This is a genomic window from Salinicoccus sesuvii, from assembly GCF_042648145.1.
GTDB lineage: Bacteria > Bacillota > Bacilli > Staphylococcales > Salinicoccaceae > Salinicoccus > Salinicoccus sesuvii.
Genome location: NZ_JBHRWV010000009.1, coordinates 227,988 through 285,658 on the forward strand (window position 1 = coordinate 227,988; position 57,671 = coordinate 285,658).

General features: G+C 42.6%; 52 protein-coding genes, 2 tRNA genes, 1 pseudogene and 1 riboswitch (2 of these 56 cut by a window edge). Of the genes and pseudogenes, 26 read left to right on the plus strand and 29 right to left on the minus strand.

Features of this window, described 5'->3' with window-relative positions; genetic code table 11:
• From ACFOJ8_RS11700 to ACFOJ8_RS11710, 3 genes are all read right to left on the minus strand, one after another.
• Positions 1-485 carry the 5' portion of an NAD(P)-dependent oxidoreductase gene (locus ACFOJ8_RS11700; protein WP_380650843.1) on the minus strand. 136 nt of this gene lie to the left of the window's left edge, so the window shows 485 of its 621 coding nt (coding positions 1-485); the start codon lies at positions 483-485; its stop codon lies off the left edge, out of view.
• A gap of 172 nt (positions 486-657) precedes the next feature.
• Positions 658-1,881 carry a YeeE/YedE family protein gene (locus tag ACFOJ8_RS11705; RefSeq protein ID WP_380650845.1) on the minus strand — a complete coding sequence of 408 codons (1,224 nt, stop codon included), beginning with the start codon at positions 1,879-1,881 and terminating at the stop codon, positions 658-660.
• Positions 1,882-2,336: 455 nt separating this feature from the next.
• The gene (locus ACFOJ8_RS11710) at positions 2,337-2,681 is read right to left on the minus strand and encodes a hypothetical protein (RefSeq protein ID WP_380650847.1); all 345 of its coding nucleotides are present in this window, start codon (positions 2,679-2,681) and stop codon (positions 2,337-2,339) included.
• A gap of 149 nt (positions 2,682-2,830) precedes the next feature.
• Between ACFOJ8_RS11710 and ACFOJ8_RS11715 the strand changes: the two are divergent.
• From ACFOJ8_RS11715 to ACFOJ8_RS11740, 6 genes and pseudogenes are all read left to right on the plus strand, one after another.
• Positions 2,831-3,788: pseudogene (locus tag ACFOJ8_RS11715) on the plus strand (IS30 family transposase).
• A gap of 357 nt (positions 3,789-4,145) precedes the next feature.
• On the plus strand, positions 4,146-4,487 hold the full coding sequence (locus ACFOJ8_RS11720; protein WP_380650849.1) for a hypothetical protein: 342 nt from the start codon (positions 4,146-4,148) through the stop codon (positions 4,485-4,487).
• A gap of 285 nt (positions 4,488-4,772) precedes the next feature.
• Positions 4,773-6,284 (plus strand): class I SAM-dependent DNA methyltransferase, encoded by a 1,512-nt coding sequence (locus tag ACFOJ8_RS11725; RefSeq protein WP_380650851.1) that lies wholly within the window; start codon positions 4,773-4,775, stop codon positions 6,282-6,284.
• A complete protein-coding gene (locus ACFOJ8_RS11730; protein WP_380650853.1) occupies positions 6,274-7,515 on the plus strand; it encodes a restriction endonuclease subunit S in 1,242 nt (413 codons plus the stop codon). The genes ACFOJ8_RS11725 and ACFOJ8_RS11730 overlap by 11 nt, the downstream gene beginning before the upstream one ends.
• 2 nt (positions 7,516-7,517) lie before the next feature.
• Positions 7,518-10,637, plus strand: coding sequence for a type I restriction endonuclease subunit R (locus ACFOJ8_RS11735; protein ID WP_380650855.1), 3,120 nt, complete (start codon positions 7,518-7,520; stop codon positions 10,635-10,637).
• Between the two features lie 21 nt (positions 10,638-10,658).
• Positions 10,659-11,501: a toll/interleukin-1 receptor domain-containing protein gene (locus tag ACFOJ8_RS11740; RefSeq protein ID WP_380650857.1), complete on the plus strand. Its 843-nt coding sequence runs from the start codon at positions 10,659-10,661 to the stop codon at positions 11,499-11,501.
• A gap of 91 nt (positions 11,502-11,592) precedes the next feature.
• On the opposite strand, the gene rlmH is transcribed toward ACFOJ8_RS11740, so the two are convergent.
• The 24 genes from rlmH to dnaA form a co-directional block, all read right to left on the minus strand.
• Positions 11,593-12,072, minus strand: coding sequence for a 23S rRNA (pseudouridine(1915)-N(3))-methyltransferase RlmH (gene rlmH, locus ACFOJ8_RS11745; RefSeq protein ID WP_380650859.1), 480 nt, complete (start codon positions 12,070-12,072; stop codon positions 11,593-11,595).
• Positions 12,073-12,287: 215 nt separating this feature from the next.
• Positions 12,288-13,076 (minus strand): MBL fold metallo-hydrolase, encoded by a 789-nt coding sequence (locus ACFOJ8_RS11750; protein ID WP_380656936.1) that lies wholly within the window; start codon positions 13,074-13,076, stop codon positions 12,288-12,290.
• 5 nt (positions 13,077-13,081) lie between these two features.
• Positions 13,082-13,858, minus strand: coding sequence for a two-component system regulatory protein YycI (gene yycI, locus ACFOJ8_RS11755; RefSeq protein WP_380650861.1), 777 nt, complete (start codon positions 13,856-13,858; stop codon positions 13,082-13,084).
• Positions 13,858-15,171, minus strand: a complete 1,314-nt coding sequence (locus ACFOJ8_RS11760) for a YycH family regulatory protein (protein WP_380650863.1) — start codon at positions 15,169-15,171, stop codon at positions 13,858-13,860. Before ACFOJ8_RS11760 ends, yycI begins: the two co-directional genes overlap by 1 nt.
• The gene (gene walK / locus ACFOJ8_RS11765) at positions 15,164-17,005 is read right to left on the minus strand and encodes a cell wall metabolism sensor histidine kinase WalK (protein WP_380650865.1); all 1,842 of its coding nucleotides are present in this window, start codon (positions 17,003-17,005) and stop codon (positions 15,164-15,166) included. The genes ACFOJ8_RS11760 and walK overlap by 8 nt, the downstream gene beginning before the upstream one ends.
• Positions 17,006-17,020: 15 nt before the next feature.
• Positions 17,021-17,722, minus strand: a complete 702-nt coding sequence (gene yycF / locus ACFOJ8_RS11770) for a response regulator YycF (RefSeq protein ID WP_380650867.1) — start codon at positions 17,720-17,722, stop codon at positions 17,021-17,023.
• A 133-nt stretch (positions 17,723-17,855) separates the two neighbouring features.
• Positions 17,856-17,928, minus strand: a tRNA-Asp gene (locus tag ACFOJ8_RS11775).
• Positions 17,929-17,952: 24 nt separating this feature from the next.
• A tRNA-Glu gene (locus ACFOJ8_RS11780) sits at positions 17,953-18,024 on the minus strand.
• 122 nt (positions 18,025-18,146) lie between these two features.
• Complete coding sequence (locus ACFOJ8_RS11785; protein ID WP_380650869.1) at positions 18,147-19,433, minus strand: adenylosuccinate synthase; 1,287 nt, start codon at positions 19,431-19,433, stop codon at positions 18,147-18,149.
• A gap of 112 nt (positions 19,434-19,545) precedes the next feature.
• The gene (dnaB, locus tag ACFOJ8_RS11790; protein ID WP_380656938.1) at positions 19,546-20,916 is read right to left on the minus strand and encodes a replicative DNA helicase; all 1,371 of its coding nucleotides are present in this window, start codon (positions 20,914-20,916) and stop codon (positions 19,546-19,548) included.
• 39 nt (positions 20,917-20,955) lie between these two features.
• The gene (rplI, locus tag ACFOJ8_RS11795; protein WP_380650871.1) at positions 20,956-21,402 is read right to left on the minus strand and encodes a 50S ribosomal protein L9; all 447 of its coding nucleotides are present in this window, start codon (positions 21,400-21,402) and stop codon (positions 20,956-20,958) included.
• A complete protein-coding gene (locus ACFOJ8_RS11800; protein ID WP_380650872.1) occupies positions 21,399-23,375 on the minus strand; it encodes a DHH family phosphoesterase in 1,977 nt (658 codons plus the stop codon). The genes rplI and ACFOJ8_RS11800 overlap by 4 nt, the downstream gene beginning before the upstream one ends.
• Positions 23,376-23,380: 5 nt before the next feature.
• Positions 23,381-24,298 (minus strand): DUF2232 domain-containing protein, encoded by a 918-nt coding sequence (locus ACFOJ8_RS11805; RefSeq protein ID WP_380650874.1) that lies wholly within the window; start codon positions 24,296-24,298, stop codon positions 23,381-23,383.
• Between the two features lie 62 nt (positions 24,299-24,360).
• Positions 24,361-25,638 (minus strand): serine--tRNA ligase, encoded by a 1,278-nt coding sequence (gene serS / locus ACFOJ8_RS11810; RefSeq protein WP_380650876.1) that lies wholly within the window; start codon positions 25,636-25,638, stop codon positions 24,361-24,363.
• A gap of 279 nt (positions 25,639-25,917) precedes the next feature.
• Entirely contained in the window at positions 25,918-27,156 is a 1,239-nt protein-coding gene (gene hutI / locus ACFOJ8_RS11815; RefSeq protein ID WP_380650878.1) for an imidazolonepropionase, read from the minus strand.
• Positions 27,156-28,814, minus strand: a complete 1,659-nt coding sequence (gene hutU / locus ACFOJ8_RS11820) for a urocanate hydratase (RefSeq protein WP_380650880.1) — start codon at positions 28,812-28,814, stop codon at positions 27,156-27,158. Before hutU ends, hutI begins: the two co-directional genes overlap by 1 nt.
• Positions 28,807-30,315, minus strand: coding sequence for a histidine ammonia-lyase (gene hutH, locus ACFOJ8_RS11825; protein ID WP_380650881.1), 1,509 nt, complete (start codon positions 30,313-30,315; stop codon positions 28,807-28,809). Before hutH ends, hutU begins: the two co-directional genes overlap by 8 nt.
• Positions 30,316-30,416: 101 nt before the next feature.
• Positions 30,417-30,860 carry a hut operon transcriptional regulator HutP gene (gene hutP, locus ACFOJ8_RS11830; RefSeq protein WP_380650882.1) on the minus strand — a complete coding sequence of 148 codons (444 nt, stop codon included), beginning with the start codon at positions 30,858-30,860 and terminating at the stop codon, positions 30,417-30,419.
• 155 nt (positions 30,861-31,015) lie between these two features.
• Positions 31,016-33,505 (minus strand): DNA gyrase subunit A, encoded by a 2,490-nt coding sequence (gene gyrA, locus ACFOJ8_RS11835; RefSeq protein ID WP_380650884.1) that lies wholly within the window; start codon positions 33,503-33,505, stop codon positions 31,016-31,018.
• A gap of 17 nt (positions 33,506-33,522) precedes the next feature.
• Positions 33,523-35,442, minus strand: a complete 1,920-nt coding sequence (gyrB, locus tag ACFOJ8_RS11840) for a DNA topoisomerase (ATP-hydrolyzing) subunit B (RefSeq protein ID WP_380650886.1) — start codon at positions 35,440-35,442, stop codon at positions 33,523-33,525.
• Positions 35,443-35,456: 14 nt separating this feature from the next.
• Complete coding sequence (recF, locus tag ACFOJ8_RS11845; RefSeq protein WP_380650888.1) at positions 35,457-36,554, minus strand: DNA replication/repair protein RecF; 1,098 nt, start codon at positions 36,552-36,554, stop codon at positions 35,457-35,459.
• Positions 36,551-36,766, minus strand: a complete 216-nt coding sequence (yaaA, locus tag ACFOJ8_RS11850) for a S4 domain-containing protein YaaA (protein ID WP_380650890.1) — start codon at positions 36,764-36,766, stop codon at positions 36,551-36,553. Before yaaA ends, recF begins: the two co-directional genes overlap by 4 nt.
• A 188-nt stretch (positions 36,767-36,954) precedes the next feature.
• On the minus strand, positions 36,955-38,088 hold the full coding sequence (gene dnaN / locus ACFOJ8_RS11855; RefSeq protein WP_380650892.1) for a DNA polymerase III subunit beta: 1,134 nt from the start codon (positions 38,086-38,088) through the stop codon (positions 36,955-36,957).
• Positions 38,089-38,248: 160 nt separating this feature from the next.
• Positions 38,249-39,571 (minus strand): chromosomal replication initiator protein DnaA, encoded by a 1,323-nt coding sequence (gene dnaA, locus ACFOJ8_RS11860; protein WP_380650894.1) that lies wholly within the window; start codon positions 39,569-39,571, stop codon positions 38,249-38,251.
• Between the two features lie 447 nt (positions 39,572-40,018).
• Here dnaA and rpmH point away from each other — a divergent pair, with 447 nt between their 5' ends.
• The 17 genes from rpmH (at position 40,019) to ACFOJ8_RS11945 (ending at position 52,896) form a co-directional block, all read left to right on the plus strand.
• The gene (gene rpmH, locus ACFOJ8_RS11865; protein WP_000240855.1) at positions 40,019-40,156 is read left to right on the plus strand and encodes a 50S ribosomal protein L34; all 138 of its coding nucleotides are present in this window, start codon (positions 40,019-40,021) and stop codon (positions 40,154-40,156) included.
• A 114-nt stretch (positions 40,157-40,270) separates the two neighbouring features.
• Positions 40,271-40,606, plus strand: a complete 336-nt coding sequence (rnpA, locus tag ACFOJ8_RS11870) for a ribonuclease P protein component (RefSeq protein WP_380650896.1) — start codon at positions 40,271-40,273, stop codon at positions 40,604-40,606.
• Positions 40,607-40,622: 16 nt separating this feature from the next.
• Positions 40,623-41,462 carry an RNA-binding cell elongation regulator Jag/EloR gene (jag, locus tag ACFOJ8_RS11875; protein ID WP_380650898.1) on the plus strand — a complete coding sequence of 280 codons (840 nt, stop codon included), beginning with the start codon at positions 40,623-40,625 and terminating at the stop codon, positions 41,460-41,462.
• A gap of 14 nt (positions 41,463-41,476) precedes the next feature.
• Positions 41,477-42,856, plus strand: coding sequence for a tRNA uridine-5-carboxymethylaminomethyl(34) synthesis GTPase MnmE (gene mnmE, locus ACFOJ8_RS11880; RefSeq protein WP_380650900.1), 1,380 nt, complete (start codon positions 41,477-41,479; stop codon positions 42,854-42,856).
• Between the two features lie 13 nt (positions 42,857-42,869).
• Complete coding sequence (gene mnmG / locus ACFOJ8_RS11885) at positions 42,870-44,753, plus strand: tRNA uridine-5-carboxymethylaminomethyl(34) synthesis enzyme MnmG (protein ID WP_380650902.1); 1,884 nt, start codon at positions 42,870-42,872, stop codon at positions 44,751-44,753.
• Complete coding sequence (rsmG, locus tag ACFOJ8_RS11890) at positions 44,750-45,463, plus strand: 16S rRNA (guanine(527)-N(7))-methyltransferase RsmG (RefSeq protein WP_380650904.1); 714 nt, start codon at positions 44,750-44,752, stop codon at positions 45,461-45,463. The genes mnmG and rsmG overlap by 4 nt, the downstream gene beginning before the upstream one ends.
• 16 nt (positions 45,464-45,479) lie before the next feature.
• Entirely contained in the window at positions 45,480-46,292 is an 813-nt protein-coding gene (locus tag ACFOJ8_RS11895) for a ParB/RepB/Spo0J family partition protein (RefSeq protein ID WP_380650906.1), read from the plus strand.
• A gap of 108 nt (positions 46,293-46,400) precedes the next feature.
• A complete protein-coding gene (locus ACFOJ8_RS11900) occupies positions 46,401-47,258 on the plus strand; it encodes a ParB/RepB/Spo0J family partition protein (RefSeq protein WP_380650908.1) in 858 nt (285 codons plus the stop codon).
• A 23-nt stretch (positions 47,259-47,281) separates the two neighbouring features.
• Positions 47,282-48,211, plus strand: a complete 930-nt coding sequence (locus tag ACFOJ8_RS11905) for a mechanosensitive ion channel family protein (RefSeq protein WP_380650910.1) — start codon at positions 47,282-47,284, stop codon at positions 48,209-48,211.
• A 2-nt stretch (positions 48,212-48,213) separates the two neighbouring features.
• Positions 48,214-48,408 (plus strand): DUF951 domain-containing protein, encoded by a 195-nt coding sequence (locus ACFOJ8_RS11910; protein ID WP_380650912.1) that lies wholly within the window; start codon positions 48,214-48,216, stop codon positions 48,406-48,408.
• Positions 48,409-48,420: 12 nt separating this feature from the next.
• Positions 48,421-49,521 (plus strand): redox-regulated ATPase YchF, encoded by a 1,101-nt coding sequence (ychF, locus tag ACFOJ8_RS11915; RefSeq protein WP_380650914.1) that lies wholly within the window; start codon positions 48,421-48,423, stop codon positions 49,519-49,521.
• Between the two features lie 115 nt (positions 49,522-49,636).
• Complete coding sequence (rpsF, locus tag ACFOJ8_RS11920) at positions 49,637-49,939, plus strand: 30S ribosomal protein S6 (RefSeq protein ID WP_380650916.1); 303 nt, start codon at positions 49,637-49,639, stop codon at positions 49,937-49,939.
• 21 nt (positions 49,940-49,960) lie between these two features.
• The gene (gene ssb / locus ACFOJ8_RS11925; RefSeq protein ID WP_380650918.1) at positions 49,961-50,470 is read left to right on the plus strand and encodes a single-stranded DNA-binding protein; all 510 of its coding nucleotides are present in this window, start codon (positions 49,961-49,963) and stop codon (positions 50,468-50,470) included.
• A gap of 210 nt (positions 50,471-50,680) precedes the next feature.
• The gene (gene modA, locus ACFOJ8_RS11930; protein ID WP_380650920.1) at positions 50,681-51,439 is read left to right on the plus strand and encodes a molybdate ABC transporter substrate-binding protein; all 759 of its coding nucleotides are present in this window, start codon (positions 50,681-50,683) and stop codon (positions 51,437-51,439) included.
• Positions 51,420-52,106, plus strand: a complete 687-nt coding sequence (gene modB, locus ACFOJ8_RS11935; protein ID WP_380650922.1) for a molybdate ABC transporter permease subunit — start codon at positions 51,420-51,422, stop codon at positions 52,104-52,106. The genes modA and modB overlap by 20 nt, the downstream gene beginning before the upstream one ends.
• Before the next feature lie 195 nt (positions 52,107-52,301).
• Positions 52,302-52,541: a 30S ribosomal protein S18 gene (gene rpsR / locus ACFOJ8_RS11940; protein ID WP_031546752.1), complete on the plus strand. Its 240-nt coding sequence runs from the start codon at positions 52,302-52,304 to the stop codon at positions 52,539-52,541.
• Between the two features lie 139 nt (positions 52,542-52,680).
• Positions 52,681-52,896, plus strand: a complete 216-nt coding sequence (locus ACFOJ8_RS11945; protein WP_380650924.1) for a DUF6366 family protein — start codon at positions 52,681-52,683, stop codon at positions 52,894-52,896.
• A 413-nt stretch (positions 52,897-53,309) separates the two neighbouring features.
• On the opposite strand, the gene ACFOJ8_RS11950 is transcribed toward ACFOJ8_RS11945, so the two are convergent.
• Positions 53,310-54,473, minus strand: coding sequence for a DUF2382 domain-containing protein (locus ACFOJ8_RS11950; protein ID WP_380650926.1), 1,164 nt, complete (start codon positions 54,471-54,473; stop codon positions 53,310-53,312).
• Positions 54,474-54,665: 192 nt separating this feature from the next.
• Here ACFOJ8_RS11950 and ACFOJ8_RS11955 point away from each other — a divergent pair, with 192 nt between their 5' ends.
• Together ACFOJ8_RS11955 and ACFOJ8_RS11960 are read left to right on the plus strand one after the other, a co-directional pair.
• Positions 54,666-55,511: a helix-turn-helix domain-containing protein gene (locus ACFOJ8_RS11955; RefSeq protein ID WP_380650928.1), complete on the plus strand. Its 846-nt coding sequence runs from the start codon at positions 54,666-54,668 to the stop codon at positions 55,509-55,511.
• Positions 55,512-55,737: 226 nt separating this feature from the next.
• Entirely contained in the window at positions 55,738-56,352 is a 615-nt protein-coding gene (locus ACFOJ8_RS11960; protein WP_380650929.1) for a YfbU family protein, read from the plus strand.
• Between the two features lie 50 nt (positions 56,353-56,402).
• Here the strand turns inward: ACFOJ8_RS11960 and ACFOJ8_RS11965 are convergent, their stop codons facing one another.
• On the minus strand, positions 56,403-56,801 hold the full coding sequence (locus ACFOJ8_RS11965; RefSeq protein WP_380650931.1) for a hypothetical protein: 399 nt from the start codon (positions 56,799-56,801) through the stop codon (positions 56,403-56,405).
• A 142-nt stretch (positions 56,802-56,943) separates the two neighbouring features.
• Positions 56,944-57,044, plus strand: a riboswitch (purine riboswitch).
• A gap of 80 nt (positions 57,045-57,124) precedes the next feature.
• Here ACFOJ8_RS11965 and guaB point away from each other — a divergent pair.
• A protein-coding gene (gene guaB / locus ACFOJ8_RS11970) for an IMP dehydrogenase (protein ID WP_380650934.1) crosses the window boundary here: on the plus strand, positions 57,125-57,671 show its 5' end (the start). Its footprint extends 923 nt past the window's final position; 547 of the gene's 1,470 nt are visible here — the first part of the coding sequence; the start codon lies at positions 57,125-57,127; its stop codon lies off the right edge, out of view.

Here is a 57,671-nt window from a genome sequence, read left to right on the forward strand (position 1 = left end):
GTGTATTCCCCATCTGGTAGATAGGTTGGACAGACAATGGTCCAATCAAGAGGTGACTTTTCAAGAAGCTCATAGACTTTGTGATGCTCCTGAGCTGCGCGTGTTGTCTTCCTTTTCGATTCATTGGATTGATAACGTAACATTCCAGCTTCAGTCCTGCTATTCAGAATGCCTGCCGTTCCAATGGTGATGATTCGCTTTATCCCTTCATCTTCCATTGCTTTTATAACGGAAGGTATACTCTCCGAGAGCGTAGTCCCACCATCTGTACCGAGTGCGCTGACTACTGTATCTACACCAACTGCTGCATTACGGATATCTGAATTGATACATACGTTTCCTTCCAAGACTTTCAAATTTCTACTTTCTATTTGGACTTTGTCTGTATTACGCACCAAAGCTGTTACGCGATGATTATCATTGAGTGCACGCTCCAACATATGACTGCCGACACGTCCTGTAGCCCCTAGCATTAAAATATGCATCTTGAATGCCCGCCTTTCCGGATTACTTACGGTAGCTTTAAAGATATTAGTTTATACCGCGATTATTAAATTAATAACCATCTATTAAAATTTTTGATTGAGTATTCTTCTGTAATCATTCATCTTTAGTAGACAGTGACTACACTTATAGGCTTATACATTGGCTGCTTTATTATCTCTGTACAAGATTAAATTTCTTTCCAACTGTGTAGGCTGCACTCACGCCTAGAATCGCCATCAATGCCCAGATCCAGGCATGAAGACTAAAAGAAGCAATCCCGCTGAAATAAGCACCGATGTTTGCTCCAAAAGATATAGTCGCTCCATATCCCATAAGGAAGCCTCCTGCAAGTGCTAGAATAGCGAGATGGAAATGAATTTTGGAAAATCGAATCATTCCACCAAGGGTTAAGGAAATAAATGTCCCAAGGATAACACCCAAGTTGAGTACGCTTACTGAATCCATCATGAGAGGTTCCATTAGAGCGACGATTCTTTCCTCTGCGATCCAATACTGCCATTGTGACACATCCATACCAAGGTTCATTAGTAGTTTGGATCCCCACAAGGTAAAGGCAGCCGTAAGTTTCCAAGGTTCTCCCTGAATTACAAAAACAGTGGCATTGAGGACGGCGAGCACTAGTGCACCCACCCAAAGCGGCCAGGAACCGAAAACAATTTTCTTCCACCCGACAGCGGTCGGGAGGGCAGGTAGTAAGGGTGGTCTTTTTCTTTTCTTATATATATAAGAAAGGATAACAATTAGAGCGAAAATTGCAGCTTGTATTCCCCAAGCACCGAAATAGCCAAGACCAGTATCGGTAGCTAAAGAAAATTCGGAAACGGAAGGAAGTGTCTCATTCCAAAAGCCGAAATGATAAGCGCCAATTACAGCACCTGTCAGAAAACCAAACACAGTACAAAGCAAAGCTGTTCGACCACCTTCTGCCGTGTAAAAAGATGCAGGCGCGAGCCCGCTGCCCATCTCCATCCCAAAACCAAACAGGAAAGCACCGATTACTAGCCCAATGCTTATAGGTGAGAGCGCTCCTTCAGTAATATTTGAGAATGCACTGATATCAAACATTAGAATAGGAGCAAATAACGTAGTTGCGATTCCTAACATAAACATATGCGCCCGCAGCATCTCTGTATTTCCAGTCTCGACTATTTGACGGTAAACAGAAGCAAAAGCAAAGCGAGCATGAAATAAAGAAAATCCAATGAGAACGCCCACCCAAAGCAAAAGTACGAATTCAAGACCAGAAGCTTGATAGGCAAAATAAGAGATGAGAAGAATAACCAAAATCCCTAAAATGGTCAGTACGTTTTGAGAATCTTTTAATGTTGGCTCTGATTTGTTTGTTTTGGACGAATGAACTTTCTTTTGTGTCATAAAGACCCCTTTACTTTAACTGAATTTATCTTCCTAGTAGTGGTGCTCATTCTAACATAATGAGAAGTTTATGTAATTACCCAATGCTACTGTTAAGCTTTTATAAAAATTTTATAAGAAAGCTTCTGAGGGTCTCGTGATGAGTTCGATAGAGTCGCGCACGGAATGGGTAACGAGATAGTATATGTATGAAGGACGGATAGTGGCTAAGTGGATTCGACCTATGAGTCGTGTAGTTTGAAACATATTACAAAATTCTCAAAGGTTCAAAGCGATAAGTCTTATACTTGTAGGTGGCGGACAGCACCCAGTAGTACTATTTGTCGATTTTTTTGTTATTCCACCACTCTGTGACGAAATTACTTGTGGTAACTCTCTGCTATGCGTTCGACTATGAGGTTACCCCCTTGGGGTATATAATAAAGTTACATAAACAAAACTATCAACTCAGCTTATTAAATATCTATATCTTCTTTTTCTATCATGTAATTACATCTACTACATTTATTAGTATCAATAGCTATACTCATTTCATTCCACTCAATTCTTTCAGCACATAATTCACATTCATGAATATAGTAATTATTCAATCCTCGTGAAATTACTTCAAGTTGCTTATTAGACAAAGAATTTACCCCATTGTCTATTGCATACTTGATGGAACCACTGGCACTTTCATGGAAATCAACTAAAACTCCTAATCTTTTCAACTCTACTAAATACTCTTTAAATTCTGCTGCTTCCCCATCACTCATATTTACTAATCGTTCATAAATCTGCGTTACATCTTTATTTAACATCTAACCACTCCCTATAATATATTTTACTAAATGCTGTAATTTGTTTTATATCGCCGATTGTAAAATTAAGCTAGACACCTAAAAAGGGTCACACGTGATACACTCAAAATGAGTTTTCCGACCAAAGAAAATCATAGGAGTGATCACGCATGACCTACACCCATCTTACCACGGACGAACTGGTAATCATAGAAGCCTATTTCCATCACGACACACCAATTTCTCATATTGCGAAACGGATTGGGCGTGCCCGTCAGACAGTTCATAATGTCATCGCATATCTCAGGGACGGGCACACCGCGCTGGATTACTATCAGCGCTATCAGGAAAACAAAAAACGCTGTGGTAGAAAACGGATGGTCCTGCCGACCGACCAGCAGGCGTATATTGAAAAGCAGGTGGCGCAGAGCTGGACGCCGGATGTCATCGCCGGTCGAGGAAATGCCGATTGACTCTTCAGGCCGTACACTATATCGGATGTTCAAACGAGAAGCTTTTGATGCGGCCACACTGCCGATGCAGGGCAAGCGAAAACCGAACGGCCATCAGGAACGCCGGGGGCGTCAAGCGTTCAGGCGCAACATTTCCGAAAGAATAGATGACTACCCGGCGTTCAATGATGAATTCGGCCACCTGGAAGGCGACACCATCGTTGGTGTCCGTCACAAGAGTGCCGTCATCACGCTGGTCGAACGCCTCTCAAAAGCCATCATCACCCTAAAACCCAAAAGCAGAACAGCGCAGGATATTGAGCGTGCCATTAATACATGGTGTCAAAGGATGCCGAGAAACCTATTCAAATCAATCACTTTCGACTGTGGTAAGGAATTCTCCAACTGGCAATCGATGCGCAATCAGAACGATCTGTCCATCTACTTTGCCGACCCGGGAACACCCTCCCAACGGGGATTGAATGAACATTCCAACGGACTGCTCAGAAAGGATGGACTGCCTAAAGGCATGGATTTCAACACGGTCGATCAGATATTTGTCTCATCCGTCGCTGCAAGAAGAAACCACATCCCAAGAAAATCGTTAAACGATCGAACACCATTGGAAGTCTTTTTGAGTTACGTGGATGATCAGCAACTGTCTAGCTTATTTTGACAAACGAAAAATTGTAATATACTTATATTATGTATTTATTTATGAAATTTTACAGCTAAGTATATTACATAGACAAATAAACTATTAGTGAAAGGGGGGATAAATATGAAGTTACGCCTAATTGACTACTTGCTATTATACCTAACAATGTCATTTCAGTGTTTATTGTAGCATGGTACGGAGCGGCCGAAAGCACATGGGGGTATGGCATCTTTAAGATATTTTTTTATTCGTTAGTTCTATACCTTATTCTATATTATGTATTCTTTAGGCCTCGCTTTAACAAAATGAAGCAAGAAAAAAGAAATGAAGAAAAACAAAATGAAAGATATTCTGATCTATAGGAGGAATCCTTCAATGAAAAGCAAATTCGATGATTATAAAGATAGAGCCAACGATTATATTAAAAAAAATAAGTATGATGAAAAAGCACAAGAGGCTTATAAAAAGGGGCAAGACTACTTTGAAGAAAAAGGAGGGAAACAAGGAGTAATAGATTATTTAAAATCAATACTTCCCGGATTTCATCATGGTGAAAATAAGGCAATTCTAATTGTTTCCACCATCGTTATCTTCATTTCTTCCATATGGGCTTATGACAATGTTCACCGACATGGAATTGGTCCTTCATACTCAGATACCAATAAAGAAAAGGTAGCAGAGATGAAAAGAGCAAGTGAGGTTTATGATTGGGATTAGCTTCACTCAGTTATATAATAATAAACTTCATCTAAACAACTTTACCTATGAGCTATAGCTTCTATTATTATAGCTCTATTTTTTTTGCATGCTATACCATACTATTGAATATTATCTAAAAGAAAAATATCCATTATTTTTATACAGATAATCAAATGCCCTACATTCGGGCAAACAACGATATTTATGATGGTATAGACAATGTACCTTTCAGTTAATCTCTTACTATATTAAAATGAACAGTAATAAGTATTATTTGAAAATACAAAGAAGGAGAGGAATTATATGGCTATTGGATTTGAAGAAAAGTTATGGCAATCTGCTGATAAATTAAGAGGCAGTATGGACGCCTCAGAATATAAAAGTGTAGTACTCGGGCTGATATTCTTAAAGTATGTCTCTGATGCATTTGAAGAAAAGTATGAGGAACTTGGACAGGATGAATATGCCGATCAAGAGGATAAAGATGAGTACACAGCGGAAAATATATTCTGGGTACCGAAAGAAGCCCGTTGGACTTACATAAACGAAAATTCAAAGAAACCGGAAATTGGTCAGATTATCGATAAAGCTATGCTGGCGATTGAAAAAGAAAACGAATCTTTGAAAGGTGTTCTGCCTAAAGATTATGCCCGACCAGGATTGGATAAGGCTAAGCTTGGCGGTATCATCGACATCTTTACTTTCAAAGTGGGCGACAAGGAGAGCAGGAGACAAGATGTATTGGGCCGTGTATATGAGTACTTTATCGCGAAATTTGCAAGTGCTGAAGGTAAAAATGCTGGAGAGTTCTATACCCCGTCATCTATCGTTAAGCTACTTGTTGAGATGATTGAACCGTATGAAGGGCGAATTTATGACCCTTGCTGTGGTTCAGGGGGTATGTTCGTTCAGAGTGAACGATTTGTAGAAGAACATCAAGGTAACATTGGAGACATTGCCATATATGGCCAAGAGTATAACCTCACGACTTGGAAGTTGGCGAAGATGAACCTTGCTATAAGAGGCATCGATAATGACCTCGGAGAGCAACATGCAGATACTTTCCATAATGATCAGCATAAGGGGCTGAAAGCCGATTTCATATTAGCCAACCCACCATTTAACTCCAATGAGTGGGGACAGGAACGTATACTGGATGATTACCGTTGGAAGTACGGTATTCCACCAGCAGGAAATGCCAACTACGCTTGGATTCAGCATATAATTTCTAAACTTGCAACGAGTGGGACAGCGGGCTTCGTCTTAGCGAACGGTTCAATGTCTACAAGTAATAAAGATCAGCTTGAAATTCGTAAGAATCTCATCGAAGAAGATCTAGTAGAATGTATTGTGACCTTACCCGGTCAGCTATTCTATTCAACACAAATTCCGGTATGTTTATGGTTTGTAACCAAAAATAAAGAGAAGAATGGCAAAAGAGCAAGAAACAATGAGATCCTATTCATCGATGGCCGCAATCTGGGTCACATGGTGAACCGTACACTTAAAGAATTATCTGATGATGATATTCTAAAAATTGCTGATACTTTCAGGTCATGGAGAGGTACAGTCGATACAGAGTATCAAGATGAACAAGGGTTCTGTAAGGCTGTGAGTACAGAAGAAGTAAAAGAAAATGAATATATTCTCACACCTGGGAGATATGTTGGGCTCAGTGCAGTGGAACAAGATGATGAACCATTCGAGCAGAAAATGGAGCGTATCACTGCAGATTTAAGTGAACAATTTGCGAAATCGAAAGAACTCGAAGACCAGATCCGTAAGTCACTGGAGGGGTTAGGTTATGGAGTTTAATACTAAATTAGGAGATATATTAGAGCTTAATCCCGCAACGCCACTTAAGAAGGGCACAGAAGCAAAAAAAGTAGCAATGGCAGATGTTAAAGAAAATCAAAAGTTTATTGAAAGTTTTGAGGTTGAGAAATTTAAAGGCGGAGCTAAATTTAAAAATGGAGATACTTTAGTAGCAAGAATTACTCCATGCTTAGAGAATGGTAAAACAGCTTTTGTAGATATACTTGAAGAAAACGAAATTGCATTTGGATCTACAGAATTTTTCGTAATAAGAAGTATAAAAAATCTTACAGACCCACAATATTTATACTATCTAATGCGAACTCCAAACATCAGAAATATACTAATAAAATCCATGACAGGGACTTCAGGAAGACAAAGGGCACAAAAAGAAGCACTACTAAATACTGAGATAGTTCTTCCTCCACTTAGCGTTCAACAAGCTATAGGGAGGACACTTAAAAACTTAGATGAAAAGATAAAACTTAACTCTAAGATAATAGCAAACCTCGAGGAACTCTCACAAATACTTTTTAAACGCTGGTTTATGGACTTTGAATTTCCAGATAAAAACGGAAATCCTTATAAATCGAGTGGCGGAGAATTTATTAAAACTGAGATCGGCGATATACCTAAACATTGGGAGATTAAAAAATTAGAAGAGATAGCTACTCATAAGAAGAAAAGCTTTAACCCTCAAAAAGAAGAAGATCAAATAGTAGCCCATTTCAGTTTGCCTGCATTCGATACAAATCAAATGCCTGTAACGGAGTACTCTAAAGATATAAAAAGTAATAAATGGCTTATTAATCAAGATACAGTTTTATTTTCTAAAATGAATCCAAGAACAATGAGGGTATGGTTACCAAATGCTCGTAAAGACCTTACTAATGTTGCCTCTACAGAGTTTGTTGTGCTGGAAAGTAAGGATGATAGTGTTAGATCTTTAATTTATAACTTATTAAATACAAATATATTTAAAAATTTTCTCCTTTCTAATGCTACAGGTTCTACAAATAGTAGGCAAAGAGTAAAACCGCATATAGCTGTATCTTTTCAATTAGCTCTAAATGAGAAAATAGTTAAATTATATGGTCAACGCGTAAATCCTCTAATGAACAAAATAATTTCTTTAAGAGACGAGAACGCTCACTTAAATGAAATGAGAGACATCTTGTTACCAAAACTTATGTCTGGAGAACTTGAATTACCTGAAGCACTGGAGGTGTAACAATGGCTTTCTTTACAGAAGATGATTTAGAACATCTATCAATGGAATGGTTCACACAAATTGGATATGAAGTGAAAACCGGTAATGAAATCAGTCATTCTGGCCTATACGCTGAGAGGGATAGTTTCAATGATGTCATTCTCGATCATCGTTTAGAGACCGCTTTACGTAAAAACAATCCAGAACTGAATACCAATGTCATTCAACAAGCCATTCACAAGATATCTATTGAACAATCCCCCAGCTTAATTGAAAATAACCTTATTTTTCATGAGTATATGACAAATGGGATTGAGGTGGAATACCATAACGACGAGGGTAAGCGGTTCAATGCACTGGTCAAAGTCATTGATTTTGAAGTACCGGAAAATAATGATTTCCTGGCTGTGAACCAACTGGAAGTCGATAAAGGGTCATATAAAAAAATACCTGACATTGTACTGTTCATTAACGGCTTACCGATTGTTGTCATGGAGCTTAAAAATGCGACAAATGAATCAGTCGGTGTACATGAGGGCTATAACCAGCTTCAAACCTATAAGAACACTGTGCCGCAATTATTTAATCATAATGCATTTTTAGTGACTTCGGATGGATTTAATACACTAGTCGGGTCACTGACAGCCAATTATGATCGCTTCATACATTGGCGTTCTAAAGACGGTAAAGTGGAAGCAACCACAGAAATCGCGAGCTTAGAGGTACTGATCTACGGCATGCTGAATAAAGAAACGATACTTGATTTGATTAAACATTTCATCCTGTTTCAAAAGGCCAGTGATGGCAAAGCGGTAAAAATTGTTGCCGCTTATCATCAATACTATGCCGTCAATAAAGCAGTGGAGCGAACTTTAGAAGCCTCGGCAGATGGTGGAGATGGCCGGGGCGGTGTGATATGGCATACGCAAGGGTCCGGTAAAAGTCTCACCATGGTCTTCTTCAGTGGCAAGTTAATCAAAACAATGAACAACCCGACGCTTGTCGTTCTGACTGATCGCAATGACCTCGACAACCAGTTATTCGGCACCTTTTCGTCCAGTTCTGCATATGCGAGTGGTGGATTGTTAAGACAAAGGCCAAGTCAAGCAGACTCACGTAAAGAACTTGTCAATCTCTTATCTGTAGAATCTGGTGGCATTATCTTTACAACCATGCAGAAGTTTTCACCTGAAGAGGGTGAAGTGACAATGCCCGTGCTCACTGATCGACGTAATGTCATCGTTATGGCAGATGAAGCACATAGAACCCAATATGGCTTTAGTGCCAAGTTTGATGGAACAGGTGAAGAGGTCAAGTATGGCTATGCAAAATATTTGAGAGATGCTTTACCAAATGCATCTTTCGTTGGTTTCACAGGCACCCCTGTGGCTTCAACAGATAAAAACACTGTGCAAGTCTTTGGTAACTATATCGATGTATACGATATGACCCAGTCGGTGGAAGACGGCTCAACTGTGAAAATCTATTATGAGAGCAGAATCATTCCGCTGAACTTGCCGGATGATTTGAGCATAGATGATAGTTACGAAGATATTACTGAAGGCCAAGAGGATGATATTAAAAGCCGACTCAAATCTAAGTGGTCACGTGTGGAAGCTTTGGCTGGTGCGCAGCGACGCCTTGAGATACTCGCAAAAGATATTATCGAGCACTTTGATAAAAGGCAGGGTGCTATACAAGGTAAGGGCATGATTGTGGCAATGAGCCGCCGGATTGCTGTGAATCTGTACGAGGAAATTGTAAAGTTAAGACCGGAATGGCATTCTGATGATGATCACAAAGGCGCAATCAAGGTTGTAATGACTGGTCAATCCAGTGATCCGGAGCACTTCCAAAGACACATCGGTCCAAAATCCCGTCGGGAACTATTGGAAAATCGGATGAAAGATGAAACGGATGAACTAAAACTGGTCATCGTGAGAGACATGTGGCTGACCGGATTTGACGTGCCTTCACTCCATACCATGTATGTCGATAAGCCGATGAAAGGGCATAACTTGATGCAGGCGATTGCCCGAGTCAACCGCGTCTTTAAAGACAAGCCGGGTGGGTTAATCGTCGATTATATCGGCATTGCAGATAGTCTAAAAGAAGCACTCAAGGAATATACAGCAGACGACCGTGAGCAAACCGGTATTGATACTGAAAAAGCAGTAGAAGTGATGTTGGCTAAGTTCGAAGTGATCCAAGATATGTTGTATCAGCATGACTATTCAGGATTTGAATCCGATAGTCAGAGTGTAAGATTCAAAGCCATCAATGATACGATGAACTATATTTTGGGACTCAGCGAGAAAGACAAGAAACTTTTCATCAATACGGTCACAGAGCTTACTAAAGCTTTTGCGTTATGTGCAACTGAGCCAAATGCTCAGGAACTCAACCAAGAGATTGGATTCTTAAAAGCCGTTAAAGCAGGTTTAGTGAAGATCATGACACCACCTACAGGTGATGGTAAAGAGAGAAAAACACCGGCAGAGATTGATGCAGAAATCAATCAACTGGTATCCAAATCTGTTGTGCCGGACGAGATCATAGATATATATGACTCCTTAGGGTTGGAAAAGCCGGATATATCAATACTATCGGATCAATTCCTCGAAGATGTGAAAGTCTTACCACAAAAGAATGTGGCCATTCTGCTACTCGAACGATTATTAAAAGGTAAGGTCAAATCCTTGATGAGAACAAATGCCACTAAATCCAAAAAGTTCTCTGAAATGCTGGATAACGCTGTCAATCAATATAATAAGCGATCCATAGAATCATCCAAAGTATTGGAAGAACTCATCGAATTGGCGAAAGATATTGACCGGGCACAAAAAGAGGGAGAAGAACTCGGGCTGAGTGCAGACGAAATTGCCTTCTATGATGCTTTAGCTAATCATGAGACTGCGAAAGAGGTCATGGGAGACGAAAAACTGAGAGCGATTGCACATGAGCTTACAAAAGCCATAAAAGAGAATATGAGTGTGGATTGGCATAAAAGAGGCAGTACACAAGCCAAAATGAGAGTCACAGTGAGACGACTTTTGAAAAAATATGGTTACCCACCTGATCTTCAAAAGATGGCAGTTGAACAGGTAGTTGAACAGGCTGAATTAATGGCAAGTGGTATATAAATAACAAAGGGGAGTACTTGAATGGCTATCAATGAATCAAATCTAAAAAGGGCAATTAGCAAGGAAACTTCTTTAACTAAGAAAGTAAAAGATAAAGAAAGAAGTAGAGCACGAGAACATAAAAGACTTGAAAGCAAAACTAAAAAGAAGAATCTTACAAACACAGATTTAACTGCTATTGATAGACTGAGAAAATCAATTCTAAAATATGATTCTGAAATAGCAAATCTCTACCATGAGATTAGCAAAAACAAAGAAACTATCGAAAAATATCAAAACAAGGTAAATCAAGAAAATCTCAGACAACAAAGAGCAATGACAGCTACAATAACGAATAGTAATATTAACAACCAGAATTATTATAAAGAGAGTCAGCATACTCATGACGAGCTTTTAAAATTGGCTAATGAAGTAAAAGGTACTGTAAAAAAGAAAGAAAATGTTGAATATGATGTGTTTCTATCACATTCACATAAAGACAAAATAGATTACGTTTCAAAGCTATCAGATATTTTGACCAAGAAAGGACTAATTGTCTTTGAAGATAGTAAAGTATTTAAAATAGGGGACAGTCAAACAGACATGATGAACCAAGGAATACGTAATTCGAGATTTGTTGTATTATTTATTTCAGACGACTTTATGAAAAGTAAATGGTCTGAATACGAGTTTAAAGGGTTTTTAAATAGAGTTATGAAAGATGATCAAGTTAAAATTTTACCAATTTGGCATAAAGTAAATGCTGAAGATGTGTATGAATACAATCCGTACCTTGTAGATTTATTTGCATTAAATACTTCTCAAGCTACTATCCAAGAAATTGCTGATAGTATATATGAGGTTGTGAATGAATCACAGAATTGAAAACAAAAAGACTTAGTATCAATTTTCTATATTAAGTCTTTTAAGTCGTTCCCAGCCCCTAATAATCGATAATAATTTTACAAAAACCTCATCAACGATGATACGCTTCATTCTTTATAATCTTGTTAGCTCTATAAATTTGTTCCATAAGCATTACTTTCATCATTTGGTGAGGGTAGGTGAGTGTACCGAAACTGATTTCTTGGTCGGAACGCTGCTTAACCTTCTGGCCAATTCCATTACTTCCACCGATGATGAATACTACATCGCTCCTGCCTGTATTCATCCATTGTTGGTACTGGTCAGCTAATTGCTCGCTTGTATAATTTTTCCCATGTATTTCAAGTGTGACTACATGCTGATTGTTCTTGATTCTAGATAATATTTTCTCTGCTTCTTTATCTTTGATGTGTTCTATATCTTTCTCACTCGCATTGTTTGGTTCTTTTTCGTCCGAAACTTCAATAAATTCCATTTTTACATAGGCGCTCAATCGTTTCTGATATTCTTCCACAGCCTGCTGCCAATACTTTTCTTTCAACTTACCCACAGTTATTAGAGTGATTTTCATACATTTCCTCCCGTTTATCCACAGTTATTCCACATATCCACGGATAATTACTCATCTATTATGTATATTATATTTAGTTAATCATAAAAAGCACATAAATATAAGAAAAACAGCCAGTAAAGCTATACTGACTGTTAAGTTATCCACATTTTTATACTTTACCCACATTTATGACTATTTATCCACATAGTTTTCACACATTTCTGTGCATAACTTTATATTTGATATATCGTGGTTGGCACAGCCTTATCTGTATCGCTAATCATTATATGATTGTCCGTATCGATATCGTACTGGTTCAGTACTTGCTCAACGCTCATTTTAGCCAGCTCTTTTATATTGTTGTCTAGACTCAAATGGCTCAAGTATATACGTTTAGTTCGATCTGTTATAACGTCACGCATGGCATGGGCAGCATCTTCGTTGGAGACGTGGCCAACATCGGAAAGTATCCTTTGCTTAGTCACCCAAGGATATCTTCCCATTCTCAGCATATCAACATCATGATTACTCTCAAATACGAAAACATCGCTGTCTTTGATGATGCCTTTCATCTGATCGGAGATATAGCCCGTATCTGTAATTACAGAAATTTTCTTGTTGTCTTTCATGAATGTGTAGAACTGAGGATCAATAGCGTCGTGTGAAACATTGAAAGACTGGACGTTCATCCCGAGCAGTTCCTTCTCTTCCAGAGGGTTGAAGTGAAACCTTTGATCGCCATGTACAGCGATATCCTTAGCTTCTATTCTCTGCCATGTCTTCTCATTGGCATAGATTGGAATGCCATAGCGTTTCGAGATGACTTTAAGCCCCTTAATATGATCGCTATGCTCATGGGTAATGAGGATAGCATCGATATTGTTTAAAGACCTATCTAACGTATTCAGAGCTTCTTCGATTCTTTTACAGGAAAGTCCTACATCTATGAGCAAGCTGCCTTTTTCAGTTTCTATATACGTGCTGTTCCCAGTGGAACCGCTGGCTAACACGCTCATCTTCATTACTGTCACTCACTTTCAATTATATCTTCTGTTTCACTGATGGCATCGACGTAGATGCTCTTTTCGACGTCCTGGTCTGTGACTTGAAATTCCCATTTTGGTCTCAGAAGTACCTGTTCTTCATCGCTGAGGATAATGTAATATCCAAGTCTGGCATTTTCTATGACCGCTTCTCCTGAGATTCTTTCACGGAGATACAAGTCCGAGATAACTTGTCTCGGGTTTCTGACTGTGACCGGGGAAGTCTGGCTGTTTTCTCGTAGATTGCTTATATAGCCCTGTTCGTATTCCTCTGCCTCGGCACCTTCACCTCTATATAGTATACGTGCCGCTTCATGGTTGAAGATTGGATAGTCACCATAATACTGGTTGAAAAGCATATAGTCCTCATTGCTCATTACATCATCATACTGGTAATCGCCGCCTCTGTAAACCTGCTCGTCTTTATGAGCTTCTAAAGATGCCTGTTCCATCGCTGGAGCACTATCCCCAGTAGCGAAGTTTTCGTGCAAGATGTAGTCCTCATCAGTAACTTCGGCATTATCCTTGTCAATCTCTTCAATTTCCTCAAAATCGATACGTTCTCCAGAAAGAATCGTCAATTGCTCTGGATTATATTCAGGAAGACGCGAGAGATCAATGTTTGTTGATTCCAGCACACTTGGGGCGTCTTCTATCTCTCTGACGTCTTCTTGTTGCTTATTGTAGTACATCACTAAGAGTGCCACGTTGATGAGTAGAAATACAACAATGTAGAGGGACTTAGTCAGTTTCCAATCCACTACTGCAACCCTCCTTGATTGTAGCGCAGCCACTCTCCATCGTACTTCACATACCATTCGGGAGTGAAATTGACTAGATTGAGTTCAGTCTGCTCTTCTGAAAAACGCAGGTTATAGCCAATGGTAATCTTCGACACTTTCTGGAGATCAAGCGAATCATTTAAAGCAATTTCATATCTGACATCTTCTATGCGTGCAAGTTGTTGCGTCTCTTCGCTTGGTACTTGTGCATTGATGTATAGTAGAGGCCGCTCATATTCAAACAGTGCATTGCTGCCGTATTTTGTGGTGGTAGTCATCGCAATTTCATCACTAAATACTGCATAGCCATTCATCGTATACCGATAAGTTGACTGGTTGCCTTCCTCTTCATAGTCAAATAGGATATGTTCTGGTGCCAATCCGATATGGGAATTGAGGAAGTTGAAGCTACGCTGTATGGTACGATGGGGGTCGCGCTCTGAGGATAGAGATTCATTCAAGTTGGTATATACATAGTTGTAAGTTTCTGTATTGTAAGTTGCCAATCCGTTTTCCGCTTCATACACATATACGTTTTCATTCTGCGACACACTGAATTCATCATCCATAAAAAGAATATCGTTGATTGTGTCTATGCTGATTTGTGCTGAGAGGTAACTCATCACGCTGACTTCACCAGGCGCATCTGGTCCATAGATCGCCGTCTTGCTATTGGCAGTCTGCTGATTAGTAATGATGCCTGTGTAGTCTTCAAATGAGTCTTCATAGTCGTTGACGATGGATAGCAGATAGTCACTCTCCATATCCGTCTGGGCTATCGCCACACGATCCAAAGCTTCATTTAGCATGAAGAAGGTCACCTGGGGGGAAGCGATATCCACTACAATACGGTCGAACTTGTAGTCGGGTAGTGTCTCCTCATATTCGAATCCGAGCACCTGAAACAATGATTTTGCAGGCATCTCTGATGGATAATCGACGATCAGAAACTCCTCACTGCCATCTGCCTTCGTAGTAGGATCTAGGCGGTTCATATTGTTGTATACATTGATGTCGTCAATGGTAGTGCCATCAAGATATTCCCGGACGCCTACGACGACCTCTTCATCTATCGTTCCTCTGGCTTCTTCTCCATTCACCCAGATGAGTTGATAGGCGCGCATGACACTATCAAATGGTACAGGTTCTCCCTGTCCGGTATTCGAAGTCGATTGGATAGAAGTATCGATCTGAGAAAATTCAGGCTGATAACTCCATACCATATACGTCAGGATGGCACTGCTGACAACGAGAATGAAAAGAATGATTGATTTGATTGTCTCCCTATGCACCCCAATCATCCTCCTCAAGTGTTTCACATGGCAGATTTATGAAAATTGTTGTTCCTTTGTTCTCTACACTATTAGCCCATATTTTGCCATCATGTGCTTCTATGATCTCTTTTGAAATAGCCAGTCCAAGACCTGTTCCTCCCATTTTACGTGCACGTCCTTTATCAACACGGTAGAAACGTTCAAAAATACGGTCGACTTTGCTTGCTGGAATTCCAAGACCGTTGTCCTTAATTTGTACTGTCATACGGTTATACAGGCGGTTTTGTTTCACATGAAACTCAACCTTCTTATTGGTACTGCTTGAATATTTAATGGCATTGGAGATGACATTATCAAGTACTTGTCCCATCTTATCCACTGCAACCTCGGTAAAGATCGGGGTCGAGGGGATGTTGCGCACAAAATTGACCTGATCCTTGTGTGTCATTTCGAAGCGATCGATGATACGGTTTAGGAACATGTTGAAATCGACGATTTCCCTGGTGAGTTCTTCTGCTTCGTTGTCCATCCTGGAGAGTTGTAACAGATCTTCGACAAGCCGAATCATACGATCCGTCTCTTCGCGCGTTACACCAAGGAACTTCGGTGCAAGTGTCTCATTCTTCCATGCACCTTCCTGCAATGCTTCAATGTAGCTTCTCATGGAAGTTAGCGGCGTTCTGAGCTCATGTGATACATTGGCAACAAACTCTCTACGCTCATTATCGACCCGCTCTTGCTCAGTGACATCGTGCAGTACAGCAATATATCCATTGATAAAACCAGTATCCTTCACAATGGTAGAGAAATTGACACGAATCGTCGTCTCCTCCTCGCCGTTATTCAAAAACAGCAGCTGGCTTTCATTCATTTCCTGAATATCTTCAACTGTCATATCTGTATCGAGTTTTAAAATCTCCAGCATATCCTCACCGTGGAATTCATGCCCTGACATCCCAAGCATATCAAGCGCCATTTCGTTGACTACTCGAACACGTCCTCTGCGGTCTGTAGCAATGATTCCGTCCGACATGTGGGTGATGACGGAATCAAGACGCTTTTTTTCACTCTCCGTATTGGCCTGGGCTTCCTGTACACGTTTTGACAAGATGTTGAAAGAACCTGCGAGTTCACCGATTTCGTCACTGCTGTAGATTTTTACCCGCGATGTATAGTCTCCCTCGGACATGAGTAAAGCCTGATTCCTCATATCTGTAATCGGTTTGGTGATGGTCCGTGCAATGAAGATACCTAGAATACTGGTGATGATCAAAGAAATCAAAGTTGCAATGATGAAAGTGTTGTTGATTGATTCAAGCTGCTGATATACTGTCTCGATGTTGGAAGCAGCATAGATGGCCCCAAGAATCTGATTGTCCTGGATGACAGGCTGATTCAAAAGCCATACACGCTGGTGATCCTGTTCTACATCGACATATATTTCATCGTTTGCGGTACCGGTAGTGATGGCTTCCTCGGTCAAAGTAGCATTAATTCTCGAGCCGATACTCGATTCGTTGGATATCCGACTTGTAGCTGTAAGCACATTATCAGAATTTACATATCTAATCTCTTCGATCTCTGGTCTATTTCCATAGTCGGAAAGAAGACTCTGAACCTCTTCTCTGAACTGTTCCTCATCATCACCGTATTCCGTATAGAGTTCTTTGACCCTAGTATCTATTAGACTTACCTGGGTCTCGATGTTGTCTTGAAAGTTACCAGTCAATTCTTTCTCAAGCGTATTCGTGAAATACAGACCGATGATCTGCATACCGATGACGATGAGGAGCACATATATGATTACGAGCTTGATATGAAGAGATTGCAGGTTTTTAAAAAACTGCTTCATTAAATGTTAACCCCTTTATTCGTCACCTTGGATGTAATACCCGACACCTCTTCTTGTCATCAGGTATTCCGGACGGGAAGGATCATCTTCTATCTTCTCCCTGAGCCTCCGCACTGTAACGTCGACAGTACGGACATCACCGAAGTAGTCGTAGCCCCACACAGTTTCTAGTAGATGTTCCCGGGTCATTACCTGGGAGAGGTGTTGGGCCAGATAATTGAACAGTTCAAACTCACGATGCGTGAGTTCAATATCTTTGTCATTTTTCTTAATGGCATAGGAGTCCGGTATCACCGTAATGGCCTTGACCTGAATATTGCTGTTTTCAGATTCCTGATCTTTGGTCGATGTTTCGACATTTCTTCTTAAATTAGCCTTTACACGCGCAATCAGTTCACGTGTCGAAAAAGGTTTGGTGACATAGTCATCGGCACCGAGCTCAAGCCCGAGCACTTTATCTATTTCAGAATCCTTGGCTGTCAGCATGATGATCGGCATATCGTGGGTTTTACGCACTTCGCGACACACTTCCATACCATCCATGCCCGGCAGCATTATATCAAGCAGTACAATGTCTGGCACGACCTCAAGTATAAGTGCCAGTGCATCATTGCCATCATAGGCACAATGCACTTCATATCCTTCTTTCTCAAGGTTGAATTCCAATATATCAGCAATGGGTCTTTCATCATCAACTACAACGATCTTCTTAGGCATTTCATTCCCTCACTTTCGTTATGTGCCTGTTTGCATAGTTATATCCACTATAAATGTATCACTTTTTCATATTTATTTCCATCTGGGTATAGTAAAAAGCCATCAGCGTCATGTGCTGATGGCTTCTATACGACGGTCCCGACGGGAATCGAACCCGCGATCTCCTGCGTGACAGGCAGGCATGTTAACCGCTACACCACGGGACCATGGTGTTATATAAAATATAAAAGTGACCCGTACGGGACTCGAACCCGTGTTACCGCCGTGAAAGGGCGGTGTCTTAACCGCTTGACCAACGGGCCTTGATGTTAATTGGTATTGAACACAAAGGTTATTATATCACGATATAAATTTCATTTTCAACTGAAACTTTTATTTTTTATTAAAATAAAAAATCCCACGGCGTCTGCCATGGGATTGACTACTAGCTCCAGAAATTTTTAAGGAGGTTCGTTTGATTGCGATCTGGACCGACAGAGAAAATAGAGATGCCGACACCTGTCAGCCGCTCGATTTCCTCAAGGTAGTTCCTAGCATTATCTGGAAGGTCTTCAAGACGCTTTATGCCAGTAATATCCTCTTTCCAGCCGGGCATGGTCTTGAAAATCGGCTTAGCACGATCTAGCGCATGCAGCGTAGCTGGATATTCCGTCACTTCTTTGCCATCAATCTCGTAGGCCGTACAGATTTTCACAGTATCCAGACCGCTTAGCACATCGATGGAATTGAGAGAGAGGTCAGTGATGCCACTGACACGTCTTGCATGACGCACAACGACACTATCGAACCATCCAACACGTCGCGCACGGCCTGTCGTCGTTCCATATTCGCGTCCGATTTCGCGAATATGTTCAGCGCTCTCGTCAAACAGTTCAGTCGGGAAAGGACCATCGCCGACACGGGAAGTATATGCTTTACATACGCCGACAACATTTCTAACAGCAGTGGGTCCAACGCCACAGCCGACAGTTACATTACCGGCAACCGGGTTACTGGAAGTGACGAATGGATATGTCCCATGATCGATATCCAGCATGACACCTTGGGCACCTTCAAAAAGGACCTTCTGATTGTTCTGGAAAGCATCATCAAGTACTTTAGCCGTATCCGTCACATAAGGTGCCAGACGCTCTGCTGCTTTTTGATAAGGTTCGAAGATTTCATCAAAGGTGAAGCCTTCACGTTCATACAGTGCCGTGAACATATGATTTTTAAGCTTTAGATTTTCTTCGAGTCTTTTTCTGAACGTTGCTTCATCGATTAGGTCTGCCATACGGATTCCTATTCTTTGCGCCTTGTCGACATAGCATGGCCCAATGCCTCTTTTAGTCGTACCGATTTTATTATCTCCGCGTGCTTCCTCTTCCAACTCATCTTGAAGGAGATGGTAGGGGAGTATTACTTGTGCACGGTTTGAAATTCTGAGGTTGTCGACAGATATACCACGTTCGATCAGTCCATCCAGTTCTTTGATGATGGAAATGGGATCGATGACGACACCGTTACCGATCAGTGAAATTTTATCGTCGTAGAATATACCTGAGGGAACGAGATGCAGCTTGTAGGTTTCGCCACCAAATTGAATTGTATGACCTGCATTGTTACCTCCGGAGAAACGTGCGATGATATCTGCATCTTCTGATAGGAAGTCTGTAATCTTCCCTTTTCCTTCGTCGCCCCACTGTGTTCCGACTACTACTGTTCCAGACATGTCTTTGCCCCCATTTTCTTTGAATTACCGTAATCATTCTAACAATAAGTGCTGCAAAAGGCAATAAAAATACGAACGTTTTTATAATATGTATATAAAAACATTCGTAAATTTAATTGGGTGGGATATAACCATCGCCATACCCATGATTATCCTGGTCGAAGAAGCTACTGTAGGACTTATTGAATATCAGTTTCACTGTTCCTGTTGGACCGTTCCTGTGTTTAGCAAGTATGATTTCTATCTCATCTTGCTCACGCTGCGCACCTTCTGCATCGTCCTCACCATCACCGCGAACATAATAATCTTCACGATAGAGAAAAGCTACGATATCTGCATCTTGCTCGATCGACCCGGATTCGCGTAAGTCACTCATCATCGGTCGCTTGTCCTGTCGTGTCTCTACACTCCTGGATAACTGACTGAGGGCGATGACCGGGCACTCCATCTCACGGGCCAGCGCTTTTAGCATACGTGAGATTTCCGATACTTCCTGCTGTCGGTTATCACTTCTTTTGTTACTTGATCCCTGAATCAGTTGCAAGTAGTCGATGATGACCATATCGATTCCGTGTTCCTGCTTCAGACGCATGCATTTGGAACGGATATCACTAACACGGATACCTGGTGAGTCGTCTATGAAAATCTTCGATTCCGCAAGACTACCAATTGCAGTGGTGAAGTTATCCCAATCATCATGATTGAGATTTCCTTGTCTCAGTTTAGTAGCATCAATCATACCTTGGCTCGATATCATACGCGAAACAAGCTGATCGGCGCCCATTTCGAGAGAGAATATTGCGACGGTATACTTTTCGCGAGACGTCCCGACATGACCAGCGATATTGAGAGCGAATGCGGTCTTACCCATAGAAGGCCGAGCGGCCAGTATGATCAAGTCGTTCCGATTGAATCCGGAGGTCATGAAATCAAGATCACGATATCCTGTTGGAATACCCGTTGTACTATCTGTCTGTCCAGCGCGTGCTTCGACTTGTTCGTAAACTTCGTGGACTACGGATTTCATGGACTTAAAGCCTTCGTTCCGACGACTCTCAGAAATAGACATAATTCTCGACTCTGCTTCGGTAAGAAGATCTTCCACATCCATCTCTTCTGAGAAACCTTCACTTGCGATTTCTTCTGCTGTCTTAATCAGCGTTCGCTTCAGTGCATACTTCGCTACGATGTCCACATAGAAAGCAACGTTCCGACTCGTTGGTACGACGTTCGACAGTTCTGCAAGGTATCTTGGGCCTCCAACAGAACTCAAGACCTCCATGCTTTTCAACTGGTCAATTAAGGTAACCACATCGATACTTTGATGATTTTCACTTAAAAAACCCATCGCCCGGTAAACATGCTGGTGCTCTGAACGATAGAAATCTTCTGGTTCCAACGTCTCCGCTGTAGAAATGAAAATTTCGGGATTGATCAGTATGGCACCAAGGACAGACTGCTCCGCTTCCATGTTGTGCGGCATCTGTTGATGTATATCCAAAATCAATCCCTCCTTGGTTTACTACTGTTCAATAACATGCACCTTGATCTCTGCAAATACTTCGGGGTGCAGCTTAACACTCATCTTGTGGTAGCCAAGGCTCTTAAGCGGCTGTGACATATCAAGCTTTCTTTTATCGAGCTTGATACCATGCTGCTTCTCGTATGCCTCAACGACCTGCTTGGAACTGATGGAACCGAATAGGCGGCCATCGTCACCGGACTTCGTCTTTATTTCAACTTCTTTCTCTTCAAGTTGTGCTTTCATCGCCTTAGCATCTTCCAATGCCTGCTCTGCCTTTGCTTCTTCAGCGTCATGCTGTGCCTGAAGTTTCTTCAGATTCGCTGGTGTCGCTTCTTCGGCTAGGCCTTTCTTAAGCAGGAAATTTTGTGCATAGCCTGTAGCAACTTCTTTCACTTCACCTTTTTTACCTTTGTTTTTAACGTCATTCAGAAAAATTACTTTCATTCCTCTTCACTCCTGTTATCGAATATTTCTTCAATTGCTTGGTTGAGCTCATCATAGAGCTCATCCATTGATTTACCGGTCACTCGTGTGGCTGCATTGGAGAGATGGCCGCCTCCGCCCATTGCTTCCATTACGAGCTGGACGTTCATCTCTCCGAACGATCGTGCTGAGATGCCGATTGACTCATCTTCACGTGCTGCCATGACAAATGAAGCCTGTACCCCTTCAATCTGCAGTAGCTGGTCGGCCGCCTGTGCCACTGTTACAGGATGGTATGTCATCATGGAATCCGCTTTAACAATAGCAATACCGTTATCCTTGATCTCAGCCGATTTGATTAGATCACTTCTTGCGATATACGTATCGATGTCATCCTTTAGGAAAGTCTGTGCAAGTACAGGATCTGCACCATTACTCCTTAGGAAACTGGCGGCATCGAAAGTTCTCGATCCCGTGCGAAGCGTATAGTTCCTAGTATCGACAATGATGCCTGTAAGCATGATGGTTGCTTCCAGACGGGAGAGTTTCTGCTCCTTGTTCTGGTATTCAAGCAATTCTGCAACAAGCTCGCTTGCACTGGAAGCGTAAGGCTCCATATAAACGAGTAGGGGATTAGAAATAAAGTCGTCAGAACGTCTATGATGATCGATGATGACCTTCCGGGCTGCCTTGTTCAGGATCACTTCGTCGAGTACCATGTTCGGTCGATGCGTATCCACGACAACAACAGTTGTTTTCGGATTCATCTTCTCCCAAGCCTCTTCAGAGGTGATGAACATCTTCATCAGATCTTCCCGTGCTTTTAGTTCCTTCATCATGCGCTGTAGTGTCTCGTCGATGTCATCTTCGTTTAATATGATATGCGCTTCGATACCATTCATCGAAGCAATTTTGGCTACGCCGATTGCAGATCCGAGCGCATCCATATCGGGATTTTTATGACCCATGATGAGTACATTGTCCCCTTCAAGCAGAATGTCCCGAAGGGCATGAGAAATAACTCGCGCTTTGACACGTGTTCGTTTTTCCATCGGATCGGTCTTTCCGCCATAGAATCTGGCGTTCCCGTTTACTGCTTTGATGGCTACCTGGTCGCCACCACGCCCGAGAGCTAGGTCAAGACTCGACTGAGCCAACTCGCCGACCTCTATATAATCGTCGGATCCTTCCCCCACACCGATACTCACTGTAATCTGAGCACCGAGTTCCTGGGAGCGTTCCCGGACTTCATCTAGCAGATTGAACCGTGTCGACTCTATATCTTTTAGACTGCTTGAATTGAGCAGGATGATGAAACGATCCTGGGAGAAGCGACGGATATAGATATGGTGCCGGTTCGCCCATTCATTGATTGTATTTGTGATGCTGTTATTGAGTTCGCTTTTTAGAGCCTCGCTCATATTCTGTGTCACTTCATCGTAGTTATCGAGGAATAAAATACCAATGACAGGCTGTTTGTCTTCAAGCTCGGTCTCACGGTTGCGCTGACTAGTGATATCTATCAGGTGCAGTGCCTGGTGTTTTTCGTCCCAATAGATTTTAAAGTACTTATCGTTGTAGGTTGATTCTGTCCTATGGATGTTATTGGCTTTAAGCGTTGTCATGATGTTCGGGAACAGCCGATTGATTGGTGTATTCAATTTTTCCCTTGAAATTTCACTGCACATATAATCGTTCATCCACTCGATTTCATCATCATCATTCAGTATGATAAGTCCCATCGGTAATTCGTCGATGGCATACTGCTTGCTGCCAGCAATATCTACAACCATTTGCCGGAAACGATTCTCATTGATGATAAAGGAACGGTAGAGATACAAAAATAGAAGTGTCAGGAGTATCGTACTTACGATAAGAAAGAGCAGGCCAGTCCTGAAGTGGTTCGTCAGTACAAATATATTCATTACCAGAATATGAAACGCTGCGATTGTAAAAGGTATGAATATCATTTTCCTGTCCAGCACGTTATACATTCCTATCACTTCCTTTTCAACTGTAGTAGTGTCCTTATCCTGAAGATCATTTCAAATATGCCGATGAGTATCGTGAGCGGTCTTAGGATGACCAATGGAATCAGCAGCAGTATTGAAATTACCATATTTAATTTCTTTTCTCGGAAGAAGAAATAGCTGAAGCTAAGACCATGTATATAAAGTATCCACTCCACAACAATCAGCAAGTTGCCGATCGTAGACTGGGCTGTCGTCCCTTCAGTTGTAAAAAATGATACTATAAACAGCACCAAAAATAAATAAAGGACGTAACGCGGGAAAGCCCAGTATTTGAACGAACGGTAGTTCCACATTTTCATGTGCGATGAACTGAAAAGAACACGCTGCATTAGTACAGTGTAGAGTGCCAGTAGGAATGCAATCACTGTAATATAAGCAGGTATATTGATGAAGATCTGATCTAGCGAAGTCCGGATGAGATCCGTATCGAGGTCAGAAGCAAAAGTCCCGTACATCTGGAGCTGTTCCATATACCACCCGCGAATCTCCAAATAAGTGTCAGAGATGGGCTGGACCACTCCGAGACCTTGAAGCAGGTTCAATATGCCTATAAATGAAAGCATCAGTGTGGCAGTCACATAGAATAGTGTCAGCTCCTGAGATAATTCTTTCTTTAGTGTATAGTGGACCACTATCGCCACTATATATAATACCACAAACCAAATCCAGGCATCCGCCGAGAGAAGTAATGCGGCAGGTATGAGAAAGCTGGCAAATGTCAGCCAAAAATGATAATTTGACTGATCTTTTAGCTTGACCAGAAAATAGACGGCGAACGGTAACAGTACTGCGCCGAAAAGCAGACTGACATCAGTAAGCGTGATGAACACGAATACAACAAGCAATACCAGCATCAATTGAAGCATTGATACTCTTTTATCCAAATTTCCACTCCTCCAACCATAAAATAAAGCTCCTAAACGAATAGGAGCATCCAATACTATTATTATAACGCTTCAAGCTTTTCCTGACCACTCATATAAGGTCTCAAAACTTCAGGGATTGTCACCGAACCGTCCGCATTTTGGTAGTTCTCAAGAAGGGCGGCCATTGTTCTGCCAACTGCAAGCCCACTGCCGTTCAGTGTGTGCAGCAGTTCCGGTCTCGCGTCCTGATCACGCTTGAACTTGATGTTTGCCCGGCGCGCTTGGAAATCCGTCATGTTGGAAATTGAACTGATTTCTTTATAATCTTCGTAACTCGGCAACCATACTTCAACATCGTATGTCTTGGAAGATCCAAAACCGATATCCCCAGTACATAGTAGTACTGTGCGGTGGGGTAAGCCAAGCAAGTTCAGTATATTTTCTGCGTGAGTCGTCATCTCTTCGAGTGCACCCCAAGAATCTTCCGGGCGCTCAATACGGACCATCTCCACTTTGTTGAACTGGTGAAGACGGATCAGACCCCGTGTATCTCTACCAGCAGAGCCTGCCTCACTTCTAAAACAGGCAGTCTGAGAAGTAAATTTTACTGGCAGCTGGTTGTTCGGCAAAGTTTCATCTTTATGGAAGTTTGTCAGAGTCACTTCAGATGTCGGGATAGTATACATTTCCATACCATCTATTTTGAAGAGATCCTCTTCGAATTTAGGCAGTTGACCTGTTGAATACATTGCTTCTGCACGCACAATCTGAGGCGTCATCATCTCTTTGTATCCATTCTTGCCATGAACTTCGAGCATGAAGTTCATAAGTGCCCGTTCAAGACGTGCGCCGTCACCGGTGTGGTATACGAATCTTGCACCGGAAACTTTTGCTCCCCGTTCAAAATCTGCAAGCTCAAGATCTTCAAGAATATCCCAATGTGCCTTCGGATCAAAGTCGAACTGACGCGGCTCGCCCGATTTGCGTATCTCGACGTTCTCGGAATCATCCGCCCCTTCTGGAACGTCGTCGTGGATTAGATTCGGTACTCGGCTCATCCTATCTTCAAAATCAGCTTTTATGGTATTTAGTTTTGAATCTATATCCTTGATTTCTTCACCGACCTCACGCATCGCAGCAATGGCATCATCGGCATTTTCCTTATTGCGCTTCTTATGAGCAATCTCTTCAGAAACCTTGTTGCGTCTGCCTTTCAGTTCTTCGGTTTTCTGAATCAGCTGTCTGCGGGATTCATCCAATTCGAGAATCTCGTCTATGATTGCAGGATCCGTCCCACGTTTTTGCGTTTTTGCCTTCACTTGTTCAACATCATTGCGAATCGTCTTGATATCCAACATAAGTTTGCCCTCCATCTTTATAAAAAATAAAAGATACCACGCCCCGGAAAGGGACGTGGTATACGCGTTGCCACCCTAATTTGGTGCATCAAGCACCATCTCATTCATTTAACGGTACGGGGTACCGGTCACTCTTATAGAAGGATGGAAATTCATATTCCACTGCAGCCATTTTCACCACCCATGACCTCTCTAAAACAACGGAACACTACTGCTTCCTTCAAGTGACTCATATTCAACTTATCCCCATTCTATAATGAAAGTAGCTAAAATGCAAGACTATCGAAGTGGTTCAAGGCCCGGTCGTCGATATACGACTTGTCCTTTTGCGATGACTGTATGTGCATGGTTGACGCCATAGTGATAAGGAATATATTCGTGGTTCGGCGCATCCCATAAAACGATATCCGCCTGATCACCCGCTTCAAGCGTCCCTTTATCCACGTCGATGGCATGGGCTGCGTTAACAGTCACAGCATTCCAAATTTCATTCGGTGTCATTTTCAGTTTAAGACTTGCGATTGCCATGATCATCTGCAGGTTATCCGTAACACAACTACCCGGGTTGTAGTCGGTAGCGAGACTGACTGCACCACCGTTCTCGATCATGCCACGAGCATCGGCAAATTGATCTTTACCAAGGTAGAATGTCGTCCCTGGGAGCAGCACGGCAACGGTATCTGAATCCGGTAGCAAATTCTTTCCGTTCGTACTTGCAGCAACAAGGTGATCTGCACTAATGGCATTCTGTTCGATGGCGAGCTCAAGGCCCCCAAGCGGATCAATCTCGTCCGCATGGATCTTCACACGCATACCAAGAGCATTCGCAGCTTTCATATATTTTCTGGACTGCTCAATTGTAAACACACCTGTTTCACAGAAGATATCAGCAAAGTCGGCATATGCCTGCGCTTCATCGAGGAGTTCGATCATTTCATCCAGGAACACATCTTTATCCATGCCTTTCGGTATGGCATGCGGGCCAAGGAACGTATGACGCATCGTAATCGGGAATTTTTGAGATATTTCCCGGGAAACTTCAAGCTGTTTCAGTTCATTTTCACGATCCAAACCATAACCACTTTTGCTTTCAATTGTAAGCACGCCGTGCTGGATCATTCGTATAATATTTTTCGATGCCTTATCTAGGAGTTGCTGATGAGTGGCTTTACGTGTCTGCTCAACCGTATTGAGTATGCCACCGCCTTGTTCAAGTATTGTGAGGTAATCCACTCCTTGGCGTTTTAACGCCATCTCGTGCTCCCTTGATCCTCCATGCACAACGTGAGTATGTGGATCGACGAGAGCAGGGGAGACAACCATACCGTCGGCATCAATCTCCTCAGTCGCTTCATAACCTTTCGTTTCCTCACCCCGATAGACGACATGACCATCCTTTATGACAATCATTGCATCTTCGATAATCTCGAGTTCGTCCATTTCACTGCCTTTCAATGGTTGCTCACTCTTCTTCGGCAGAATAAGTGCACTTATGTTTTTTATAATGATATCGTTCATTATTGTTCCTCCTTGAGCATTGGAATATTGATGCCGCGTTCTTTAGCTGTGTCGATCGCAATTTCGTATCCCGCATCAGCATGCCTTGCTACACCCATGCCAGGATCACTCGTCAGTACGCGCTCAATACGACGTGTTGCATTCTCAGTACCATCTGCCACCACAACCAAACCGGCATGAAGCGAGTAGCCCATTCCGACGCCTCCACCATGGTGGACACTGATCCATGAACCACCAGCAGCGGTATTGACTAAAGCATTCAAAATCGCCCAGTCCCCAACAGCATCGCTGCCATCCTTCATGCTTTCTGTTTCACGGTTCGGACTGGCGACAGAGCCACTATCCAAATGATCGCGTCCAATAACAATCGGCGCAGATATCTCACCACTGGCGACCATATCATTTAGAGCCATACCCATCTTTGCGCGTTCACCATATCCTAGCCATGCGATTCTTGCCGGCAGACCTTGAAATGCAATTTTTTCCTGGGCCATATCGAGCCATCTCAGAAGCTTTTCATTTTCAGGAAACAGTTCGCGCATCTTTCTGTCAGCCGCTTCAATATCTTTTGGATCTCCACTCAATGCCACGAATCGGAAAGGTCCTTTTCCCTCACAAAAGAGCGGACGGATATAGGCTGGCACAAACCCTGGGAAGTCGAAGGCATTGTCTACACCTTCATCTTTGGCTACTTGACGTATATTATTGCCATAGTCGAAGACGACCGAACCCTTTTCTTGGAATTTAAGCATCGCTAGAACGTGTTTGGCCATGGACTGTGAGGATAGCTTGATATATTCTTTCGGATCCCTCTCCCTCAAAGCATCCGCATCTTCAAGACTATAACCGATGGGAACATAGCCATTCAGCGGGTCATGTGCAGATGTCTGATCGGTTACGATATCAATATTGAATCCGCGCTCCAATATTTTATGATGAATCTCAGCCGCATTACCGAGTAGACCAATGGAAAGTGCTTCGCCTTTGTTCTTGGCAGCTTCCGCCATTTCGAGCGCTTCATCTAGGGAATCGGTCTGAGTATCAAGGTAACGCGTATCGATACGTTTTTGGATTCTTGTCGGATCGATTTCGACACAGATCGCCACCCCTTCATTCATCGTTACCGCGAGCGGCTGGGCACCACCCATGCCACCGAGTCCTGCCGTCAGAGTGATGGTGCCTCTGAGACTGCCATCATAGTTTTGGTTCGCCAATTCTGCGAACGTTTCGTACGTGCCCTGTACAATCCCTTGGGAACCAATGTAAATCCAGCTACCTGCAGTCATTTGACCATACATCATGAGACCTTTCTTATCGAGTTCGTTGAAATGATCCCAGTTTGCCCATTTCGGTACAAGCACAGAGTTTGAAAGTAGGACACGCGGTGCCGCCTCGTGTGTTTTGAAAACCGCAACCGGTTTACCGGACTGGATCAGCATCGTTTCATCCTTCTCGAGGTCACGCAGCGTTCTTTCTATTGCTTCGAATGATTCCCAGTTACGTGCTGCCTTACCGATGCCTCCGTAGACCACCAAGTCTTCTGGGCGTTCGGCCACTTCTGGATCCAGATTATTGTAGAGCATTCTTAATGCCGCTTCTTGCTCCCATCCTTTACACTCAATTTCCAATCCTTTTTTCGCAGTAATTTTTCTAGACATATTCCGCCACCCCTTTAATTTGTCTGAGTTCATCCGTAAGTATTTTGATATCTTTACTGAAATTACGATCTTGGCTAATAAATGCAACGTGACTACGATAGATGTCAAATTTATCTCGAGTTCTTGGGGAGAGTTTGTCTTCTCCTTTAATCTCGACTGCTGTCAGGGCAATGAACAATTCAATTGCTAAAACGTTCCTTACATTATCGATAATGTCGCGTGCATGCCTTGCACCGATGGTCCCCATGGAAACATGGTCCTCCTGGTTGGCTGAAGACGGTATGGAATCGACGCTGGCCGGGTGAGCAAGGGTCTTATTTTCTGAAACAAGGCTCGCTGCTGCATATTGTAGGATCATTGCTCCGGACTGTAGGCCTTCTTGTGGACTGAGAAACGCCGGAAGATCCCCATTGAGAGACGGATTGACAAGACGTTCGATACGTCGTTCCGATATGTTGGCAATTTCACTCACACCAATTTTAAGCAGGTCCATGGCTATCGCTATCGGCTGTCCGTGGAAGTTCCCTCCTGAGATAACTTCTTCCTCACCAAATATCAGTGGATTGTCATTCGCAGCATTCATTTCGATCTCTATTTTTTCCTTCACATAGGCGAGGGTTTGCAGTGATGCACCGTGCACTTGCGGGATACACCTGAGCGAATAGGCATCCTGTACTCTAATCTCACCTTGGCGTGTCGTCAGTTCTGAACCTTCGAGGAGGTATCTCAGTCTTTTCGCCACTTCAACCTGCTCCTTGTACCCCCGGGATAGATGTACTTTCTCGTTGAATGCATCAGTGATACCATTTAAAGCCTGGTGGGTAAGCGCAGAAATCCAGATGCTATCATCCATAATTTTTTCTGCCTCAATGTAGTTAATCAGTCCCTGTGCAGTCATTGGCTGTGTGCCATTGATCAGTGCAAGTCCTTCCTTAGCCTGAAGTGTGAGGGGAAGAATGCCGAGACGCTCCATGACTTTACGTGCAGACGAGAGTTGCCCTTCGTAGAATACTTCTCCTTCCCCAATCAATGTAATTGCGAGATGGGCAAGCGGTGCAAGATCCCCGGACGCACCGAGTGATCCCTGTTCTGGTACTCTCGGGATAATGCGCTCATTGATGAATGTCTTAAGCTGCTCCACTAGCTCAACTGTTACACCAGAATGGCCTTTTAGCAGAGTGTTGAGCCTTAGTACCATCATGGCAAGTACCGTTTTTTCTGCAAATGGCTTGCCGACACCACATGAGTGGGAACGAATTAGGTTAACTTGTAGTTCCGTTGTCTTATCACTCGATATCCTTACATCACTGAACAGTCCGAATCCTGTAGTGATGCCGTATATCGTACTTTCGTTTTCGATGATGCGTTCAACCGTCTTTCTGGATCGTTCGACATTCGTGTAGGCTTCCTCTGAAATCTCGATGGTACTTCTGTCGTCATTTAGGAACGTCTTCATCTTTTCAATGGTCAGTTCCTGTCCATTCAATGTTAAAATGGTCACGTTTACGCCTCCTTTTTTCAATAAAAAAAGACACATGCATCCCTTTGGGATGTATCGTGTCTCTATTAGCTAATGTCTATGACATGTATATTCAATTGTAGCTAGATATGATTGATGCCAAGTCCTAGTGTTTCGTGCTCCTTGCCTTTGATGGGTGCACCAATGGTGCCGTAGAAGCACACCGCAATCCATTCCCCTTCAACGGTCTCCGGATACGGGCGACCTCTCACGACCGAAAATGTCAGTCCTACAGTACGCATGACCTCACCGACGCTCAATTTCCCTCGTGTTACACCCTCTGCCGCCTCAATGATGGCATGGTAGAGTGCATGGGTTTCCCGGTAGATATCTCCATTGATCAGCTGGTTGCGTTTTGCCGCTGTTTCGACTGAAGAGATAACTTTTTTAAGATCCATCGATCCGACTTTTCCAGTAACTACTTTGAAAGACTTGTATTCGGGCATAAGCCCGAACGCTGTGTCAGCATCTGTCAAAGCGACAAGTGCGGCATATTTGCCGAATGCCTGCTGTTGATTCGAATTCATTGGCATCCTCTCCGAAATTCATCTATGTTTGTTCCTCTAATTGACTAATGACTATTTTCATTATAGCGCTTCCACTAAATAAGCGCAATTGCCCATATAATCAAAAAACGGTCCATGACATATCATGGACCGTAGAAGTATTTTTAAAATGGATGCTACTCTTCAGTTTCTTCAGCTTCCGCATCGAGATCGGCGTCCGTTGCGTTTGCTTCTGTGACTTCCTTCACTTTCGCAACTGTTGCGACTTTTTGATCCTCATTCATCTTTATGAGTCTGACGCCTTGAGTATTACGACCGGTGGAGGAGACTTCCTCCATAACCAGGCGGATGAGGACACCGTGGTTTGTCACGATCATCAAATCCTCGTCACCATCGATGGCAGCAATGTAGACCAATGCACCGATGCGCTCTGTCAGATTCGCAGTTTTCACACCCATGCCGCCACGGTTCGTAATACGGTAATCCGCTTCTGGTGTGCATTTGCCGTAACCATTGTCAGTGACCACGAGAATGGACTGACCTTCCGTCAGGACATCAAGCCCGATGACATAATCATCTTCACGCAGTTTGATTCCTTTTACGCCTGCTGCTGTACGACCCATCGTACGTATTTGTGTTTCCTCGAAACGGATCAGATTGGCATCTCTTGTACCAAGAATAACTTCTTTTGAACCATCTGTCAGACGAACGGCTAATAGTTCGTCATCGCCGCGGAATGAAATGGCAATCTTGCCGTTTTTGTTGATGCGTTCGAAATCGCTCAAAGGCGAGCGCTTGACGAGCCCGTTCCTTGTTGCAAATATGAGGAATTTGTCTTCTGTGTCCTCATCTTTCACACCAATCATCGTACTGATCACTTCATCCTTATCGATCTCAAGCATATTAACAACTGGAATTCCCTTCGACTGGCGGGAGAATTCAGGGATTTCATATCCTTTAAGACGGTACACACGCCCTTTATTCGTAAAGAACATAATGTAGTCGTGCGTACTCATTGTTACAATCTGGCTGACGAAGTCATCTTCAACTGTATTCATTCCCTGCACACCGCGTCCACCACGGTGCTGGGCACGATAAGTGGAGGAAGGCAGGCGTTTGATGTAGTTATTGTGGCTCAGAGTGACAACAATCTGCTCTTCAGGGATAAGATCTTCATCTTCGATATCTGATAGGCTACCGAGTGTAATTTCGGTTCTGCGCGCATCACCGTACTTCTCTTTGATTTCAATCAGTTCATCACGAATGATTTGAAGCAATTTTTCATCATCGGCGAGGATTTCTTTAAGATACTGGATTGTTTTTAGTATCTCATTATACTCGTCTTCTATCTTGCCTCTCTCAAGTCCTGTCAGACGTCTCAGACGCATATCCAAAATGGCCTGCGACTGGCGCTCGGACAGGTTGAATTGTTCCATAAGCCCCGTCCTTGCTGCCTCATCGTTTTGTGAGCCACGGATTAGTGCAATGATTGCATCGATATTATCAAGGGCGATTTTCAACCCTTCGAGGATGTGTGCACGGTCTTCTGCACGCTTCAGATCGAATTTCGTCCGTCTTGTAACAATAACTTTCTGGTGCTCCAGGTAATGTGCAAGCACTTCTTTCAAACCAAGTATTTTAGGCTGCCCTTTGACAAGTGCCAGCATGTTGATACCAAAAGAGGTCTGAAGGGGAGTTTGCTTATAGAGGTTGTTTAAAATAACGTTGGCATTCTTATCCTTGCGAATCTCTATAATGATCTTGACACCTGCTGCAAGACTTGTTTCGTCACGCAAATCAGTGATACCTTCGATCTTTTTATCGCGTGCGAGTTCAGCAATCTTTTCAACCAATCTTGCCTTGTTGACCTGATACGGGATTTCAGAGACGACGATGCGCTCCTTACCGTTACTCATCATCTCTATCTCACAGCGTGAACGCATCATGACCGAGCCACGACCCGTTTCATATGCTTGTCTGATGCCACCTTTACCAACAATTAGACCAGCTGTCGGAAAATCAGGACCTTTCACATGTTCCATCAGTTCAGGGAGAGTAATTTCGCTATCTTCGGAATAGGCGAGTACAGCGTCGATTACTTCCGTCAAATTATGCGGTGGAATATTCGTCGCCATGCCGACTGCGATACCGCTCGTACCGTTGACGAGGAGATTTGGAAACCTCGAAGGCAATACGACTGGCTCGCGCTCATTACCGTCATAATTGTCTTGGAAATCGATGGTATCTTTGTTGATATCTCGCATCATTTCCATGGAAATTTTGCTCATTCTTGCTTCGGTATAACGCATCGCCGCTGCACTGTCGCCATCCATGGAACCGAAATTCCCCTGGCCGTCGACTAACGGGTTACGGTAGCTGAAGTCCTGTGCCATACGAACCATCGCATCGTAAATGGAGGAGTCACCATGGGGGTGGTATTTACCCATGACGTCCCCGACAATTCTGGCAGACTTTTTATACGGTTTGTCAGAAGTCATCCCATTGTCATGCATTCCGTACAGTATTCTACGGTGGACCGGTTTCATACCATCCCTGACATCCGGCAGTGCTCTTGAAACGATGACGCTCATCGCATAATCAAGGAAGGATGTCCGCATCTCTTTACTTATATTTACTTCTTTCAACCGATCGATTCTATCACTCATTCAATTACCTCCACTGGTTAGACGTCTAGGTTCTGGACGTATAATGCATTTTCTTCAATAAAGTTTCTTCTATGTTCGACAATATCGCCCATCAGCATTTCAAATGTCTGGTCTGCATCTACCGCATCATCCAAGGTGACTTGCATAAGCGTTCTGAATTCAGGATCCATCGTAGTCTCCCATAGTTGATCCGCATTCATCTCCCCGAGACCTTTATATCTGGAAAGTGACATCTTAGGCGTCTCATTGAGTTCTTTTCTGAGTACTTCAAGCTCCCTGTCATCAAATACATAGTATTTATTCTTGCCTTGCTCGATCTTGTAGAGTGGTGGCTGGGCAATATAGACATATCCCGCTTCGATAAGCGGCTTCATGAAACGATAGAAGAATGTCAGCAGCAGCGTACGAATATGCGCACCATCCACATCAGCATCGGTCATGATGACAATCTTGTGGTAGCGGGCTTTGGTCAGGTCGAACTCTTCGCCGATGCCGGTACCGAGTGCTGTAATCATGGAACGGATTTCGTTATTGTTCAAAATTTTATCGAGTCTTGCTTTTTCAACGTTTAGAATCTTGCCTCGGAGTGGAAGGATTGCCTGGGTCGTGGAATTACGTCCGGATTTAGCGGATCCACCGGCAGAATCGCCCTCAACGATGAACAATTCACTTTTTGCCGGATCTTTGCTTGAACAGTCGGCAAGTTTACCTGGCAGACTGGAGATTTCAAGAGCAGATTTTCTGCGTGTCATTTCGCGGGCTTTTTTAGCTGCGACTCTGGCACGTTGCGCAGTGAGTCCTTTTTCGACAATGATCCTTGCCGCTGTCGGATTCTCCAAAAGGAAACGATCGAATCCTTCAGAAAATAGTTGATCTGTGATAAGCCTTGCTTCTGAGTTGCCGAACTTCGTCTTTGTCTGTCCTTCAAACTGGGGATCAGTATGCTTGATGGAGATGACCGCAGTCATGCCTTCACGCACATCTTCACCGCTCAAACGATCTTCGTTCTCCTTGATGATGCGGTTCTTCACACCATAGGCATTGATTACTTTGGTCAGCGCACGCTTGAACCCGTCCTCGTGCGTCCCGCCTTCATACGTATGGATGTTATTTGCGTATGAAAGGAGTGTAGAATTATAGCCATTATGGTACTGGAGTGCAATCTCAACTTCAACGTCGTCCTTCTCACTCTGCATGTAGATGACCTCGTCGTGCAATACATCCCGTGTTTCATTCATCTGTTCGACGTAGGACTTGATGCCACCTTCATAATAGTACTCGAAAGATTCATCCTCTTCACCCCGTTCATCAATCAGAGTGATTTCGAGTCCCTTGTTAAGGAAAGCGAGTTCCTTAATCCGTTTTTGCAGCACTTCCGTGTCATATACTGTTGTTTCTGTAAAGATCTCAGCGTCTGCTTTAAAGCGAATGACAGTACCTGTCTTTTCCGTCTCATCAACGACTTTCAGGTCAAAGTCGGGGACACCTCTCGTGTAGCTCTGATGATGCACTTTGCCATTCAAATGAACGTAGACTTCAAGTGTTTCACTCAGCGCGTTTACAACGGAAGAGCCGACACCGTGCAGGCCGCCAGATACTTTATATCCGCCGCCGCCGAATTTACCGCCGGCGTGCAGGACAGTCAATATGACTTCCACTGCTGGCCGTCCCATTTTCTCTTGAATATCTACCGGGATTCCGCGGCCGTTATCTGTGACTTTGATCCAGTTATCTTCTTCAATCGTTACAGTGATGCGATCAGCGTGACCAGCCATCGCTTCATCGATACTGTTGTCGACGATTTCCCATACGAGGTGGTGGAGTCCTTTTGAAGCTGTGGAGCCGATATACATTCCTGGACGTTTACGGACTGCTTCTAGTCCCTCCAGTACTTGAATCTGACCCGCGCCATACTGTTCCATATTTTTTTCAGCCATATTATCACCTTCCATTATACTTTCACGTTGCCTTCTTCTATACCGAATGTCTTCATTTCATCCATGATTGCGTGATTGATATCACTGATTGATGTTGTTGTGACGAAGGTCTGCACTCTATTACGAATTGAGGTCAATAGGTGGGATTGTCTTGTTTCATCGAGCTCACTTAAAACATCATCCAGAAGCAAAATGGGGTATTCGCCCACTTCTTCATTTATCAGTTCAAGTTCTGCAAGCTTTATTGAAAGTGCCGTCGTCCGCTGCTGGCCTTGAGAGCCGTACGTTTGAACGTCGTAGTCGTTAATGTGGAAAGAGATGTCGTCCCTGTGAGGACCAATGAGCGCCTGGCCTCTTTCTATCTCCCGTTCAAGCGCCTCGTCAAGCAGCAGTTTCAACTCCTGCTCAAGCGTTTCCGCACCGGTTGCCTCATATTTGATATTCGGCCTGTATCTGACTGACAGAATTTCTTGGCCATTCGATATATCCCGATGAATCTTACGGGCATATTTTTCAATGGTATCGACAAACTGTTGCCTCTTTAAAATAATTAAACTTGCATAGTATGCAAGCTGTTCATTCAATACATCGATCATGACGCGATCGACATTCTTTTGTTTTAAATAGTTATTTTTCTGAGCAAGCACCTTCTGATAGCCGCTCAGCATGTTGATATATACTTTTGAGATCTGTCCGCATTCCATGTTTATGAATTTACGTCTGATCTGAGGAGATCCTTTGACAATATTGAGATCTTCCGGAGCAAACAGCACTACGTTCAAATGTCCAATATACTGGCTGAGTTTCGATACTTCCATATGGTTGACTTTCGCACGCTTTCCTTTTCCGCTCACACTGAGCGACAAGGGGAGGGTGCTGTAGGTAGTCGTTATATTACCATTGACATAAGCTTCATCCTGACCGAACCGGATCAACTCTTTATCCTTTGAGGTGCGATGACTCTTAGCCAAGGCGAGAAAGTAGATCGACTCTAGAAGATTCGTCTTGCCCTGGGCGTTCCGCCCGATAAAGATATTCAGCTTTGGATGGAATTCAAGGTCCAGCGTTCCATAATTTCTGAAATCTCCAAGATGTACACGATTCAAAATCATTTGGAATATTCGATTCTGAACTGGCCGAATTCCCCGAGATCCAGTACATCACCTTCGTGCAGTTTCTTCCCTCTGCGATTCTCAGGTTCTCCATTCAGCAATACTTCGTTTTCCTGAAGAAACCATTTGGCTTCTCCGCCGGTTCCTATGATCCCTTCGTGCTTAAGAAATTTTCCTAATGTAATCAGCTCATCGAACTGGATACTTTCCATGCACTCATCCTCCTTAATCTCACCTATATATTATACTACATTTTTCAATAAATTTCACCCCAGAAGCCCAAATAAAGGCTCAGGAGCGTTTTAAGGCACAAATAAGGGTTTCCCCTTTGAAACAAAAAAGCGACTGAGAACCCCTTTTTTTAAATTTCTGGGGCTCAGTCGCAGTTTGAACTGAAATTTTAATATGTGCGAATCGGCAGAATCAGCTGAACGACCGCGTCCGATTCAGCGGCCTTCAAAGTGAATGGACGCATGGTGCCGAAGAACTCGATGGTGACTTCCTCGTCGTTGATCGCTTTTAGTGCATCCATCATGTATTTGGAGTTGAAGGAGATTTTCAAATTTTCCCCTTCGACAGTGCCGGTACTGATATCTTCGTGTACTGTACCGACTTCAGGTGAATTGGAGGAGAGGGCAACATTGCCATTTTCCACACTCATGCGAATGACGTTATTGCCACCTTCTCTTGCCAGCAGGGATACACGGTCGATGGCATGGTAGAATTCGCCATTGTTCACAGTGACTTTTGTTTCGTAGTTTTCCGGGAACAGGCGGGATGTATCCGGATAGTTGCCCTCAAGCAATCTGGAGATAAAACGCATGTTGCCGTAGCTGATCAGTACTTGGTTTTGTGAAAAATGAATTTCCACCTCGTCGTCCGAGTCGTTAATGATCTTGTTGAGTTCGTTCAATGATTTTCCTGGAATAATGGCATGCATGCTATCCATACCGAATTGATCTCCTTCAAGCCTTCTTAGTGCCAGCCTGTGGGAATCTGTTGCGGTAAACTGGATGCCTGTATCATCGAACTGCCAGTTGACACCTGTCAGTACTGGTCTGGTCTCTGAAAGTGACACTGCAAAATTGGTCTGGTTAATGATTGTCTTTAGAACTGCAGATGGCAAGATGATACTTTCTTCATCATTTACTTCAGGTAATAGTGGATACTGGTCTGGATCATTACCACTCAGGTTGAACTCTGATTGTGAAGCAGTAATTTTAGTTTGGAAAGTATCGTTGGTTTCAAGTTGAACAAAGTTTCCTGAGAGTTTCTTGATGATATCCACAAAGAATCGTCCTGATAATACGACTGTTCCTGTTTCATTGATTTCAAGTATTTCTTCATTATCAATTTCAGTAGGTATTGTAATTTCAATTGATATCTCAGAATCACTGCCTGTAAGTATTAGATGATCTTCTTTTACTTCGAGTTTTATACCATTGAGTATCGGAAGTGTTGTTCTAGGTGATATTGCTTTGAGACAGTGGTTCAACTGTTCGATGAAATACTGACGGTTAATACTGATTTTCATAAGTTAGCGACTCCTTATATATTAAGTAGTATTTAAAGTAATAATAATAGTAGGCCCTGTGGATGTGTGGATAAGTGGATTGAAGCTATATGGCTCAGGTTATCCACATGTGGGTAAACTGTTTGTTAAAGTGTACCATCTATCCACACCATTCACACCTCTAACTGATTCGATTCTCCACTTCTTCAAGTTCTTGTCTAAACCGTTCATCCTCTGTAATCATTTTTGAGATCTTCTCATGGGCATGGATGACAGTAGAGTGATCACGACCGCCGAAAACCTCACCAATTTTTGGCAAGGAGTAATCTGTAAGTTCACGAGCAAGATACATTGCGATTTGCCGTGGGAAAGCGATGGATTTTGTGCGTTTTTTGGATGCAAATGACTCAATTTGTACATCGTAGAAGGACGCAACCGCTTCTTGTATGTCCGTGATTGTAATTTTCTTTGACTTGTTCTGGGTCACGAGGTCTTTTAATGCCTCTGAAACCATTTCCGGAGTCAGCGGCTGATTGACTAGTTTTGAATATGCCGCAACCCGTGTCAGCGCGCCTTCCAGTTCGCGGATGTTTGTATGGATATGGTTTGCAATGTAAATCATTGCTTCATTTGGAATTTCGACTTTTTCTTCTTCGCATTTCTTTCTAAGAATGGCAATACGCGTTTCCAGATCTGGTGGAGTGATATCGGTGATTAGTCCCCATTCGAAGCGCGAACGCAACCGATCTTCTAGTGTTGGGATTTCTTTAGGTGTGCGGTCACTTGAAATGACGATTTGCTTATTGTCTTCGTGAAGGGCGTTAAAAGTGTGGAAGAATTCTTCCTGCGTCGATTCTTTGCCTGCGAGAAACTGGATATCATCGATTAGCAGGACATCGACATTGCGATAGCGATTCCTGAACTCTTCGGTTTTATTATCGCGAATCGAGTTAATGAACTCGTTTGTAAATTTTTCACTAGAAAGGTAAGCAACTTTGGCGTTTGGGCGATGTTCCAGTACGTAGTGTCCAATTGCATGCATCAGGTGTGTCTTGCCAAGGCCAACGCCCCCATAGATGAAGAGTGGGTTATAGGCTTTTGCCGGCGCTTCTGCGACAGCGAGAGATGCCGCATGGCTGAAGCGGTTTCCATTTCCAATGACAAATGTTTCGAACGTATTATTCACGTTCAGCTGGCTGTTTACTGAAACTTCTGGTTCTGGTCCTGTCTTCTCAGGTGCTCTCACCGATGTTTCCTCTTCTTCTGTGACGATCCTGATCTCGGGTTTCTCTCCCATGACTTCATAGAGCTGCTCTTGGATCAGGACGCTGTAGTTTTTCTCGAGCCAATCCCTCTGAAACTGGGTATCTGCTTTTATGACAGCTGTGTCATTATCCAAGTGGACCATCGAAGTATCTTGGAACCATGTCTGATAGCTGGCATTGGCAATGGTTTCTTTGATGCCTTTTAGCGTGTTCTCCCATATTTCTTTAATACTACTCATACATTGTCCTCTTTTCCTATTCACATAATCACAGTATGTGGATACTCATTTCCACAGTGCTGAACAACTGTCCACAGGTTACACACAATCTGTGGACAAATCTAGTTACCAGGACGGTTTTCCCACAAATTCATACTCAGAATTATAACGAAAAAACCAAGGGATATCAACATCTAACTAAAGATATACACATATCTCAAGGTTATCCACAAGTGTCCTGCCAACGTGTGTGGAATTGGGGATAAGTATACGAGTAAGTTGTGGATACGACTTATCCACAGCTGATTTATCCACATAGATTGTCCACATTGTGGGTTATCCACAAAAAGAATCCATAAATTCCTGGTGAAAAATGTATTGAATTCTGTAGACTCATCTGTTATTCTTTAATAGTTACAATTCTAAAAGCTACACACAGGCAATAGGTATCATGGAGGTGTATTTAATATGGTAAAACGTACTTACCAGCCAAATAAACGTAAGCACAGCAAAGTGCACGGTTTTCGTAAAAGAATGAGCACAAAGAACGGACGCAAAGTATTGGCCCGTCGTAGAAGAAAAGGTAGAAAAGTACTTTCAGCCTAATCCCCAAGATCATCTGATATAGGTGATCTTTTTTTGTGCATATAGGCGTGCTGTTTTATAAATTTCGTGTAATTTTGTATAATGAAATATCATATGTGAGAGAGCGTAATAGTGATGAAAAAGAGATTTAGAATAAAAAAAGAACGTGATTTCCAGCTTGTTTTTAAAAAAGGAAAGTCCTATGCAAACAGGCAATTCGTCGTCTATCTGGCTGATCATCCGAAAACTGATCACATGCGTCTTGGCATTAGTGTGTCAAAACGTCTTGGAAATGCCGTAAAACGCAACAAGATCAAAAGGCGGATACGTGTTTTTTTCCAGCATCATCAGAATAGGCTAAAACCGAGAGAGTACGTTGTCATCGCTCGGCAACCGGTCAGCAGCATGGATTATCACCAGATGGAGAAATCGCTATTACATGTGCTGAAAATCGCAAAATGCATAAAATGACATGGGAGGCACCGTCATGGACAAAGTCTACAGGGATGAAACTGTTGATCGTGCAATCGCAAAGGGACTCAAAGAACTTAGACTGTCGGAAGCAGACGTCAAAATCGACGTTGAGGCAGGAGGCAGAAAGGGACTGTTTGGTTTAGGTAAAAAGGAAGCAGTCGTCAGACTCACTGTCATCAACCCTGAACTGAAGAGCTATGGCTCACTTGACGCATTGGCTGCAAGGGAGCCAGAGGGCGCGGATACGACCGAGCTTAAAAAATCGTCGGAGGATCAAGTGCAGGAACAGGTGCCTGAATCGTATGAGGTGGAAGAAAAGATCGCAAATCCAGACAACCAGGAGCAAGAGAGCGTTCCGATCCAGGAGACGGAGCGAGTCGAGCCGGCGAAACACGGGATGTCATTTGAGGAAGCGGCAGAGGAAACGAGACGCTATATCGAACGGGTCGTAAAAGATATGAACATTGAGAGAAGCAGTACCGTGAGTCTCAGGCATAACGAAATCCGCATTGAACTCTCCTCTCCAATGGCAGCTAAACTGATCGGTAAACGCGGAGCAACACTCAATGCTTTGCAGGAATTAGGTCAGCAATTCTTCAATTCCATCTATAAAAGCTATGGTTCCATTTTGCTTGATGTCGAGAACTATCGTGAAAAGCGTCGTGAAACCCTTGAAGAACTGGCCGTAAATATGGCCAAAAGGGCGCAGCGTACGAATGGTGTAGTCCGTCTTGATCCAATGCCTTCAGCAGAACGGAAGATTATGCATCATGCACTGAGTAGAATCAAAGGTATCGAAACTCACTCCGAGGGATCGGAGCCAAACCGCTATATCGTAATAGAAAAGAAGTAAAGGAGTATTGCATCATGCAATTAGAAACAATATCCAGCATCTCCACCCCGGTGGGTGAAGGTGCCATCGCAATCGTGCGTCTATCGGGCGTCGATGCTGTTGAAATTGCAGACCGTCTCTATCAAGGGGCGAAACCTTTGTCATCAGTAGATTCGCATACAATTAACTACGGGCACATCATGGACCCCGAGACACAGGAATCGGTGGAGGAGGTCATGGTCGCGATTATGAGGGCCCCTCGGACCTATACGCGTGAGGATATCGTTGAAATCAATTGCCATGGTGGCGTACACACGGTTAACCGAGTACTTCAACTTACATTAAAGCATGGTGCCCGTATGGCAGAGCCGGGTGAATTTACAAAACGTGCTTTTCTGAATGGCAGAATCGACTTGTCTCAGGCAGAAGGCGTTATGGATTTCATCAGATCGAAGACGACTGAAGCATCCAAAGTCGCGAATCAGCAAATGCAAGGCAGACTGAAGTCGTATGTCGAGGATCTGCGCCAGAGCATCCTTAACATACTTGCCCAAGTGGAAGTAAATATCGACTATCCGGAGTATGATGATGTAGAGGAAGCGACGACTGAATTCCTCCAAGAAGAGTCCCAGAAAGTTAAAAATGAAATCCAGAAGCTGCTGAAAAGCAGTACGCAAGGTAGGATTCTCAGAGAAGGACTCAGTACCGTCATCATCGGCAAGCCGAATGTCGGCAAGAGCTCCCTGCTCAACTATCTCATTCAGGATAATAAAGCCATCGTAACCGATGTTGCGGGGACGACCCGAGATATTCTAGAAGAGTACGTGAACGTCAATGGTATTCCACTCAAACTGATAGATACAGCCGGTATACGCGATACCGACGACATCGTTGAGAAAATTGGCGTCGAACGCAGTCGTCAGGCACTAAAAGAGGCGGAACTCATCTTGTACGTGCTCAACAACAACGAAACATTAACAAATGAAGATGTTGAGATCCTCGATTCCATGTCGGATCAGAAGGTCATCAATATTGTAAATAAATTGGATCTCGAAACAAAATTGGATGTAGAAGATCTAAAATCAAGATATCCTGAAATGCCAATCGTTAAGACATCAATCATTAACAGTACAGGTGTGGATGAACTTGAAGACAGGATTGCCGCTCTATTCTTCGAAGGTGAAATACAGTCTGTGGATTCCACCTATGTATCGAATAACCGTCACATCCATTTGCTTGAGCAGGCAGCTTCGGCAATATCTGATGCGATAGAATCTGCTGAAATGGATGTTCCAGTGGACATCATCCAGATTGATCTTGTAAAAACGTGGGAACTACTCGGCGAAGTGATTGGTGAGGATGTCAGCGAACAGCTGATCGACCAACTCTTCAGTCAGTTCTGTCTCGGAAAATAAAAGGAGGATAACTATGGCGGATAATATGAAATACGATGTTGTTGTCATTGGTGCAGGACATGCCGGCGTCGAAGCGGGGCTGGCTTCTGCACGCAAAGGACTTAAAACCCTCATGCTGACAATCAACCTCGATAATATCGCCTTCATGCCCTGCAACCCTTCTGTCGGAGGGCCTGCGAAAGGGATCGTAGTCCGCGAAGTCGATGCGCTCGGTGGACAAATGGCGAAAGTAATAGATAAAACACACATCCAAATGCGCATGCTCAACACTGGTAAAGGGCCGGCCGTCCGCGCACTCCGTGCACAAGCAGATAAGGTTTTGTATCAGCAGGAGATGAAACGTGTACTAGAAGATGAACCGAACCTTGATATTCTTCAGGGTATGGTGGACGAAATGATCATCGAAGATGACGAAGTCAAAGGTGTCAGAACAAATATTGGCACAGTATATGAAGCAGATGCTGTTATTGTTACGACAGGTACGTTCTTGCGAGGCGAAATCATCTTGGGAGATTTGAAGTATTCCAGCGGACCGAATCATCAGATGCCTTCTGTACCTCTTGCAGATCAGATGAAAGAGCTTGGCTTCGATATTGTTCGATTCAAAACCGGGACACCACCGAGAGTCAATTCTGACTCCATCGACTACTCGAAAACTGAAATTCAACCAGGAGATGATGTGCCGCGCGCCTTCAGCTTCGAGACGACTGAGTTCATCATGGATCAGCTGCCTTGCTGGCTGACTTATACTACTGAGAACACACACATTATCATCAACGATAACTTGCATCTCTCAGCAATGTACTCCGGCATGATTAAAGGTACAGGACCACGCTACTGTCCATCCATTGAAGACAAGATTGTCCGTTTCAACGATAAGCCACGTCACCAAATCTTCTTAGAGCCTGAAGGTCGGGATACAAAGGAAGTCTACGTACAAGGTCTCTCTACGAGTATGCCTGAGAATGTACAAAGAGAAATGCTTTCTTCTATTCCAGGCCTTGAAAATGCTAGAATGATGCGTTCCGGTTACGCTATCGAATACGATGCGCTTGTACCGACCCAGCTTTGGCCGACGCTTGAGACGAAGAAAATCAGAAACCTCTATACTGCAGGTCAAATCAATGGCACAAGCGGTTACGAAGAAGCAGCAGGACAAGGCCTTATTGCAGGCATCAATGCAGCAAGCAAGTTGCTAGGGGAAGCGGAGCTCGTGCTCAGCCGTTCCGATGCGTACATGGGCGTACTCATCGACGACCTTGTAACGAAAGGGACCAACGAACCGTACAGGCTTTTGACTTCAAGAGCAGAGCATCGTCTGCTACTCCGCCATGACAATGCCGACATGCGCCTGACGGAAATTGGTCACGACATCGGTCTGATTTCAGACGCGAGATACGACGCTTTCCAAGTGAAGAAGCAAAACATTGAAAACGAACTGGACCGTCTGAAAGGTATACGCATCAAACCAAATGCACTTGCTCAGTCTATTATTGCTGAAAAAGGTGGCACAGCACTGAAGGATGGCATCCTTGCCATCGAGTTGCTGAGACGTCCTGAAATGGATTATGATTCCATTATGACTATAATGGAAGAAGAGACGACTCTTACACAAGAAGAATATGAACAAGTCGAAATCCAAGTGAAATATGAAGGGTATATCAAAAAGTCGCTCCTACAGGTTGATAAGGTCAAGCGTATGGAGAAAAAGAAGATACCAATGGATATCGATTACGACGCCATTCATTCACTCGCTACAGAAGCACGCGATAAATTAAAGACAGTCAAGCCGCTTGATATTGCACAGGCTTCACGAATTTCCGGAGTGAATCCGGCAGACATCTCCATCCTGCTCGTCTATATCGAACAAGGTGACATTAAACGGGTGAATGCATGAGAGAAGCACAGTTTATTGAGGCACTGAAGCAAGAAGGCATAGAGTTGAACGACATTCAGATTAGCCAGTTCCGGAGATATTTCGACATGCTTGTCGAATGGAACGAGAAAGTCAATCTCACAGCGGTAACCGACGAAGCGGATGTTTACTTGAAACATTTTTACGATTCACTTACACCTTTATTTCATGTGGATATTCCTGAAGGTGCCAGTATTTGTGATGTGGGTGCTGGAGCTGGTTTTCCGAGCATCCCGCTAAAGATAGTCAGACCAGATATCAAGGTAACCATCGTAGATTCGCTGAACAAACGCATCCTGTTTTTAAATGAACTGACTGCAGAACTCGATCTTGATAAGATGCACTTGGTGCATGATAGAGCAGAGAATTTTGCGCAAGGTGCACAGCGCCACATGTTCGATATCGTGACAGCACGTGCAGTGGCCCAGTTGAATGTGTTAGCAGAACTCTGCTTGCCGCTCGTCAGAACAGGCGGACGCTTCATAGTCCTTAAAGGGCGCAAAGGTGTTCTGGAGCTTGAAGAGAGTCAATTCGCTTTGGAACTGCTTGGGGGAGAGCTTGAAGGCACGCATAACTTTACACTTCCTGAAGAAGATAGTGAGCGCTATATACTGGATATCAGAAAACGTAGAAAATCACCCGGGAAATATCCAAGGAGAGCGGGTACTCCTAATAAATCTCCACTAAAGTAAAAGGCAGGTGTGGCAAGTGAAGAAACCATTTTCAAGACTTTTTGGTCTGATAGATAAAAGTGAAGATCAGCAGGAGAATGTGTCATTACAGCACTTGCCGATGGAAAATATCGTTCCGAATCGGTATCAGCCGCGTACAGAATTTGATCATGAAAGGATTCGTGAACTGGCTGATTCTATCGAAGAACATGGATTGCTCCAACCTATCACCGTACGTCCGATAGAAGAGGGCATGTACGAGATTATTGCAGGAGAGCGCAGATTCAGGGCATTAAAGATGCTTAATCGCGAAGAAGCGGAAGTCATCGTCAAGTATCTAACCGACACGGAATCTGCTGCCATCGCGCTGATAGAAAATATTCAGCGCGAGAATCTCTCCAGTATAGAAGAAGCGAAAGCTTACAAGAAGCTACTCAAGATGGATGGCATTACACAGAAGAATTTGGCGCAGAACCTTGGAAAGAGCCAGTCTTTCATTGCAAATAAGCTTCGTCTTCTGAAGCTTTCCGATGAAGTGATCGAGGCACTGCAGAAACAGGAAATTACAGAACGCCATGCCAGATCGCTGCTCAGCCTGGAAGATGAAATGCAGAGTGAGGTTCTTGAAGAGATTAGACAGGAAAAAATGACAGTCAAGGATACCGAGCAAGCAGTCAGAAAAAAGCTCAAGCACAAAAATGGTGCGCTTGATTTCAACGGAGATGTCTCTTTCGTCCTGAATGATCTTAATCGTGAATTGGACAGGCTCAAGGATAAAGGATTCGATGTTTCTTATGAAACATCCGACGAAGCGGCGTTCCATGAAGTGACGATCAAGATATATAAATAGACACTCACGTGCGTGGGTGTTTTTCTTATGTTACAAATGACGAACTGCCTGATATAATAGCAACATGTGATTTCTACATATAGGAATGTTGCACTGGAGGTAGTGGAGATGGCGAGGCAGAAAGGGTTCGGCAAAAGTCTCGGGAAGGGACTGGATGCCTTATTTTCAGGGAACAGTGAAGGTGAAACAGTCATTGAACTTGAAATTTCCGAAATTAGAAGAAATCCATACCAGCCGAGGATGGAATTCAATGAAGAGAAACTAAAGGAACTGGCTGAATCGATTGAGAGACATGGCGTCATCCAGCCCATCATTGTCAGAAAATCGGTCAAAGGCTATGATATCGTCGCTGGAGAGAGACGCTACCGTGCAAGTAGGCTACTGGCGCTTACGACCATTCCGGCCATCGTCAAGGAGATGACAGATACAGAAATGATGGAGTTAGCCATCATCGAAAATCTGCAACGCGAGAACCTCAATCCCCTCGAAGAGGCGCTGAGTTATCGGCAACTTATGACAACATTGAACATCACCCAGAACGAAGTGGCGCAGCGACTTGGTAAATCAAGACCTTATATTGCCAACATGCTGAGACTGCTCAAATTGCCACAGTCAATCCGGCAGATGATCAATGATGATGAACTCTCAGGGGCTCACGGACGCACCCTATTGGCGTTAAATGACCCTGTGCAGATTGAGCGTGCAGCAAAGCACGCAATCGCAGAAGGGATGAGTGTCAGGGCACTTGAAACTTATGTCAAAGATCTCAAAGACCGAGTGGCCCCTAAAAAACAAAAAAAGAATCAGAGCAGACCAGCTTTTATCGAACGGCACGAAGCCGTGCTAAAGGAACGGTTCGGTACAACAGTTGAAATTAAGAAGCAGCGTAAAAAGGGCACGATCTCCTTTGAATTCAGAAATGAAGAAGAATACAAGCGCATCATGTCCTTATTAGAAAACGATTAAATGAAAAGTGAAGGTGAAAGAGTGTGAGTTTGTTTGATTTGGGAACAACTATAGGTGCAGAGCCACCAAATTTAGATTTTGTGGAAGAAATTGTAGATGAAGTTAGTAATCCTGAGCTATGGGTTAATCTCAGCCAAAGCATATTAACAGCAATAATATTAATCATCGTTGCGATGATTCTTGTTAAAATCGTCAATAGATTAATAGCAAACCTCTTCAAAGCTAAAGGAAAATCACGTTTGAAAGGTACAGATAAACGTAATCAGACGCTCATAAATGTACTTCAGAATACCGCCACGGTCTTTATTTGGTTCGTCATCATCATGATGGTACTAGAATCATTCAACCTACCAGTACGAACGCTTCTAGCGGGTGCCGGCGTCGTTGGCCTAGCGATTGGTTTTGGTGCGCAGAGTTTGGTAAAGGATATTATCACCGGATTCTTCATACTTCTCGAAAACCAGTTTGACAAGGGCGATTTTATTAGGGCCAATACCTCTGGCACTACAGTAGCGGAAGGTGAAGTACTATCTTTCGGACTTCGTTCGACAAGAATACAAGGCTGGGAAGGCGAGTTGTTTATCATTCCTAACGGTATCATCAACGAAGTGGTTAACTTTTCTCGTTACAATGCGATATCGATGTTGGATGTAAATGTCGCAGTCAAAGAGGATGTCAAGCGAATAGAGGGTATACTTGAGTCCTACTTTACTGCACATTGGCAAGAGGAGGAAACATTAATCGCGAAGCCTGAGGTTCTCGGCCTCCAAGGTATTCAGAATGGTGAAGCGATAATCCGTGTTATGCTTGAAACGAAGCCAATGGAGCACTTTGGAGCAACACGTCGCATGCGCCAGGCAATCAAGAGTCACCTCATTGAACAAGGTATTGAAATTTCAGTACCCAAAATGGATATTCAGCAGTTCGATGTCTCTAAAAACAAAGGTGAATAGTCATGACAAAAGAATATGATTTAAATGATATTATTGAAATGAAAAAGCAACATCCTTGCGGCAATAGACTATTTCGCATCACACGCATGGGAGCGGATATCAAAATCAAGTGTACCCAGTGTGACCGAATCATTATGATGCCAAGACGTGATTTTGAGAAAAGAATGAAGACAGTTAGACAAAAATATGAAGCATAAAGGTGATTATAAATGGCTTTGACAGCAGGTATCGTCGGTTTGCCAAACGTTGGTAAATCCACACTATTTAACGCAATAACTAAAGCAGGTGCACTCGCAGCAAACTACCCATTCGCAACAATTGATCCGAATGTCGGCATCGTTGAAGTGCCCGATGAGAGACTCAATGTACTGACGGAAATGGTGGAACCGAAGAAGACCATCCCGACTGCTTTTGAATTTACAGATATCGCAGGGATTGTCAAGGGCGCTTCCAAGGGTGAGGGACTTGGCAATAAATTCCTAGCCCACATACGGGAGGTAGACGCAATCTGTCAGGTTGTACGCGCATTCGACGATGAGAATGTAACACACGTCTCAGGTAAGATCGATCCGATTGATGATATTGAAATTATCAATATGGAATTGATTTTTGCAGACCTTGAGAGTGTAGAGAAACGGTTGCCACGCCTTGAAAAGATGGCAAAACAAAAAGATAAGGAAGCAATGGCTGAACAGGCACTGCTCATAAAAATTAAAGAAGGATTGGAAAATGACCAGCCGGTTCGCGCCCTTGAATTTACTGAAGAAGAAGCGAAACAGGTCAAAACCTTGCATCTTTTGACGCAAAAACCAATGCTTTACGTCGCAAACGTTGCAGAAGAAGAACTCGCTGATCTCGATCAGAATGCACACCTTAAGTCCATTCAGGAATATGCTGAGAAGGAAGGTTCCCAGGTTATTGTAATCTCAGCTAAAGTCGAAGAGGAGATTGCTGTGCTGGATGAGGAAGAGAAAGAGATGTTCTTGGAGGATCTCGGCATTGAGGAATCCGGTCTGGATAAGCTGATCAAAGCGGCCTACGGACTGCTTGGGCTTGCCACATATTTTACAGCAGGCGTAGAAGAAGTCAGAGCGTGGACATTCAAAGAAGGCATGACAGCACCGGAATGTGCCGGCATCATCCACACCGATTTCCAAAAAGGATTCATCCGTGCAGAAACCGTCAGCTACGATGACCTTGTCACCAACGGTAATATGGCAAAAGCCAAAGAAGCCGGTAAGGTGCGTCTTGAAGGTAAAGAGTACATTATGAAAGATGGAGACGTTGTCCATTTCAGATTTAACGTATAGAAACATTGTAAAATGAATCGATGACTGGTATAATACTGGATTGTGAGTAATGAAAATTATTCCTTGCCTATTTCCATGTAGATAGGCCGCTAAAGACCATAAGGAGGTGTAGAAGATGAAAGCATATGAAATTCTATATGTTATCCGCCCAGATATCGAGGAAGACGCGAAAAAAGCGCTTGTTGAGCGTTTTGACAACGTATTGACTTCCCAAGGAGCGGAAATCGTCGAATCAAAAGAGTGGGGTAAACGTCGTCTGGCTTACGAAATCAATGATTTCAAAGAAGGCTTTTATCACATTGTCAAAGTCAATGCTGATGTGGAAGCAACAAACGAATTCGATCGTTTGGCTAAAATCAACAATGATATGATTCGTCACATCATTGTTGTTGATGAACAAGCTGAAAACAACAAGTAATAATACAATGGAGTTGATTACATGCTGAACCGTGTTGTATTAGTAGGGCGTCTTACTAAAGACCCTGAACTGAAAGTCAGTCAAAGTAATATTTCTGTAGCGACCTTCACACTGGCGGTCAACCGTCCGTTTACAAGTTCGAATGGTGAGCGCGGTGCTGACTTCATCAACTGTGTGGTTTTCCGTAAACAAGCAGAGAACGTCAACCAGTATTTGAAGAAAGGCAGTCTTGCAGGAGTAGATGGCAGATTGCAAAGCCGTTCCTATGAGAACAAAGAAGGCCAAAGAGTATATGTGACTGAAGTAGTATGCGATAGTGTCCAGTTCCTGGAGCCTAAAGGGCAGCAGGGGCAAGGCAGTAATCAACAGTACAATAACAATTCCGCAGATAGCTACCAGAATGAGTATGGCAACCAGTCCACTGGTTCCAGACCGGCACCCCAGCAGTCGAGTCGTAACTCGAATGAAGAAAATCCATTTGCAAATGCAGATGGGCCGGTTGATATCAGTGATGATGACCTACCATTCTAATCGATACCCAAGATGAGGTATTTGTAATAAACGTGTGAAAGTGTGTGTGTGCATATATAGGATATAGTGTGTGTATCCTATATGAGAGACATTCTGGATAATCCGGAATGTCTTTTTTATTTCACAATAAATCGCCTAGGGCGTGTTCTCTAATACTTCTTCTATGTTTATAATTGTATATGAACCTTTAATTGAGAATGGAGTATTTTTATGAGAAGAATAATGCTTCTATGCATATCATGTGTTTTTTTGATGGTCGCAGGATGTAATAGTGCTTCAACTGAAGAAAAGCAATCTATTACGGTCTCAGCGGCTGCCAGTCTTAGTGGTGCGATGGAGGATATCGAAAAGCTTTATGTAGAAGTTCAACCAAACGCTGAATTGTCTTTCAATTTCGGCGGGTCTGGTGCATTGCAGCAACAAATATCCCAGGGCGCGCCTGCAGATCTTTTTATTTCAGCAGCGGAAGATAAGTTTCAAATTCTGCTCGATAATGGAAAAATTGATGACGCTGCTCATACTGAGTTGCTCGGCAATTCGCTCGTACTCATTGTACCAAGTGGAAATGAACCACTCAGCATGGATAAATTAGATCAGGTTGATAGATTTGCTATAGGTACGCCGGAGACTGTACCGGCTGGTATGTATGCCAAAGAAGCATTGACAGCTTCTAATTTATTTGATGATGTTGAGGCAGATATTGTGTATGCAAAGGACGTTAGACAGGTGCTATCCTACGTGGAAACGAAGAATGTCAATGCAGGAATCGTCTATCGGACGGATGCACTTGAGAGTGATAAAGTCGATATCAGTGAGGAAATTTCCGCTTCTCTCCATACACCTATTCTTTATCCAGCAGGCGTAATGAAAGATTCAAAAAATCATGAGGCTGCCTTAGAATTCTATGAGTTTCTTCAATCTGAAGCGGCACTAAAGGTGTTTGAAGACTATGGATTCACTATTCACTGATATTACGTTAGAGGCATTTCTTGAGCCGGTTCTTTTATCTTTAAGGGTGTCGATCATTGCATTCCTTGTTGTTTTTATCCTTGGTACCTTCGTAGGCAGATGGATGGTCGATCGCAGTTTTCAAGGTCAATCCATCGTCGAGACATTCATTATGTTGCCACTCGTGCTACCACCGACAGTAGTCGGATTCCTATTAATTGTTATCTTCGGCAACAATAGCTTTATCGGCGAATGGAATACATGGATTTTCAACCAGCCTGTCATCTTCACTTGGTATGCGGCAGTGATTGCCAGCACGGTGGTTGCCTTTCCGCTTATGTATCAGTCTGCCAAAGCAGGATTTCAAAATATCGATAGGGACATTGAAGAAGCAGCTAAGGTGGATGGCGCAGGAGGTTTTCAGACGTTTCTATACATTTCGATCCCGCTTGCATCAAAAGCACTGATAGCAGGAGGGATATTGAGTTTTGCTCGGGCTTTGGGAGAATTTGGAGCAACTTTGATGTTTGCTGGTAACATTCCGGGGGTTACTCAAACTGTACCAACAGCCATCTACATTGCGCTTGACTCTGGAAGGATGACGCTTGCTTGGATGTGGGTCATCACCATCGTCGTTATTTCATTTGTCATGCTATTCTTTGCTAGATCAAAACACCCGAGCCGCTAATTGTATAATTAAAAGCTACAATTGACATAATTCTCCGATTGACAAGAGGAATGTAAATGTGTAAAATATACCATGCACATACAAAGACACTTCCACACGTTCATAGGAAATAACAAAATTATAGATATGAACTTGCGGATGCAGTACTCACACACTACTGCAAAGTTACGTTCAATCTGTAGAGGAGGATAACTCATGGCAGGTCCAAGAAGAGGCGGTCGTCGCCGCAAAAAGGTTTGTTACTTCACAGCTAACGGCATTACGCACATTGACTATAAAGAAGTAGATCTCCTTAAAAAGTTCATTTCAGAACGTGGAAAAATTCTTCCAAGACGTGTAACAGGTACTTCTGCGAAGTATCAACGCCAGCTTACAAAAGCAATCAAGCGTTCACGTCATATGGCATTGCTTCCATATGTTAAGGAAGAGCAATAATATAGGCTAAGTGTTAACCCCTTGAAGCGGTAACGTTTCAGGGGGTTTTTTGATTGTAGAAATTTATAAAAGAAAATATGCGACTCTAATTTGTTAATATAGGAATAATAAAACTTATTATAAAAGGGGGGCGTTTCCAATGGTTGAACACAAGGAAAGACTTGAACAAGTGAGAGAAAGACTTCAGCGCGAAGAACTGAAAAATAATGCTAGCGGTAATTTAAGAGATACTTTCAATAGGACAAATAATGGTAGTTCGAATGATTTAGCAAGTAGTCTAGGGTGGAAGGGACTTGCTGTACTGATTCTTGCTATTACAGTAGTTGCAATCATTAGCTTCTTCATTTTCAATTAATCTCGATTGTTCAAATGGTGCTCACTTACCAAGTAAATTTATAAATAGGTATATTGAATCTTGCTAATTAGAAAATGAGGTTTACGTACGCCAGCCACAAAAAGGAAAGTTTGGTTTTCAGTATGATTACATATTTTTCTACTGGGGTATACATTCGGACAAATTATGCAAATGAAGGCAGGAATTATAGCGATATTTCGATAATTAGTCTATACTTGTTTACTTTCTTGAAAAACTTTGTCTTTGCGTTGCCATTATAATTAATTGTAGTAGGGTCTCCAGTCAGGTTTATTTTCGACAGAATTGCTTTCAATCAAACTACTGTAGCATAGTAAGATAGATATGAAGTAACAAATTTTAACGTACAATAAGACCCCAAATGACCTGAAGGCCATTTGGGGTCTATTATACTTTTAAAATCTATTTCTGTCGTTGTCTAGACGGTCATTATCTACGCTATCTCTTGAACGATCGTTACCGGGAGCACCTGTTGTAGAATCGGTTTCGTCGATGTCAACGTCTTCACGACGTACATCTTCGGACACATGTTCTGTATCTTTAATTTTATCTTTCTTGACTACAACTTCTTCGCTTATGACATCTTCTTTTTCAACATTAACACGTTCTTCATTTACAGAAACATTGATGGAATCATTATCTGTTTCGTTAATGTTACCTGCTGGACGGTCATCGTCTACAGGACGACGTTCAACTGTTACTTCTTCACGTTCTACAGGGACATCAAATTCCTGATGATCTGTTTCGACATGCTTTTCAACATTTACTTCACCGGTTTTGACATTTTCTTTGTCTACATTCAATCGTTCTTCGCGAAGTTGGATTTTCTCTTCATCGGTTAAGTCTGTTCTATCTGCAAATTCGTCATTGTTCAATGCTCTATCGTCCACGTTGTAATTACCTTCCCTTTCTCCTAGTGCACCATCTCTCTCGGAGTCCACTACATTTTGGTCACGGCGACCTTCCACCATGTCATCATTGATTACACGTGTTTCTGTGTTTTCCCCACTGTAGTCTGTGCCAACTTCCGGCCGTTCAGCACCATCAACGTAGCTGTTCTCATCTCTTTCGCGATCTGAGCCAATACCGTCAGTAGCAGCTGTCGCTCCTGCGGCACCAGTTAAACCTGGGCTGTGCGCACCACCTGGCGTAGCATCTGGTCGGTTTGCAGACTTACCAGTATCTACTCTATCAGCATCGTCTTCTAATAGAGGATCGGTTGGGTAGTCAGTTGTATCGCCTTCCATTTCATCGTTGACATACAAAAGGATTTTACCACTGTCGAGTGCTTGCTTGTACTCGTCTTCTTCTTGCGTACTGAGGTTTAAGTTAGTCATCACACGGTCTTCAGGTTGCTCAGCAGTAAACCATGAGACGATCTTGTCCCAAGTGCTTCCCTCGGATGTTTTATACTCTACATCGGTATAATTCAATGAAGAACCTTCGAGTTCTTCTCTAGATACTACTGTAATCTGGTCTTCGTTTACACCTTCAGATTTGAGTTGCTCAATTCTACCTAGCATTTCTTGTTCACTTGTGTACGATTCAATTTTACGCATAATGTTTACCTCCACTTTCTATAATTTAAGTGTTGTCGCTTTTACTAGTGAATTAATCATTTTCAAATTCTAATAACACATTGCATGTAATTAGAATATACCCATAGTGAAGTCTCATAAACTAGGTGTAAAAAATTAAATAGACATTGATATAGACAATATGGAATAATATTCTAGAAGGGGTGGGAACATTTGGAAAATGTAGGAGAGCGGATAAGAAACAGGAGAAAGTTAATGGCATTGTCCCAGCTGAAATTAGCTGAGAACATAACATCGCAATCGGCAATATCAAGATTGGAGAATGACATTTATACAATCCCTTTAAACGAGCTAATAGATGTTCTAGAGAGGTTGAAGCTGGATATTCATGAGGTTTTATGCGGAAATTCTAAGACTCTAGCTCATACAGTAAGAGAAAAATTAGATAAAGCACGGGAACAACTCGACTATGATAAGATTGATTTAATTTTAAAAAGCCATGAAAGAAATCTGTGGAACGATTCTCCGGAAATGAGGGGTTATAAACTTTGGCACGAAGGGCTTGTAAAACAATCTAAAGGAGAATATAGAGCTGCAATAATTTCAATCAATCGAGCAATCGAAAAAAACAAAAAAAATGAAAAGATGTACGAACTAGTTGCAGAAATGCATTTAGCAAAAGGAAACATCTTCAATGCTCAAAACTTGAATGATTTGGATTCTTACAAAGAAGCGTTGTATTATTACGAAAAATCTAGAAAGCGCTCTCATAAAATAGTCGTTAAAATCTTATATAATCTCTCAGTGAAATTCTGCGAAGCTGGAGAGCATGAGAAGACGCTCAAATACTCTAATAAAGCATTGCACATACTTCATAATCATGAATCTACATATCTTATCTGCTATGTATCTTATATGAAGATGTCTGCTCTGTTGAATTTAAATAGATTCGATGAATATTATGAATTTAAAAAGAAGAGTAGAATATTTTTTGAAATCGCAAATAAACTACAAATGCTGGTTAATTTAGAAAATTATTCTGAGGAGAATACTTTCTAACAAATCGTCATTTTTTACAGCGATTCTTCTATAATAGAAGTGTTCTGTAATTGGAACACATATTACAAATTGTGGAGGATCAGAAATGAAAAACTTGTTTGTACTTTTTACAGTATCATTACTTTTAGTAGGTGTGAATGGAGTACCAATTAAGGAAGATGTATCTGAACAGCCCCATAAATGCTGGTGCCCTGAACATATCTTTTAAGCAAAGGTGGTTGGTGAGATGAGAAATCTTGAAAGTCCCGTTATGCGCTTGATATGTTTCAATCACTACAAGATCTTAAGTCTGTTAGATCCGATAAACCGTTCTTCGTATAGCTACTATATGGATATCCTTGTTGAAGGGGTACAGAAGAGATATCCTGATGTTCTTGAAATGATAGATACAGAAGGAGTGGCGCTGGATGTTTCTGACGAGGTAGACACAATTCTTGAAATGTTTACCACCTTGGAAAAGTCATTAGATTCTCTACCTGAGGACGTGCGCAATGATATTACCGATAAATATCATGTGTATTTCAGCGGGTTTGATTGTAGTAGTAAAGTCGAGCATCATTGTTTTACATATTACAATTTTCTAAAGCGTCACCAGAAAGTGCAAATCCAAAAAAGAAAAGGCCATTATAAACTCTCGCTTTCCCATTACAGGCAAATGCTCGTTACGTACCGCTCTTTGGGAAATGCGACAGTACTGTCATCTAATCAGATCAGGAGAATCTGTATAAGAAAAGGACGAGAGTCGCAACTAATTCGTCCAAGACATATTAACCCCACTGATACAGAAAATCGAAATGGGTTTCAGCTTGTAAAGGAAGATATAGTCTCTTTCAAGGAATAGTAGTCATAAAAAACGATATGGAGAGTGATCTACGCCCTCCACATCGTTTTTTACTTGACGTAGTCTTTGGCTTCCGCTTTGAAATCTGCTTCAGCACTTTCGTCTCTCTCCTGATTTTCTTTTCTTCGTTCCATCATCTCATAATCGTTGTAAAACAGTAGGTAATTGCCTTCGCTAATTCTGAATAGATATTTCTCAATCTCATCATCGTCAAATATATGGTAATGCAAAAAGCTTTCCGCGGGCTCATTTTTAGCCAATATTTCTTTAAGTCCTCTATCATCGGTGATATGCGTATGGTATGTTACTTCTGTATACTCGAGAGCTTGGAATTCTGTATCATCTCTACCAAGAAGATGAACATCCTCTTCGTAATAACCTTCGGATTTCAACTGGATAATTCGATCGAGTACAGCTTCTTGACTATTGTAAAGTTCAAAATAATTCACAATTGATCTCCTCCTCGAATTTTATGTAAGTTTCAATTCATATTCCCCCTCTCTTGCAATAAAAACGCAATATTAATCAAATTTTCAGTATTATCTATCTTATTCTAAATACATTGTCTATGGTAAGCTTTTTTGCTATCATAAGTAATTAATTATTTTATTTCATATAATCATAATAATATGGATTATGAGTTTCTAGGCTTTACCTTAAATAAAGCTACTATGAAATAACAATTGGATATTCGGCATCGGCTGTATTTCTATTGTTCCTATCATATTATCTTATTTAAGGTGCACTATTTAAAAAATAGGAGGCATTAAGAATGTGGGAGAGAAAGTTTGAAAAAGAAGGTTTGACGTTTGACGATGTGCTACTGGTTCCAGCGCACTCTGAAGTATTGCCAAAAGAAGTGGATTTATCCGTTCAGCTATCAGATAGAATCAAATTGAACATTCCTGTATTGAGTGCAGGTATGGATACTGTAACTGAATCAGCCATGGCAATCGCAATGGCGCGACAAGGCGGTCTAGGTGTTATTCATAAGAATATGTCGATCGAACGCCAACGCGACGAAGTAGAAAAGGTTAAACGTTCCGAGAACGGTGTCATTACCAACCCGTTCTTTTTAACAAAGGAAGAGCAAGTGTTTGCAGCTGAACATCTGATGAGTAAGTACCGTATTTCGGGTGTGCCAATTGTCAATAATCCGGAAGAGAAGAAGCTGATTGGTATCATTACAAATCGCGACCTTCGATTCATTGAAGATTATTCGAAGCCGATTGATGACGTCATGACAAAAGAGAATCTCGTGACTGCTGATGTGGGTACGACACTTGACCAAGCAGCAAAAATCCTACAACAGTACAGAA

Coding starts and splice junctions, on each gene's coding strand:
- ACFOJ8_RS11705 (WP_380650845.1), bottom strand. CDS start 1,881: ATGACACAAAAGAAAGTTCATTCGTCCAAAACAAACAAATCAGAGCCA.
- ACFOJ8_RS11710 (WP_380650847.1), bottom strand. CDS start 2,681: ATGTTAAATAAAGATGTAACGCAGATTTATGAACGATTAGTAAATATG.
- ACFOJ8_RS11720 (WP_380650849.1), top strand. CDS start 4,146: ATGAAAAGCAAATTCGATGATTATAAAGATAGAGCCAACGATTATATT.
- ACFOJ8_RS11725 (WP_380650851.1), top strand. CDS start 4,773: ATGGCTATTGGATTTGAAGAAAAGTTATGGCAATCTGCTGATAAATTA.
- ACFOJ8_RS11730 (WP_380650853.1), top strand. CDS start 6,274: ATGGAGTTTAATACTAAATTAGGAGATATATTAGAGCTTAATCCCGCA.
- ACFOJ8_RS11735 (WP_380650855.1), top strand. CDS start 7,518: ATGGCTTTCTTTACAGAAGATGATTTAGAACATCTATCAATGGAATGG.
- ACFOJ8_RS11740 (WP_380650857.1), top strand. CDS start 10,659: ATGGCTATCAATGAATCAAATCTAAAAAGGGCAATTAGCAAGGAAACT.
- rlmH (WP_380650859.1), bottom strand. CDS start 12,072: ATGAAAATCACTCTAATAACTGTGGGTAAGTTGAAAGAAAAGTATTGG.
- ACFOJ8_RS11750 (WP_380656936.1), bottom strand. CDS start 13,076: ATGAAGATGAGCGTGTTAGCCAGCGGTTCCACTGGGAACAGCACGTAT.
- walK (WP_380650865.1), bottom strand. CDS start 17,005: ATGAAGCAGTTTTTTAAAAACCTGCAATCTCTTCATATCAAGCTCGTA.
- yycF (WP_380650867.1), bottom strand. CDS start 17,722: ATGCCTAAGAAGATCGTTGTAGTTGATGATGAAAGACCCATTGCTGAT.
- ACFOJ8_RS11785 (WP_380650869.1), bottom strand. CDS start 19,433: ATGTCTGGAACAGTAGTAGTCGGAACACAGTGGGGCGACGAAGGAAAA.
- dnaB (WP_380656938.1), bottom strand. CDS start 20,916: ATGCCGCACAACATGGAAGCGGAGCAGTCTGTCCTTGGTGCCATACTG.
- rplI (WP_380650871.1), bottom strand. CDS start 21,402: ATGAAAGTAATTTTTCTGAATGACGTTAAAAACAAAGGTAAAAAAGGT.
- ACFOJ8_RS11800 (WP_380650872.1), bottom strand. CDS start 23,375: ATGTATAACGTGCTGGACAGGAAAATGATATTCATACCTTTTACAATC.
- serS (WP_380650876.1), bottom strand. CDS start 25,638: ATGTTGGATATCAAGACGATTCGCAATGATGTTGAACAAGTGAAGGCA.
- hutI (WP_380650878.1), bottom strand. CDS start 27,156: ATGAACGATATCATTATAAAAAACATAAGTGCACTTATTCTGCCGAAG.
- hutU (WP_380650880.1), bottom strand. CDS start 28,814: ATGTCTAGAAAAATTACTGCGAAAAAAGGATTGGAAATTGAGTGTAAA.
- hutP (WP_380650882.1), bottom strand. CDS start 30,860: ATGAATTCGAATCAACAGCAGGCATTCGGCAAATATGCCGCACTTGTC.
- gyrA (WP_380650884.1), bottom strand. CDS start 33,505: ATGAGTGATAGAATCGATCGGTTGAAAGAAGTAAATATAAGTAAAGAG.
- gyrB (WP_380650886.1), bottom strand. CDS start 35,442: ATGGCTGAAAAAAATATGGAACAGTATGGCGCGGGTCAGATTCAAGTA.
- recF (WP_380650888.1), bottom strand. CDS start 36,554: ATGATTTTGAATCGTGTACATCTTGGAGATTTCAGAAATTATGGAACG.
- yaaA (WP_380650890.1), bottom strand. CDS start 36,766: ATGGAAAGTATCCAGTTCGATGAGCTGATTACATTAGGAAAATTTCTT.
- dnaN (WP_380650892.1), bottom strand. CDS start 38,088: ATGAAAATCAGTATTAACCGTCAGTATTTCATCGAACAGTTGAACCAC.
- dnaA (WP_380650894.1), bottom strand. CDS start 39,571: ATGAGTAGTATTAAAGAAATATGGGAGAACACGCTAAAAGGCATCAAA.
- rpmH (WP_000240855.1), top strand. CDS start 40,019: ATGGTAAAACGTACTTACCAGCCAAATAAACGTAAGCACAGCAAAGTG.
- rnpA (WP_380650896.1), top strand. CDS start 40,271: ATGAAAAAGAGATTTAGAATAAAAAAAGAACGTGATTTCCAGCTTGTT.
- jag (WP_380650898.1), top strand. CDS start 40,623: ATGGACAAAGTCTACAGGGATGAAACTGTTGATCGTGCAATCGCAAAG.
- mnmE (WP_380650900.1), top strand. CDS start 41,477: ATGCAATTAGAAACAATATCCAGCATCTCCACCCCGGTGGGTGAAGGT.
- mnmG (WP_380650902.1), top strand. CDS start 42,870: ATGGCGGATAATATGAAATACGATGTTGTTGTCATTGGTGCAGGACAT.
- rsmG (WP_380650904.1), top strand. CDS start 44,750: ATGAGAGAAGCACAGTTTATTGAGGCACTGAAGCAAGAAGGCATAGAG.
- ACFOJ8_RS11900 (WP_380650908.1), top strand. CDS start 46,401: ATGGCGAGGCAGAAAGGGTTCGGCAAAAGTCTCGGGAAGGGACTGGAT.
- ACFOJ8_RS11910 (WP_380650912.1), top strand. CDS start 48,214: ATGACAAAAGAATATGATTTAAATGATATTATTGAAATGAAAAAGCAA.
- ychF (WP_380650914.1), top strand. CDS start 48,421: ATGGCTTTGACAGCAGGTATCGTCGGTTTGCCAAACGTTGGTAAATCC.
- rpsF (WP_380650916.1), top strand. CDS start 49,637: ATGAAAGCATATGAAATTCTATATGTTATCCGCCCAGATATCGAGGAA.
- ssb (WP_380650918.1), top strand. CDS start 49,961: ATGCTGAACCGTGTTGTATTAGTAGGGCGTCTTACTAAAGACCCTGAA.
- modA (WP_380650920.1), top strand. CDS start 50,681: ATGAGAAGAATAATGCTTCTATGCATATCATGTGTTTTTTTGATGGTC.
- modB (WP_380650922.1), top strand. CDS start 51,420: ATGGATTCACTATTCACTGATATTACGTTAGAGGCATTTCTTGAGCCG.
- rpsR (WP_031546752.1), top strand. CDS start 52,302: ATGGCAGGTCCAAGAAGAGGCGGTCGTCGCCGCAAAAAGGTTTGTTAC.
- ACFOJ8_RS11945 (WP_380650924.1), top strand. CDS start 52,681: ATGGTTGAACACAAGGAAAGACTTGAACAAGTGAGAGAAAGACTTCAG.
- ACFOJ8_RS11950 (WP_380650926.1), bottom strand. CDS start 54,473: ATGCGTAAAATTGAATCGTACACAAGTGAACAAGAAATGCTAGGTAGA.
- ACFOJ8_RS11960 (WP_380650929.1), top strand. CDS start 55,738: ATGAGAAATCTTGAAAGTCCCGTTATGCGCTTGATATGTTTCAATCAC.